This window comes from Microbacterium sp. PA5 (assembly GCF_049860775.1).
In the GTDB taxonomy this organism is placed as follows: domain Bacteria; phylum Actinomycetota; class Actinomycetes; order Actinomycetales; family Microbacteriaceae; genus Microbacterium.
The window spans coordinates 2,995,455-3,053,125 of the sequence record NZ_CP187567.1; the positions used below are offsets into that span (position 1 = coordinate 2,995,455).

Below are 57,671 nucleotides of genomic sequence, written 5' to 3' on the forward strand. Positions count from 1 at the left end.
TCCACCGCGGCGCGCGCGGCGGCGGTGTTGTCGACCGCGACGTGCGGGAGCGAGGTCTCGCCGATGTGCTCGCCGAGGAGGATGAGGGGCGTCGGATCCTCGCGGTGCTCGAGGTCGGCGGCGGTCAGCGCGAGGGGGCTCAGGATCAGCCCGTCCATGAGGGGGAGGTCGATGCCGTGGGCGATACGCTCCTCGGCATCCTTCCGACCGTCGGTCTGGTTGATGAGAACGGTGATCGAGCGCTCCTGCGCAGCGCGCACGAGGTCGGACGCGAGCTCGGCGAAGTAGGGCTGACTGAGGTCCGGAAGGGCGACGGCGACCATGCCGGTGCGGCCGCTGCGCAGGTTGCGGGCCGCGACGTTCGGTCGGTAGCCGAGGTCGACGATGGCGGCCTGGACGCGGGCCTTCAGCTCGTCGGTGACCCAGCCGGTGCCGTTGACCACGTTGGAGACCGTCTTGGCCGAGACGCCCACGCGCTCGGCGACGTCCTTCAGGGTCGTCCTGCCCACTCGGTCCACCTCCTTCGATGCGTTCGTGCGACTCACAGTGTCACACCCGGGTTCATCATTCAACGATTACCAAAAGGGTCTTGTTCAACGATTACCACGTCAGGTATAACAGATTGCACCCCGCACGTTCAACGTTGAACTAGAAAGGAAGATCGATGGAGACACAGCACTCACCGCGGCGCCGCCTCACCCGCGGCCTCCGCCTCGCCACCGCCGGCGCCGGCATCCTGGCGCTCGCGCTCACCGGCTGCGCCGGACAGGGGACCACCGGCAACGGCGACAGCGGAGACGGCGGAGACGGGGGCAAGATCTCGCTCACGTTCTGGAACGGATTCACCGGACCCGACGGGCCCGCGCTCGAGAAGGTGATCGAGGACTTCAACGCGTCGCAGGACGAGGTCGAGGTGAAGGCCGAGATCATGCCCTGGGACACGCTGTACCAGAAGGTCCTCACTGCGGTCGCCGGCAACGACGGTCCCGACATCATCGCCATGTCGGCGGCGCGCATGCCGCAGTTCGCCAAGCAGGGGATGTTCCTGCCGGTGGACGACTACTACGAGGACGCGGGCAACGACTCCGCCGCCCTGGCCGAGGCGGCCATCAACGCCTCCGTCTTCGACGGCGTGAACTACGGGGTCCCCGTCAACTACACGCCCATGATGATGTACTACAACAAGGACCTCTTCGAGGCCGCCGGGCTCGACCCCGAGGCGCCGCCCACCACGTGGGAGGAGTTCGCCGCGATGGTCCCGAAGCTCACCGTCGACGAGAACGGCGACGGCAAGCCCGAGCAGTACGCCACCGCCCTCGGCGACCACGAGACCGTCCCCGTCTTCCCCGCGCTGCTGTGGGGCACCGGCGGTGCGGTCGTCTCCGACGACGGCACCACGTCGATGCTCGGCGACGACGCGAGCCTCGAGGCGCTGAACTTCTGGGTGGACCTCGTGAAGAACCAGAAGGCATCGCCGATCGGGCTGTCGGGCGCCGACGCCGACAAGCTGTTCCTCACCGGGAAGGCCGCGACCGAGATCGTCGGACCGTGGATGACCACCGGCTTCGAGGACGCGGGCCTGAACTTCGGCATCGCTCCCCCGCCCGCAGGTCCCGACAGCGACGCCGTGCTCGCCGACGTGGTCTCGATGGGCCTGCCGGCCGGCACCGACGACGCGACCAAGGAGGCCGCGTACGCGTTCTTCGCGTACTGGAACTCCGCCGAGGGGCAGACCACCTGGGCCGACGGATCGGGCTTCCCCCCGAACCGCGCCGACGTGGCCGACAAGGTGACCGCCAGCCCGTACCCGGCGATCTTCGGAGACGCCGCCGTGGCGAGCCGTGCGAAGATCCTGCTGGCAGGGGTCGCCGCCGGCGGCACCATCACGGAGACCATCTTCTGGCCGTCGCTGCAGAAGGCCCTCAACGGCGACGGGACGGTCGACTCGATCTTCCCCGCCGCCTCCGAGCAGGTCCAGGCAGAACTCGACAAGTGACACCCGCGCGCGGGTCGGAGCGCGTTGCTCCGGCCCGCGCGTCCGGCCCGCCCGCGCGGGTCGCACCCCAAGGAGATCCCCGATGACGGTCACCGATCCGGCCCCGTCCGCCCTGTCCGCCGCATCCGCCCGCTCGTCCGCGCCGACCGCCCTGTCGCGGCGGCGGCGCCGCGGTCCCGCATCCCGACGGCAGCTCACCGCGTGGCTGTTCCTCGCCCCCGCGCTCATCGTGCTCGTGGCGTTCACCCTCTACCCGATGGCGCAGGCGGTCTACCTGTCACTCACGAACTACAACCTGATCGCCGCCGCCGAGTGGATCGGGCTGGACAACTACGTCGAACTCGCCGGCGATCCGGCGTTCTGGAACGCGTTCTGGAACACCGTCCTCTACGCCGTCGTGGTCGCCCCGGTCACCGTCGTCCTGGCGCTGGTGTTCGCCGTGATGCTGAACCAGGCGTTCTTCGGCCGCACGTTCGTGCGCACCGCCATCTTCCTGCCGTTCATCGTGTCGCTCGGGATCATCGCCATCGCGTGGTCGTTCCTGCTCGACCCGAACATCGGGCTCCTCTCCTACTGGTTCGGCCAGCTCGGCATCGTCACCGAGCAGGGCTGGCTGAGCGACCCGCGCTTCGCGATGCCCGCGGTCATGATGGTCGGCGTGTGGAAGTTCGTCGGCTTCTACATGGTCATCTACCTCGCCGGCCTGCAGTCCATCCCCGCCGAGCTGTACGAGGCGGCCAAGATCGACGGCACCACCGCGTGGCAGCGCTTCCGCAACGTGACCCTCCCGCTCCTGTCGAACCAGACCCTCCTCGTCTCGGTCCTCGCGCTCATCGCCACCCTGCAGGCCTTCGACCAGATCTACGTCATGACCCGCGGCGGCCCCTACTTCAAGACGGAGACACTCGTCATGCTCATCTACCGCGAGGGGTTCCAGGAGCTGCGCTTCGGGTACGCCTCGGCGATCTCGTTCGTGCTCCTGCTGTTCGTCTTCGCGCTCTCGATGGTCCAGTACGGCTGGCTCCGGCGCCGGGCGGTGACGTACTGATGACCACCACGCTCGACCGTCCCGTCACCCGCGACCTCGGCGCCCTCGACCGCCGTCGCCTCACCCTCTACCGCGCATCGAAGTGGGCGCTCGCGATCGTCGCGATCCTCATCGCCCTGCTGATGCTGCTGCCGATCGTGTGGCTCGTCTTCACGGCGTTCAAACCGGAATCCGACATCGTCACCTACCCGCCGACGCTGTGGCCGCGAGAGTTCACCCTCGAGCACTTCGTCGACGTGTGGGAGCGGATCCCGTTCGCCCAGCTCTACGTCAACACGATCATCTTCGCCGGCGGCGTGACGATCATCTCGCTGCTGCTGGACTCGATGGCGGCCTATGCGCTGGCGCGGCTGCCCTTCCGCGGCCGCGGCGTCGTCATGGTGCTGATCCTCATCCTGCTGATGCTGCCGTTCCAGGTGACGCTCATCCCGCTCTACGACATGCTCAACGGGTTCGGACTCACCAATACCCTGCCCGGCATGATCATTCCGCGGATGACCAACGCCTTCGGCATCTTCTTCCTCACGCAGTTCTTTCTCTCGCTCCCGCGCGACCTGGAGGAGGCGGCACGGGTCGACGGCGCGTCGGAGTGGCGCATCTACCGTCAGATCGTGATGCCGCTGGCCAAGCCCGCCCTGCTCACGTTGGGTCTGTTCCACTTCCAGTACAACTGGAACGACCTCCTGTGGCCGCTGGTCATGTCCTCGAGCCTGGAGTCCTCGACGCTCCCCGCCGGCCTCGCCCTCTTCATGGGCCAGCACGTCGTCGAGTACGGGCTGCTCATGGCGGGATCGCTCCTGGCACTGCTGCCGGTGGTCGTCTTCTTCCTCCTCATCCAGCGCAGCTTCGTCGCCGGCATCGCCACGACCGGGCTCAAGTGACGCGATCCTCCCCCGAACGAAAGGCATCCATGGACCGCTGGTACGACGACGGCCGCCTCCGCTACGGCGTCGGCATCGAAGACACCTTCATCCCGCAGATCCGGCCGGGTCACCGCAAGCTCGACGAGTACGAGCTCACCCAGCACTACACGCACTGGCGCGAGGACCTCGACCTCGTGGCGGAGTCCGGTGCCGAGTTCGTCCGCTGGGGCGTGCCCTGGTACCTCGTCGAGCCGGAGCCGGGCGTCTTCGACTGGTCGTGGACCGACCAGGTCGCCGAGCACCTGAGCGCGCTCGGCGTCCGCTGCATCGTCGACCTCATGCACTACGGCACGCCGACGTGGCTCGAGAACTCGTTCCTGAACGCGCAGTATCCCGAGCGGGTCGCCGCGTACGGCCGTGCGGTCGCCGAGCGCTACCGCGGCGTCTGGACCGACTACACGCCGCTGAACGAACCCATCGTCAACGCGGAGTGGTGCGGCGAGATGGGCAAGTGGCCGCCGTACCTCACCGGCGTCGACGGCTTCCTCACCGTCACGAAGGCCCTGGCCAAGGGCATGGTCCGCACCCAGCAGGAGATCGCCGCCGCCGATCCGGATGCCGTCTTCGTCCACGTCGACGCCGGCTTCCGCTACGAGGGCGAGACGACGCCGCTCCCCCGCGCGCTCCTCGAGGAGCGCCGGTTCCTCGCCCTCGACCTCATCACCGGCCGCGTGGACGACGCGCATCCGCTGCGCTCCTGGCTCGGTGAGAACGGCTACACCGACGCCGACCTCGCCTGGTTCGCCGACAACGCCGTCACCCCCGACGTGCTCGGCGTCAACTACTACCCGGCGTTCACGACGATCCGCATGGACGACGACGGGACGAAGTCGCCCGTCCAGGCGGGCACCTCGGGACTTCGCGACCTCGTGCAGCTGTACAGCGAGCGCTACAGGCTGCCGATCGTCATCACCGAGACGTCGCTCGTCGGCACCCCAGACGAGAAGATCGCGTGGCTTCACGAGTCCGAGCAGGAGGTCGAGGTGCTGCGCGCCGACGGCATCCCGATCGTCGGCTACACGTGGTTCCCTTTCCTCGACCTCGTCGACTGGCTCTACCGCTTCGACGACAAGCCGGTGGATGACTGGATGCTCGACTTCGGCCTCGTGAACCTCGTGCGCGGCGGCGACCAGCAGCTCGCCCGCCGCAAGAACGCGGCCTTCGACGTGTACCAGGAGATCGCCCGCCGCCACCGCTGAGAGGCGGGGCGGGCGGGGCGGTCCCGCCTCAGCCGCGCGTCCAGCCCGGCTGCGCGTGCCCGGGAAACTCCCCCGGGCGCGCGCCGCGGCGGTTCGCCGACTCGACCTCCGCAGCGTCGAGGTAGGCGCGCGCTCGCACCGTGCCGGCGCCGTCCACGAACCAGAGGCCGAAGCGGCCCGGGGCGGGGTGCGTCGGCACGGCGATCGACACGGCGTCCGACAGCCGGAACGGCACCGCCTGTACCTCTGCGGACTCGGCGCCGGCGTGCGGCGCCTCCGCCGGCAGCGGCGCGTACGCGGCGAGCCACGCACCGACGACGGTGCCGCGGACGGCATCCGTCCCGTGATGCGAGATGTGCACGTCGACGGTCGTCTCCGCGTCGGGCGGCACGATGTCAGCGCCGGCCGCACGCGGGACGAGGTCGATGACGATCACCGTCTCCGCGTTGACGTCGCGAGGCACCAGGCCCGCGCCATCCTTCAGCCGCCGGTCGGTCGTCAGCAGCCCGGCCGCCTCGTGCTCGACGTCGGCGAACTCCGTGTACACGTAGCCGGCGTACCGGTCGTGCCTGCGGAGCTCCTGCGTCTCCCAGCGAAGGTGCCAGATCCGCTCGAGGCTCGTGAACCCTTCGCCGTACTCGCTGTTGATGAGCGGGATGCCGGTGCGCGGCGTGTCGTCCGAACCGTACAGCGACTTGTCGACGACGAAGTCGGGACCCAGCCGCACCGGGAAGGTCTCCTGCTCACCGCTCGCGAGCGCACCGACGGCGCGCGCCCACTCTCCGAGGTCGGGTTCGTAGTAGTGCCAGTCGAGGAGGTCGGTCTTCACGTGCGACCAGCCGGAGTTCTCCACGATCAGCCGCGAGTCGTCGAGCGCCCGGAGCCGGTCGTACGCGTGACGCGCGGCCTCGGCGCGCGCGGGGCTCCCCGGGATGTCCCAGTCGAGCCCCCACTCCTCGTTGTAGAGACCCCAGATGACGATGCTCGGGTGGTTGCCGTCGCGCTCGACCATGCCCTCGAGCTGCGCCTCGAACGCGGCGGCGGACGCCGGCGAGTACCGGCTCGGGCAAGCGGGTTCCGCCCAGACGAGCATCCCCGCCCGGTCGGCCTCGGCGAGCCACAGCGGCTCCTCGAACTTCAGGTGCTTGCGGACGAGGTTGTAGCCGAGGTCCGCCGCCCACGCGACGTCGCGGAGGAGATCCTCCGCCGTCGGAGCGGTCAGGCCTGTCTCCGGCCAGTAGCCCTGATCGAGCACCCCGCGGACATAGAGGCGCTCCCCGTTGAGATGGAGCTCCTCGCCGCGCGCCTCGATGCGACGCAGTCCGCCCGTCACCGTGACGAGGTCGTCGCCGGTGCGGACGCGAAGGCGGTAGAGGTGCGGGTCCTCGGGAGACCACAGCCGGGGCGACGCCACTGGCATCCGCCCTTCGGCGACCCCCTCCGGGTCGGCGACGAGGAGGATCCGCTCCTCCGAGCCTTCGAGCTCGAGCTGGACCTCGGCTCCGGCCGGACGGTCGCCGTCGAGCACGACGCGCACGTCGAATCCGTCGAGGCTGTCGCCGCGCATCGCGACCGATTGAGCGTACGTGCTTCCCCGCGCCTCGAGCCACACGCTCTGCCAGATGCCCGACGTGGGGGTGAACGACACTCCGTCGTAGTCGTCGCGCGGGATCGAGCGCTGCTTGCCGTGCGGGATCTCCCGCTTGTCGGCCGGCGCGTGCACGGCGACGGCGATCTCGTCTCCCGCGCTCGACGCCTCGTCGGTGCGCCGGTCTGCGGACGCGCGCAGGGCGTCGGTGATGTCGAACTCGAAGTACTCGTAGCCCCCGCGGTGCTCCCCGACCCGGATGCCGTTCACCTCGACGACGGCGTGGTGGTGCACGGCGCCGAAGCAGAGCACGACGCGCGCGCCCGACCAGGACGCCGGCACCTCGATGCGGCGGCGGTACGTCGCCTGCTCCAGCCAGGTGCGTCCGACGCCGGACGCCGCCGTCTCCCAGGCGAACGGCACGGTGATGCGCTCCGGTGCGCCGTCGGCCTCGAAGCCCCATGCGCCGTTGAGCGACAGCCAGCGCTCGGAGCGGTCCCGATCGGGGCGCGGGTACTCGGGGCGCGGCACCGTCGCGGTGCCGACGCTCGTCGTCTCGTCGGGGATGGTCGTCGTCATGTGTGGTCAGCCCTTCACGCTGCCGGCGAGGATGCCGTTGATGAAATGCCGCTGCAGAGCCATGAACAGGATCAGAAGCGGGATGAGTGCGACGGAGCTCGCCGCGAGGAGTTCTGCCGTGACCGTGGCGTAGTCGGCCCCGACCCGGTTGCCGCTGATCGTGGAGGCGAGGCCCGAGAGCACCACCTGGATCGTCGCCATCTGCTCGGTGTTGGCGACGATCACCGGCCAGACGAAGTCGTTGTAGATGTTCATGATCGTGAGCACCGCCAGGCCCGCGAGTCCGGGGCGGATCACGGGCAGCACGATGCGCGTGAAGATGCCGAACTCGCTGCAGCCGTCGACGCGCGCGGCGTCGATGAGCTCATCGGGCACGGCGGAGATCACCTGTCGCATCCAGAAGATGGCGAACGCATCGATCGCGCCGGGGAGGATGAGCGCCTGGTAGGTGTTGATCCACCCGAACGCCTTCATCTGCAGCAAAAGCGGGATGATCAGGACGATCGTCGGGAGCATCAGGGTGATGAGCACCGCCCCGAAGATCAGATTCTTGCCGCGGAAGTCGTACTTTGCGAAGGCGAAGCCCGCGAGCGGGGCGAAGAACATCGTGATGCCGCCCTTGAATAGAAGGACGATCCCTGTGTTCAGGAAGCCCGTCGCCAGCGGGACGTCGTGGAACACCCGCACGAAGTTGTCGACCGTGAACGTGGACGGGTCGAACAGCAGCGGATAGCGGATGATGTCGGCGGGCTGCTTGAACGAGGAGAGCAGCGCCCAGACGACCGGCCCGAGGAAGCCGAGGAGCAGCAGGACGAGGACCAGGTGCGAGACGGCGCCTCGGACGCGATCGGGACGGGTGCGTGTCGTGGCCATGACTCAGTCCTTCGCTCGCAGCAGTCGGACGAAGCCGAGCGAGAGGGCCAGCACCAAAATCACGAGGAGAAACGAGTTCGCCGCCCCCGTGCCGAGGTCCGCCCGGGTGATGTGGTTGTAGAGGTAGTAGCCCGCGGTTGTCGTCGAGTTGTAGGGCCCGCCCTGCGTCATGACGTACGGCTCGGCGAACATCTGGAACACCGCGAGGGTCTGCAGCACGATGCAGAACATGATCGTGCGGCGCAGCAGCGGCACCGTGATGCTCCAGAGCTGCCGCGGTCGGCTGGCGCCGTCGATCGCCGCTGCCTCGTAGATCGAGCCGTCGATCGACTGCAGGCCCGACAGCAGGATGATCACGATGAATCCGGTCGTCTTCCACAGGAACAGGAGCGCGAGCGTCGGCTTGGCCCACATGGTCGTCGTCAGCCAGCCGACGTCGGGGATCCCGAACAGATTCAGCACGGCATTGACCGCGCCGTAGCCCTGGTCGAAGAGCACGATCCAGATCTGCGCGATCGCGACCAGCGGCGTCACGAACGGGACGATGTACGCGATCCGGTACATCCCGCGGAACTTCAGCGTGGCCGAGTTCAGCAGTACGGCGATCACCACACCGATGACCAGCTGGATCGGGACGATGAGCAGCCACAGCACCGCGGAGTTGCCGATCGAGGACCAGAACTGCGGGCTCGTCAGCAGGTAGGTGTAGTTGCCGAGACCGACCCACTCCGCCGCCCCGGATCCGCGCCAGTTCGTGAAGCTGAGGCGGAACGTGTAGATCAGGGGGTACACGCTGAACGCGAGGAAGATCGCGATGAACGGCAGCACGAAGACGTACGGGGCGGAGAGCCTCCGGACGCGTGCACCGGACAGGCGTCGCCTGCGAGGCGTGGTGGCGGAGCGGGTGGTCACGGCGGTCACTGTCGGTCGATGAGGTTCGTCTGGATCTGCTCGGTGGACTGCGAGATGACCTCGGCGGGATCGAGATCGCCGTCGAGCATGCGCTGGAGGTCGTTGCCGAGGTAGTCCACGGCGCCTCCCCACCAGGTCGGGATCGGACCGGCGGCGGGGATCTCCGCACCGGCCGAGGTCGCGACCTCCCACAGGTCCTGGCCGCCGAGCGCCTCGACCTCGCCGAAGAGCGGGCTGGCCGGGTCGGCGGCGGGCAGGTAGCTGGGGATCGAGGTGTTCAGTCCGTTCGGGTAGACCTCGTTCGGCCCCCATACGGCCGAGTAGCCGGCCTCGTCGAACATCAGGAACTCGTAGAACAGCCACGCGAGGTCGGAGTTCTCCCCGTCCTTCGGCAGCACGAACGACGAGCCGCCCATCGCGCCGCTGCGGGCGCCGCCGGCCTCCCACGCGGGAAGCTCCATCGCCCGCCAGTCGCCGCTCGTCTCGGGGAGGAGCTGCTGCGGCGCGAAGCTGAACCAGATCGCCCAGGGATAGAACACCTGGTTGCCGTTCTCGAGCTCGCCGATGTCGGTCGGGCTCAGGTACTCGGCGCGGGTGCCGAGCCCTTCGTCGTTCACTGTGTCGAGGAACGTCAGGATCCGCTCGTACTCCGGGCTGTCGAGTCGCAGCTCGCCGGCCTCGTCGCCGAGCGACGTGGCGAGCTGGTTCGCGTACATCTCCAACTGGAGCTGCGCGAGGAACGGCGCCTGCTCCAGGTGGATCGGCTTCGCGCTCGGCACCGCCTCCTGATAGGCGCGCGCCGCGTCGAGCAGGTCGTCGTACGTCTCGATCTGCGTGGCATCCACTCCCGCCGCCGTCAGCGCCGCCTCGTTGTAGTAGAGCAGCCCAGGGTCGAGGTCGAACGGGATGCCGTAGATGCCGTCCGCGGCGGTGTTCACGGCGAGCTTCTGCGGCGCGATGTCGGCCGCGTAGGGCTCGAGGACGTCCGAGAGGTCCCAGAGGAAGTCGGTGAAGCTCGACACGCGCGCGTCGTCGAGGAACACTCCGTCGGGCACGTCGGTGCCGGTAATGAGGGTGTTCTGCAGCTTCGCGTCGATGTCGACCGCGACGTGGTTCACCGTGATGTCGGGATACTTCTCGTTGAACGCGGCGATCGTGTTCTCGAAGACGGTGAACAGGTCGCCCTCTCGATCCCAGATCGTGATCTCGCCCGACGGGCTCTCCTCGGAGGGAGCCTGGAGGACGTTCGGGTCCGATGATTCGGCGGGCGCCGAGATGTCGGGACCGCAGGCGGTCAGGGCCACGGTGGCCAGGACCGCTGCTGCGCCGGCTGCTGCCGTGCGCACCGTTGCTGTGCGGGTGAGGTGCATCTCACACTCCTTCGTGTTTGCCAACGATGCAAACACTAGCCTGACGTTTGCACACGTTGCAAGCCTAGAATGTGAGCATGCCTGCCACGCTCCGTGACGTCGCCGACCGCGCCGGGGTATCCGTCCGCACGGTCTCGAACGTCGTGAGCGGGTACACCCACGTCAGCGAGCAGATGCGCGAACGCGTCATGCGCGTGATCGAGGAGCTCGACTACCGCGCGAACCCCGTCGCCCGCACCCTCCGCACCGGCCGGACCGGTGCCCTCGCGCTCGTCGTGCCCGAGATCGACGTCCCCTACTTCAGCGAGCTCGCCCGCGACGTGATCGACGCCGCCGCCGTTCAGGGCTACCGGGTCATGATCGATCAGACCGGCAACGACCACCAGCGCGAGCGCGAACTGCTCCTCGGCGAGGACCGCACCATGCTCTTCGACGGCATGCTGTTCAGCCCGCTCGTCACCTCGTCCGAGTTGCTCGAGATGAAGCACTCCCGCAGCGGCGTGCCCCTCGTCCTCCTCGGCGAGCACGAGTTCGACGGCCGCTTCGACCACGTCGCGATCGACAACGTCGCCGCGGCCCGCGAGGCCGTCGCGCACCTCGTCGCGATCGGTCGCCGCCGCATCGCCGCGATCGGCGCCCAGCCCGAGGAGGAGTACGCCACGCCCCGCCAGCGGACCGCCGGCTACGAGGCGGCCCTCACCGACGCAGGCCTTCCCGTCGACCCCGAATGGATGCTTCCTGCCCCCCACTACAGCCGCGCCGACGGCTACCGCGCCACGATGGAGCTGTGCGAGCGGCCGACGAGGCCCGACGCCATCTTCTGCTTCTCGGATCTGCTCGCCGTCGGCGCGATCCGCGCGATCTTCGACGCGGGCCTGAGCGTCCCCGAGGACATCGCCGTCATCGGCATCGACGACATCGAGGAGGGGCGGTACGGCCGTCCCTCGCTGAGCACGGTCTCCCTCGACACCCCGTTCATCGCCCGTGAGGCGATCGGCAGGCTCCTCGCCAGGATCGACGACCCGGCCGAGTCCGCGCAGCGCATCGTCGCGCCACACCGCCTCGTCATGCGGGAGAGCACTTCGGCCTGATCGGCGCAGCGGCGGCTCGGCGTCGGCGTCGGCGTCCAGCCCGGACTACAGCGCCGCGACCGCCCGGACGCACGCGTCGCTCTTCAGCATCGTGAGGGCGCCGAGGAGCATGCCGGCGCCGTACTTCTCGTAGTCGAAGTCGATGTCGCGGACGACCGAGTTGTAGAGAGCCCAGTGCCCCCACTTCACGAGCGTGCCGATGCCCGAGAGGTAGAGGCGCGCGAGCTGACCCTCGGTCGGCTCCGCGCCGGCGTACGCCGCGAAGAGCCTGCGGCGCACGTCGCCCGGGATACCCATGATGGTGAGGTACGCCCCGAGTTCGTAATACCGATCGGTATTGGCGGCGTAGTCGAAGTCGATGAGCATCATGGGCGCACCCGGCTTGACCATGAAGTTCGGCGGGTTCGGGTCGTTGTGCCCGGGGACCAGCTCGAGCCCTCCGGCGACGTAGCGCTCCTGGATCGGACGCCACCGCTCCTGCACCTCGCGCTGGTACGGCTGGAGCGGACGCCCCGTCTCGGCGATCTGCGCCTGGTGCTCGTCGATCATGTCGAAGAGCGTCTTGGTCACCGAGAGGAGTTCCCCGCCGTGGAGCTGACGGTAGAGCCGCATGACCTCGGTCATGCCCGTCGGCGACAGCAGGTCTCCCGCGCCCGAGGAGCGGTAGCCGTCGAGGAACGCGCTCACCTCGATGCCGGTCGCGTCGTCGAAATAGAGGACGTCAGGCCCCACTCCGGTCGAGGCGGCCACGACCGCCGCCTCGTGCGCCGCCTGCCGGTCGACGAAGGCCTCCGCGCCCTGACCCGGAACCTTCAGGAAGCGGATGCCGTCGGGCGCGATCATCCGCCAGTTCACGTTCGTCGTTCCCGAAGAGATCCGCTCCATCCGCAGGTCGCCGCCGAACGGCCAGCCGGGGAGTGTCTCGACCGCCTCGGCGAGGGCGCCGGGCCCAAGTGCGTGCCAATACGTGACGGTCATTCCCATCCCTCCTCGGCCCGCATGATGAGCGCGTCGATCTCGCCGGTCAGCACCGGGTACTCGGCGTGCCACGTGCGGAACATCAGGTACCCGGGGTAGCCGACTTCGGACTCGGGATCGAGCGCGTGCGCCTGCATCGCGCGCAGCAGCACCCAGAGGTCGACGATGACGCCCCACAGACGTGCGCGGGCGAGGGCGCCGGCGTGCGGGCTCCCCCAGATGATCTCGAACGCCTCCTCCGCCGGGAGCACCGTCGGGGCCAGCTCGGTGAGGAGGCTCCCGACGTCGGCGAGCGGGTCGGCCAGGCCCGCCGTCGTGCCGCCCGTGAGGAGCACGGCGCCGTCCGGACCCAGCTGGATGTCGGACATCTCCGACGAGAGCCAGCACGGCATCGGTGCCGGACCGCCCGCCACAGCCGCCCGCACGCGCGGCAGCACGACGGCGAGCGGTGCGATCGTGAGGGGCAGCTCCGCGCCCGCGGCGGCGAACCCGTCGATCATCGCCTGCGCCTCCGCGCCGAGATCCCGCGGGGGAAGGTCGGCGCCCGACTCCCGGAACGCGCGCCGGGCCGCCGCCACGGCGGCCACCGCGCCGGGGGCCTGCAGTCGCAGTCCCGTCGCGACGCGCCAGTCCGGGCCCAGCGCCTCCTCGACCGAGATCCCCGACGCCGCGTCGACGACGAGCATCCGCGGACCGACCCCGGCCCGTGACGCCGCCGCACGGGCGACGGCGGCCGCGCTCGCGGCGGCGTGCGGGCGCGGCGCCTTCCCGATCACGCCGACCCCGGCAGCCGTCGTCGCGCGCCAGCTCTCGTGCGAGGCGCCCTGCCAGCTGAGGAGCGCCGCGCCGATGCCGGTGGGCTGCCAGTCCAGGCTCGCCCACTCGTCAGGAAGGCCGCTCAGCCGCGCGCTCATGCGCCGGCGACCCCCGCGAACGGGAAGGCGAGGTCGAACGAGCGCTCCTGCTCCAGGAGCGCGAGCACGGCGAGCACGCCTGCGTCGTCGAAGCGTCGGCCGCCGATCTGCACCCCGATCGGCATCCCGCTCGCCGACATCGCGACCGGCACCGTGCCGGCGGGGAGGCTCGTGAGGTTGTACGGCGAGGTGAAGACCATGTGGTCGAGCGAGTAGTCGTTGCGCACGGGGGTGACGTTCTCCGCGGGGAACGAAACGACCGGCGTCACGGGCGAGAGGACGTAGTCGAAGGCGTTCAGGACGGCCGCGATCTTGGCGCGGACGCCGTCGAGCTTCTTCTCGTTCGCGACGTGCTCGACCGCCGTGATGTCGGTGCGGCTGAGCAGCTGCTCGAGCAGCTGCGGGGGCAGCAGGGGCCACAGTTCCTCCGGCACCGCCAGCAGCTCCGGAAGGCCCCGGGTCGAGAGCACGGTCATGAAGCTCTCCCGATCGACCGCGGTGGTCAGCGGCTCCTCGATCGGCACGACGGTCGCGCCGTGGGCGGAGAGCACGGCCGCCTGTGCGAGCACCGCCTCAGCCACCTCCTCGTCGACGCCGCCGGGGACGTCGGTGGCCAGGAGGAGACCGACCGTCACCCCCGTGAGGGATGCCAGGGCGGCGCCGTCGCCCTCGAAGGCTCCGGGGAGGCTCAGGTGGTCGGTGAGGTCGGGCTTGCCGATGACGCGCAGGAGCGTCGCGGTGTCCGCGATCGTCCGGGCCATGGGGCCGGCGCTGCCGATGAGCTTCGGCGGGTCGTAGGCGATCCGCCCCTGCGTGGGCTTCAGGCCCGCGAGGCCGCACAGCGCGGCGGGAAGTCGCACCGAGCCGCCCATGTCCGTGCCGATCGACAGCGGTCCGGCGCCGAGCGCCACGAGAGCCCCCGATCCGCTCGAGGAACCGCCGGGGTTGAGCGCCGGGTTCCACGGGTTGCGGATGATGCCGAACTGGGAGCTGACCCCGGCGCCGATGAGCCCGAAGTCGGGCATCGAGGTCTTGGCGAACAGCGTCGCGCCGGCCTCGCGGAGGCGGCGCACCGGAGCCCCGTCGTGGGCGGATGCCGGAGCGGCGTCGTTCAGCTTGCTCCCGTGCCAGCGCGGCAGCCCCACCATCGGGAAGCTGTCCTTCACGGAGACAGGGACGCCGTCGAGGTCGCTGAGCGGCGTGCCGGCGGCCCAGCGCGCGGCGCTCGCGGCGGCATCCTCGAGCGCCTGCTCGGCGTTCATCACGGCGACCGCGTTCAGCTCGACGCCGGCCGATGCGGCGACGTCGATCGCGGCCTGGGTCGCGTCGACGGGCGAGACGCTGCCGTCGCGGTACCAGCCCGCGAGGTCGGCGGCGGTGGCGCTCGTGAGCGAGGCGGTGGTCGGGGCGTGAGTGGTCATCGTTCCTCCGTGATGAGAGTGGGCGTGGGGAGCAGGGCGGTGTTGTCATCGGACGGAATGGACGGCGGACTCGACCGCGGCGCCAGGCGTTGCAGGTCTGTGAGCGTCCGCCCCTCGAGCGCGTCCCACTCTGCCGCCGCGGCCGATGCGTCGACGGGCAGGTAGAAGGGCACCGCTACCGCCACGGCGCCGCTCGCGACGCCGGCGGCAAGACCGGTCGCGCTGTCCTCGAGGACGATGCAGCGCTCGATGGCGACGCCGAGCCGAGCAGCCGCCGTGAGATAGGCCTCGGGGTGCGGCTTGCCGTTCGCGACATCGTCTCCCGCGACCGAGGCCAGGGCCACCGGAGCGACCGCGATCACGTGGTCGACGATCCTCCGGTTCGACATGCTGACGATCGCCTGCGGGATACCGGCGGCCGCCACCTCTGCGGCGAGCGCGAGCGCGCCGGGCCGGAAGACGAGGTCGTCGACCAGCCCGACGTGCACCCGCTCGGTGAGCTCCGCGATGATCTCGTCGGCGTCGCCCGCCACCCCGGCCGCCTGGAGAACCGCGGCGGTCGTCGCCATGCTCGCTCCGACGAGGCGATCGAGGTCGGCCCGCTGCACGGTGACTCCCGAGCGCGCCGCAAGGGTGCGGGCGCCGTCGAGCCACGCACGCTCGGAGTCGATGAACGTCCCGTCCATGTCCCACAGCACGGCATCCGGCCACGTCATCGCGGCGCGACCTCCTCCAGCACGTCGTCGAGGGTGGTCAGCAGGAGCTGGGCCTCCCGCTCGCCGAACACGAGAGGCGGCCGGATCTTCAGCACGTTGTTGCCGGGGCCGGCGACGCTGATGAGGACGTTGCGCTCGCGCAGGGCGTTGACGATCCCGAGGGCGGCCGGCGAGTCGGGGGCCTTCGTGTCGGGGTCGGACACGATGTCGACGCCGATGTAGAGGCCGGCGCCGCGGACGTCGCCGATGAGCGGCCGGCCCGCGGCCAGCGCCTCGATCCCCTCGCGCAGGAGCGTTCCGGTGCGCGCCACGGAGCTCATGAGGTCGGTCGACTGGATGTAGTCGAGCACTGCCTGCGCTGCGGCGATCGACACCGAGTTGCCGCCGAACGTGTTGAAGTAGGGCACCTCCTTGCCGAACCGGGCGAGGATCTCGGGGCGGCCGGCGAGGGCCGCCACCGGCACGCCGTTCCCCATGGGCTTCCCCATCGACACGAGGTCGGCCTCGACGCCGTGGCGCTGGAAGCCCCAGAAGGTGGCCCCCGTCCGCGCGAACCCGGGCTGCACCTCGTCGGCGATGAAGAGCGCGCCGTACTCGTGGACCACGTCGATCGCCGGGGCGAGGAAGCCGCGCGGGTCGGGGTAGATGCCGTCGGAGGAGAAGATCGAGTCGGCCAGGAACGCCGCGGGCTGGATGCCGTGGGCCCGCAGGTCGTCGAACGCCTCGCGGACACGATCGGCGAACCACGCGCCGATGTCGTCGGTCTCGACCCGGTAGGGGTCGGGCGCGGGGATGATCCGCACGGTGTCGTCGTCGGGGAACCCGCCGGAGATCGCCGGCGAGACGCGGCTGAGGAGCTCCGTGGTGCCGTGGTAGGCCTCGGCGGTCACGACGATGCCCTGACCTCCCGTCCACAGGCGCGCGATCCGGATCGCGAGGTCGTTCGACTCCGAGCCGGAGTTCGTGAACATGATCGACCCGACGTGGTCGGGAAGGGTCGCCAGCAGCTGCTCGGAGTAGGCGACGATCCCGTCCTGGAGGTACCGCGTGTGGGTGTTGAGCTTCCGCATCTGGGTCGTCACGGCGTCCACGACCGCGGGGTTCGCGTGCCCGACGCTCGGGACGTTGTTGTAGGCGTCGAGGATGCGGGTGCCGTCGGCGTCGTAGAGGTAGGCGCCGGAGCCCGACACCGCGTGGACGGGCGTCCGGTAGAAGAGGCGGTAGCTCGGACCGAGGCTTGCCTGCCGGCGGAGCACGAGCTGCTGCGCGGCAGGGGCGAGCCGGTCGAGGTCGGCGATCCGGAAGCTGTTGCCGTCCATGATCGAAGAGAGGGAGACGGGCGCGTCGGTGGTCATGTGGGGTTCCTTGTGGTTCTCGGGGGGTCGTTCGGCGGGCCGGCTGGGGCGCAGTGGGAGCGGGCCGGCTCAGTTGCGGACGGGCTCGGGGGTCTCGGCCGCCGCCTCCTCGACCGACGCGGCCTTCTGCGTCGTCCGCTGCTTGGCGAGGTTGTTCCACGCGGACTTCAGCACCCGTTGGAGGGTCTCGTCGAGCGAGATCGCGACGACGAGGGTGAGGCCGACGATCATCGTCTGCAGGAACTGGCTGACCCCGAGGATCACGAGGCCGTTGCGCAGCACGCCGACGAACAGGAGACCGGCGATCACGCCGCTGATCCGGCCCGCCCCGCCGGCGACCGCGACTCCGCCGAGGAGCACCACGGTGAGGGCGCTGAACTCGAGCCCCTGGCCTGTGGTCGGGGAGCCGGCCTGGAGCTTCAGGGTCATGAGAGCGCCGGCGAACGCGGCGGCGACGCCCGCGAGCACGAAGAGGCGCAGGCGCACGGAGCGGACGTTGATGCCCATGAGGAACGCCGCCCGCTGGTTGCCGCCCGCGGCCAGGAGCTGCCGGCCGAAGGGGCGGTAGTTGAGCACCCACCACGCGGCGACCGTGACGATCAGGAGGAGCAGCATCGGCAGCGGGACGACGCCGAAGAGGGCGAACCCGGCGATGTCGCGCGACTCGGCGGGCAGTCCCGTGATCGTGCGTCCGTTCGTGAGGAAGAGCGCGAGTCCCGCCCATACGTTCAGCAGACCGAGCGTCACCACCAGAGGGTTCAGCCGCAGGTGCTCGACGAGGACGCCGGTGATGAGCCCGGTCACGAGGCCCGCTGCGGTCCCCGCCCCGATCCCCAACCAGATGCTGCCCGTGCCCGTCGCCACGAGGCCGCAGACGACCGACCCGAGACTTGCGACCGAGCCGACGGACAGGTCGATCGATCCGCTCATGACGAGGTAGGCGAGCGGGATCGCGATGATCCCCACCTCCGCCATCGACAGCACGATCGTGATGAGGTTCCCCGGCTGGACGAACCGCGGGTTCAGCATCGTGAAGACGATCACGAGCAGGATCAGCGCGACGATCGCGCCGTTCTTGGCGAGCAGGATCTTCAACTGGGTGAGGTTCATGCGAGGACGCCCTTCGTGGGAATGAGGTCGAGCAGGGTCTGCAGCAGCGCTGCGTCGAAGTCGGGGGTGCGCGCGAGCTCGGCCATGCCGCCGCCCGAGAGCACATAGCTGCGGTCGCAGAGGCCGGCGATCTCGTCGCTCTCCGCGCTCGCGACGAGGACCGTCGCCCCTTCGGCGGCCGCCTGCCGGACGGCCCGGCGGATGTCGGCCTTCGCGCCGACGTCGACCCCCTGGGTGGGCTGGGCGAGCAGCAGCACGGTCGGCACCGCGGGGTACAGCCACGCGGCGAGAAGGTGCTTCTGGCGATTGCCGCCGGAGAACGCCGAGATCGGCGACTCCGGCCCGGGGCCCAGGATGCCGAGACGGCGCCGCGCGTCGGCGTAACCGGCGACCCGGGAGCGCTGCGTCGGGGCGACCTTCGCGCCCGCCACCTTCCGTCCCCGCCACGGCAGGTAGACGTTGTCGCGCGCGGCGAGGCCCGCGATGAGGCCGTCGCGGTCGCGGTCGGCGACGACGAGGTGCACGCCCTGCCGGATCGCTTCGAGCGGCGTCCGCGCTCGATACGGGTCGCCGTTCAGCGTCGCCTCGACGCCGCCGGCGCCGTGCAGCGCGTTCAGGAGCTCGAACTGCTCCCCCGCCGCCACACCGAACAGGCCGACGACCTCGCCCGCACGGAAGGTCAGCGGGTGAGGCGCGGTGATCTCGAGGACCGGGGCGCCGACCGTCGCCGCGACGTGCTCCGCCTCCTCGAGATCGGGGACGAGCGCGGTCGCGAGTGCTCTGGCGCTGAGGCCCGTGACGGCGTGCTCGCCGGCCACCTTCCCCTCGCGCAGGATCGCGACGCGGTCGCAGACCTCGATGATGTCGGGCAGACGGTGGGAGACGTAGATGACCGTCGTGCCCTTCGCGGCGAGCCGGCGGATGAGCGCGTGGAGGGCATCGGTCTCCGCCTGGCCGAGCGCGGCGGTCGGCTCGTCGAGGAGCAGGACCTTCATCTCGCCGTGGAGCAGGCCGCGGGCGAGGTCCACGACCTGACGCTGACCGAGCTCGAGGGTCGCGACCATAGTGTCGAGCGTGAGGTCGTCACCGCCCACCTCGGCGAGCGCCGCGCGCGCCGCGGTGCGGTCGGCCTTCGCGCGTCCGGTCCGGTCACGGCCGAGGTAGAGGTTGTCGAGGACCGTCAGGTTCCCGACGAGCGCGGGCGTCTGGTGGATGACGGTGATCCCGAGCTCGGCGGCCTGACGGGGCGTGTCGGCCGCCACGTGCTCGCCGTCCACCAGCATCCGGCCCCCCGTGGCACGGACGGCGCCGGTCGCGACGTTCACGAGCGTGGACTTCCCGGCACCGTTGTGACCGAGGAGGCCGACGATCTCGCCGGGGGCGAAGGACAGGTCGACGCCGTCAAGGGCCCGGGTGACGCCGAAGTCGACGGTCACATCGTCGAAGGCGAGGCGTGCGGTGGTCATGCTCAGCTCCTGGATCGAGAGGGGGTCCGTTGCGGCGGCGATGCCGGGGCCGGCGCGGGTGGGCGCCGGCCCCGGCGGGTACGGTCAGCCGACGTAGTACTGGTCGGCATCCTCGGCGGTCACGAGAACGCCCGGGACGACGATGTCGCTCGTCTCCTTGCCCTCGGCGCCGTCGATGAGCAGCTTCGCGTTGGCCTCGGCCAGCGCCTGAGCCGGCACCACGAGCGAGGTGCGGTAGATGGAGCCCTCGATCTTGATGAGGTCGAGCGTCTCGTTCGTCGCGTCGCGGCTGGCGAGGTAGAAGTCCGGGTCGTCCGCGGCCACACCCTCCTCGATCAGCGCCTGGTAGACACCGAGGATGTTGTCGTTGGACGCGCCCAGCCAGACGTGGCTCTCGGGGTCGGCCGTCATCTGCGCCTTGGCGATGTTGTAGCCCTCTTCGCGGGTGGTCGCCGTCTGCTCGACGATCGAGGCGTCGGGCATCACCGAGGTGAAGCCCTCGATCAGTCCGTCCATCGCGTCGGCGCCGAAGTCGCTGTCGCGGCTGCCCACGATGACCACCGTGAGGTCGTCCTCGGCGCCGGACGCCTGGAGTTCCGTCGCGGCGTTCGCGGCGAGCTCGAACCCGCCGTCGTACGAGTCGACGACCGTCGTGCCGGCCGTTCCCTCCCAGCCGATCAGGTAGCCGAACACCGGGATGCCGGCGGCCTCCGCCTGCTGGGTGACGGGCACCATGGCATCCGGAGTCACCGGGTAGCCAGCGATCGCCTTGACGTCACCGCGGTTGATCCACGCCTGCCAGCTCGACACCTGGCGGTTGACGTCCCACTGCGGGTCGTCGGTGAGGAACTCGTAGCCCGCGGCCTCGACGATCGGGCGCATGATCTCCAGCTGGTCGTTCCAGATGGTGATGTCGGCGCCGGCGAAGCCCATGGCCACGGCGCCCTTCGGCTCGTCGGCGCCGGCGGTGGTGCCGGTGTCGGTGGTGCTGCAGGCGGTCAGGCCCAGCGCGGCGATGACGACGCCGGCGGCCAGGATCCGCTTGGTGACGGTGCTGTTCACGCGAAACTCCTCGGAAGTGGTGGGCTGCTCGGGTGAGGCAGCCGGGGACGACTCTTCGAGGTCAAGACTCGACGTGGACCATTTCTGGTCCGGCGGGTCCCCGTGAACGCCGTGTTAAACATGCAGCCGCATACGGGCCAACCATTTCTGGTAGGCGCACGAGGGGTGCGCTCGGCGTCAGTGGTCGCCGACGACCGTGCGCACGACGAGCCGGGTGAGCTCGGGGCGGAAGAGGTCGATCGACGCCTCCACAGGTGTCCCGTCGTCGCGCCGGCTCACCCGGCGGAGGGCGAGGAGCGGCGCCCACGGCTTGATCCCCAGAAGACGTGCCACCTGCCGGGACGCCTCGACGAGCTCGATCTGCTCCTCCGCGGTCGCCACCGTCACCCCGTACTCCTCGCGCAGCAGCGCGTAGAGAGACCCGATCGGGCTGTGACTCAGCAGATCGGGGAACCGTGCGGCATCCAGGAACATCCGCTCGAGCGACAGCGGGCTCCCGTCGGCGAGCCGCAGCCGCAGAAGCGAGATGACCGGACCGCCGGTGTCCATCCCGAGCGCGGCGGCGATCCCCTCCGATGCCGGCTCGACCGACTCGGCCAGCACGCGCGTGGTCGGTTCGAATCCCTGCTCGACGAGCATCTGCGGGATCCCCTTGATCGCGTTGAGGTCGCGTGCGAGCTTGCGCGACGGCGCATCGAAGAGCGCGGGCGGCACGGGCGGCGACTCGGTCACCGCGGTGATGAACGCCCCACCGCCCCTGCCGGGCGAGCGGACGATCGCGTGCTCGGCTTCGAGCACCTCCAGTGCGCGGCGGAGCATGTTGCGCGACACGTCGAGCTTCTCGGCGAGCTCCCGCTCGGCCGGCAGCTTCTCGAGGCCCTGCGAGACCGCGACGGCCAGCATCGCGTGCAGAGCATCGACGACGCGGGCGAGGTCGGGCGACGGCGTGGTCACGCGCACCTCCTCGCGGGTCCGTTCGGTCTCCGTCTCCGACGGTAGGCGGTCGGGATTTCCGCCGTGTTTCCGCGGCTTGTGGGGCCGCCGGCCGGAACGGGCGGCGCCGCCTGGTTATGATGGAGGTCGATGTGCCGGGTGACCGGCCACATCACGGGGCTGTAGTTCAATGGCAGAACTTCTGCTTCCCAAGCAGACAGCGCGGGTTCGATTCCCGTCAGCCCCTCCGTTTTGTTGCCTGTCACTTCCGGAGCTAGTTCGGACTTTCCGGAGTTAGTTCGGACTGGTGTTGTCAAGCAAATGCGCGAGAGCGCCAACCCGATCGTGGGTGCATCCCTCGCCGCCTCAGGCGGACGCGGGTCGGCCAGCGCGAGCCGCGAACGGCTGAAGTTCGCGCCGCCACGGGAGGTCGGCTCCCCGCCGCGAGACGGTGATCGCCGCCGCGCGGACCGCTGCCGTGCCTGCACGCATCAAGGCACGTTCGTCGTCGCCCCGATGACCGTCCTCGAGAACGCCCGAGAGCAACGAGTCGATCAGAGACGTCATGAAGGTGTCGCCGGCACCGATCGTGTCGACGACGCGTGTGATCGGTGCGGCGACACTCACTCGAGCCCGACGCGTCGAGAGAATCGCGCCCTCACTGCCCTTCGTCACGGCGACGACGCCGACACCTCGACCCAGGAGATCATCGATCACCTCGTCGATCGTTGCGTTGGGATAGAGCCAATCCGCATCCTCGTCGCTGAGTTTCACCACGGTGGCTCGTCCTGCCACCTGGATGAAGGTGTCGAATAGGTCGGTCGCGCCGAGTACGGCCGGGCGGATGTTCGGGTCGAAGGTGATGTACTCCGCTTCGCAGTCTCCGACCATTCGGCGCACTCCCGCTGCCCCCGGCGCGAGAAAAGTCGCCAACGACCCCGTGTGAAGGACGCGTGGACGGATGCGATCGACGTGAGGCAGTGGCCCCCACGTGATCGCGAAGTCGTACGCGGCTTGGCCGTGGTCCCTGATCAGTGCTCGCGCCGTCGATGTCTCCTCCAGGCTGTAGGACTCGGGGAGGATGGCGACGCCGGACGCGCGCAGGTGCGCTCGGATAGCCGCGCCGCGGTCGTCATCGGCGAGTTGAGTCAACAGCGCGGTTCGGTAGCCGAGCCTTCCCAGCCCGAGTGCGACATTGGTGGGGCTCCCGCCGACGGACTCGGTGACGGATGCCCCCGCCTCGACGATGTCGATTAATGCCTCGCCCACAACGAGCACATCGGGATGGAACCCACCGCTCACGCGTCACTCACCAAGAGGTCGCTCAGGAGGCGTGCCATGTTTCCTGAGAGAAGGGAGTGGTGGTCCGTCACGTAGACGACGTCAGAGTGCTGCGACGCACGCAGGTTCATCAGGTTCAGCGCGAACCATTCGACGGAAATACAGAGGACTCCGTCGCGGAGCACAGCCTCCGCGTCCATCGCGACGACCCGATTGTTGACCACACAAGCGACCGCGCCTCGCGCGAACTGCACCGAACGTCCATCACTCAGGACGAGAGTCGCCACGTCGCCTTCGCCTGTGGCGATGAGCCGGGCGTCGAATGCCACGGCAAGGAGATCGAGTGGAGCATAGACAGCTCTGCTGCGCGAGAGTGTCGAGCCTCCTCGTCCGTGATACTGCACCGCATCCCACGCGAATGCCCGCGTGGACATGGGCACTCTCTCCCCTGACATCCACGCGTAGTCGCGACCCGCGGCGACGCCGAGCGCGAACCGGTCCGGTCGTAGCGGTATCAGAGGTTCAGACCGCGTGACAGTTCCGTCGGGCTCTCGGCGCATCCCTGAGAAGAAGTGATCCCACACCAGTTCCGCGTCATCGAAGGTCTGCCCGTGGTCCCGGTTGCGCACGTCACGGAAGACCACGTCGGCCAGCTCACCCCGGTAGAACGCGATATTGTCGGGGCCTCTCACGGAGATCGCGGGGAGCGCAGACGCGCCATTCACGCGGAGCCAGTACTCACGATTCATCACTACCGCCGATGGAATGTCCCCTGTGAAGTGCGTCGGCCCCATATCGAGGTCGAGCCGCGACTCCCAGACAGGGACAGGGCCGGCCGTGTTGTCGACCTCACCCCGTTCCGAGAAGAGCAGCGCGGGATCGGTGAGCCCGCCGGAACCGGCGACGCCGGCGAGTGTGTCTCCGAAGTACCGAGCGAACTGCGTCGCCATCGCGTTGCCCATCGACATGCCTTGCATGAAGATCCGGCCGCGATCGATCGAGTATTCGCTCGCGGTGAGATCGATGAGGGCAAGGAGGAACCGGAGGTCGTGGTTGTGCTCGGGGCTCGCCGGCGGCTTGTGGAGGAAGAGCCCCTCGGGGTTGGGCGACGTGATCGCTTCGACGCGCGCGGGCGCGATGTCGATGGTCCAGAATCGACGAGCGTGGGCGTCGGGGAACACCACGATGAAGCCTTCGCGATCGGCGACGGCCGTCCACGACGAGTAGACGGCCTGACCCCATCCCGTCATCATTCCGCCGTGCAGCGAAATGATGAGTGGTGTGGGCGAATCGGGTCTGTAGCTCTCGGGCACGTAGACGTACCACCTGTCCTCGACGTCATCGATGACGACCTCGCGCCGCTCGATCAGTCGATGAGGATACGGCTGCGAGTTGTTGCCGTTCTCGTTGACCACGATGTCCGAGTGTTTGAGTGACTCGGGGAGGTACTCGCGGTTGTCGTCGTCCGGGATGCCCGGCCGGAGGTAAATCTTCGACTCGATCTCCGGCATGGGATCACACCCGGTCTTCGGCGACATCCGGGAGCCCGAAGAAGTCGAGTGCGTCTTGGATCGCGAGATCCCAGAAGTCCCACTCATGGTCGAAACCGTCGCGAATCTGGAACTCCGCGTCGAGGCCCAGCTGCCGGGCATGATCCTGAAATGGGCGCAGGTCGTCCATGACGTAGGCGTCGTCTCCACCGCACGCGAACAGGAGACGAGGGAGAGTCCCCGATGCCGCACGCTCGTCGATGACGCGCCACGTGTTCTCCTCCGACGCGAGATAGGCGTCGAGTCCGCCCGCGTTCTCGATCGCGCGCGCGAAGCGCTCAGCCACAGGCCCGCTCTCGACCAGATACTCGGGGGTCAACGTGGCGAAGTCGCGGGGGGATGCAGACAGGGCGGCCGCCGCCGCGAAACGCTCCGGGTTGTTGACGGCGAACTTGAGGGCGCCGCGACCACCCATCGACAGTCCCGCGATGAAGTTGTCCTCGCGCCGGTCAGAGACCGGAAACCAGTTGTGAACCAGAGGCATCAGTTCATGGAGGACGTGGTCGTACATGTCGTAGCCGAGCATGGCGCGGCTCCAGTTCGAGTAGCTCGTGTTCATCCCGCTCGGCATCACGACGGCTACGCGCTTCTTCGCCGCGTACCGCTCGACGTTGGTCCGCCGCACCCAGTCGGTGTGGTCGCCGAAAGTGCCGTGCAGGAGCCACACCACGGGGAGCGCTCGGTGTTCACTGTAGAAATCGGTGGGATCGCACTCGCGCGGCATGTCCGGGAGGATCATGCTGAAAGCCTGATTCGCCCGCAGGTACTTGCTCTCCGTGTTCATCGTGAGCAGGGCCACGTGTCACTCCTCAGCGTCGAGATCGGTGCATGCGCGCCCGGGCGACGCGCATCGCATCAACTATGCCCACGCTCCAGGGCCCGTGTCAGCCGCCGCCCGGCGGCTCACGCACTGCAGTTTGCGCTCGTCGGGCGGCTCAGCGCGAACCCCGCTCCGACACATGATGGTCACCGATGCGAGCGAGGACCTCGCCTCGGAGGAGTGATCGTGTGGGAGTCGACGTGATGGTGCGCGGATCGGATGATGCCCGCATCTGGACACGCCCCTTCGCCGCCCTCTTCGGCATCAACTTCGTCATCACGTTCGCGCAGTTCATGACGCTGGCGCTGATGCCCAAGCTCGCCGACTCCCTGGGCGCGACGTCAATCACCGTCGGAATCGTTACCGGTATCTTCGCGGTCACAGCGCTGGCAGTGAGACCCGCTGTGGGCTGGGCGACCCTGCACACCCGCCACTCACATCTCCTCGCCGCAACCGTCTTGATGATCGTGTGCGCCTTCGTGCTCTATGCGGTGGCGACGAACATCGAGGTGCTCATCGCTGCTCGTCTCCTTCATGGCGCAGCGATGGGCTTTCTCGCTCCCGTAACACTCGCGATGGCGAGCAACGTCCTCCCCTCCAGCCGAATGGCACAGGGCATCGGGATCTTCTCACTCGGCCAAGCAGTCAGCACGGCAGTCGGTCCATCGGTCGGCCTCCTCCTCCTGGCGTCCTTCGGATACACCTCCTCGTTCCTCACGGGCGCCGGCCTTCTGCTCGCAGCTGCGGTGGCCGCCTTCGGCATCCGTTCGCCCCGCCCCGCGGGAGCGGACGGCGTGCGGTTCGGTTGGCGCGCGTTCGTCGCCACTGAAGCGATCGTTCCCGCGACGGTCATGTTCTGTCTGGGAGGCGCATTCTCGGGCGTCAACACGTTCATCGTGCTGTACGGCGAGTCCCGAGGGGTCGAGCAGATCGGCCTGTTCTTCGCTGCCTACGCGGCCTTCATCCTGCTTTCGCGTCCCCTCGCCGGCCGCCTCGCCGACGTGTACGGGCTCCCGGTCGTGATCATCCCCGGCATGATCATGTTCGCTGTCTCCTTCGTCGTCATCAGCCAGGCCACAACGCTGACGGGGTTCCTGGTCGCCGGCGCGATCTCCGCACTCGGGTACGGCATCTGCCAACCCGCGATCCAGACGATGTCGCTTACATCGGTCAGCCCTCAACGTCGCGGGGTGGCGAGCAACACGAACTACATCGGCCTAGACCTCGGCTATCTCGTGCTGCCGATCATCGCCGGCTGGGTGATCTCCACCCACGTCGACGCGGGCGCAGCGCCCGAGAACGCCTACTCCCAGATGTATCTCCTGTTGATCGCGCCGGTGACCGTCGGGCTCCTCGTCTACCTGCTGTTCAAGGGTGGAGGTAGGCGGCGGCGCTCTCCGTCCCTCCCCCCGCCACCCGCGTGACACGCTGAATCTGCTCGAGATCTGATCCGGAGACACCATGCAACCTGTCGTCAACCAAGCCATGCTGATCACCTACGCGGACAGCCTCGGCGGTGACCTGAAGGCGCTCGCCCGCACGCTGCGCACCCACTTCGAGGGCGCTTTCGGCGGAGTCCACATCCTCCCGTTCTTCCCGGCGTCCGGCGATCGAGGTTTCGCTGTCATCGAGTACGACATCGTCGACCCGAGCTTCGGCGACTGGTCCGACGTCGACGACATCGGACGCGACCACTTCCTCATGGCCGATTTCATGATCAATCACGCCTCGATCCGCTCCCGCGAGTTCATCGACTACATGCAGCGCGGCGACGATTCGCCGTTCCGCCGCATGTTCATCCACTGGGACGAGTTCTGGCCCGGCGGCGAACCGACCCCCGAGGAGATGGCGGCGCTATACAGGCGCAAGGAGTCCGGGCCGTTCCTCGAGTTCACGCGCGACGACGGCGAGACCGTGCGGTTGTGGAACACGTTCTTCGCCGAGCAGATCGACATCGATCCCTGGCAGCCCGTCACACAGGAGTACTACTCCCGCAACCTAGGAATGCTTGCCGAGCGCTTCGCCATCGTGCGCTTCGACGCGTTCGCGTACGCGTCGAAGCGGGCGGGCACGAGTTGCTTCTTCGTCGAGCCCGAGGTGTGGCAGGTGCTCGACATCGGCATGGCGCCGCTCCGCGAGCACGGCACCCAGATGCTGCCCGAGATACACGAGCACTACGAGATCCAACTGAAGATGGCGGAGAGAGGCCACTGGGTCTACGACTTCGCGCTGCCGATGCTCACACTGCACGCACTGTTCAGTGGACGATCGGACCGGCTGCGGCACTGGTTGGAGATCTGTCCGCGGAAGCAGTTCACCACCCTCGACACCCATGACGGCATCGGAGTGGTGGATGTCGCGGGCCTTCTCGACGATGACGAGATCGATCTCGTGTCGGACCGGGTGAGTGCGGCGACGCGGGAGTTGCAAGACGTGCTCCCTCTCCCGCCCTCCGTCATCCGCAAGGGAACGGCCGGCGCGAAGCGGTACCAGTTGATGACGTCGTACTACTCGGCGGTGGGTGAGGACGACGCCGCCTACCTCCTGGCACGCGTGTTCCAGCTGTTCGTTCCCGGCATCCCGCAGGTCTACTACGTCGGCGCGCTCTTTGGCGCCAACGACGTCGAGGCCCTGCGCGCCTCCGGTGATCTGCGTGGGGCGAATCGGCATGACTACACGTCCGACGAGATCACTGCGGCAGTGCGCAAGCCCGAGGTGCAGCGCTTCCTGGACGTGCTCCGTTTCCGCAACACGTTCCCCGCCTTCAACGGAGAGTTCGACGTGGCGGAAGACGCCCCGGGCGTCCTTCGGCTGACTTGGACCGACCCCACGACGAGCGTCAGCCTGCTTGCAGACTTCCCCGGCCTCGCCTACCGGATCTCCGCGAGGCGCGGAGACGAGCCCGAGCGGATCGTGTTCACCTCCCCGGACGCCTAACAGTCCGAATGAGCTGTGCTCACGGCTGCGGGTGGTCGAAAGGGCGGGGCGTGAGCCGCACGTCGCCCGCCATGTTGTCGGGACGCCCGAACGTCGCGTACCGATGAGCAGCGCACGCAAGCCACAGGTGGTACACGTGGCGTGCGTTCGCGAGATTGAGCGAGAACTGCTGCTGCACCTTGTCGATGCGCTTCTGCACCGTCGAATGATGAAGACCCAGGAGATCGGCGGCCCCGCGCACGGAGCCGGTCTGTGTGACGGCCGTGATCGTCTGGTCGAGCCAGGGCATGTTCTCGGAATCGATGGCGCGGACGATGGGCTCGGCGATGACCTCCTCCGGCTTCGCGCGGAGGAAGAGCGGTGCGAGGACGCCGAGCTTGTCCCACGGGAGCGCCTCTCCTTGGCGGGCCAAGCGGAGCACCACCACCGCCCGTTCCCAGGAGTCCAGCAGCTCGGGGATCTCCACTGCGGGCCCGATCCCGTATCGCACTTTGGCTCCGGTCGTATGCTCCATGCTGAACGGCGCGGGGCGAATCGTGGCGACGACCTGGGCGCCCTGGACCGTCGTGTACGCGTGCAGGCCACCATCGGGTGCGGCCGGCACGTGTGCGACGACCTGGTACTGGCGCGACGAGTCGAGCCGGAGCGCCGCGAACAGCTGCTGTCGGCGCTCACCGGGCACGGGGTCGTTGAGCAGCATCGCCCAGGCCTGGGCCGGTTCCGGCACCAGCGCCTCCATGCGCTGCAACCAGCGCTGCACACCTTGCGCCACCCGTTCGAGGATCAGCTCATGGAACGTACTCCGCTCAGGGGTCTCCAGCCACACCACGTCCGGCGACGCCGGAGCCGCGGGAGCGATGAGCCACTCCTCCTGCGGCACGAAGTCGCGTTCGGCACGCATCCGTTCGCCGCTGGGAGCGATCCGCAGCGTCAGTCGGCGCTCCTGCAGCATCATGCCGGCACGACAAGAACTCAACGCGGCGGCCCCGCGCACGTATGCTTCCGGACCGACGCCGCTCGCGTCGAGCGCATCGAAGTAGTCGAAGACCCTCAGCGCCGCGGACGCTGCCTCATCGCTCTGCGCCAGGCGTGCCAGCAGATCTCGCATGGCTCATCGCCTCCTGGGGTCCATAGCCGAACATGCGACCCAGCCAGTTTCGGCGGGTCTCGATCGCCGCTTGGGCGACCGCCACATGAGGATACGCCTGGAAGCCGTGGAAGCCACCGTTCCAGACGTGCAGCTCCGCGCTTCCGCCCGCTCGCCAGATGCGGCTGGCGTAATCGACCACCTCGGTGCGGAAGATCTCCGCGGACCCGACCTCGAGTAGCGCCGGGGGGAGATCGCCGAGCCAGGCCGCTCGAGCAGGGGCGTTGAAGCCGGGCGACCTCTCCGCGTCGTCACCGAGCACCAGCTTCCATGCCGTGGCGTTCTCGATCCTGTTCCAGGGGCCGTCCGGCTGCTGGCGCATCGAGTCGCCGTCCGCATCGGGATCCAGCATCGGCGCCATCAGAAGCTGACCGAGGAGCGGGGGGCCACCGGTCTCCCGCGCCGCCAGGGCGGTGCCCGCGGCGAGCCCACCTCCCGCGCTCAGGCCGGCGACGATGATCGCGTCGGGATCGATGCCCAGGCTCGACACGTGACCGTGCACCCACATGAGCGCGTCATGACAGTCCTCGACGGGCACCGGGGCGCGGACCGCGGGCGCCATGCGGTAATCGACGGTCACCACGCTCACGCCGAAGTCGTCGATCCAACGGCTGAACTCGACAGCCGAATCCCACGGAGTTCCGAGGATCATGCCCCCGCCGTGAATGTAGAAGATGCACGGGCGCGGTCCGCTGACGGCAGGCGAGAACACGTGGTGAAGCGGGATGGCGTGGCCATCGGCGGCGACGGCCACGTAGTCGACGATCACCAGGCCCTCCGCCTCGAGCGCTTCCCGCGTCTGCCAGGACCTCGACCTGATGTCGGACTGTATGGCGGTGAGGGTCTCGGGCGCGAAATCGAGGACCCAGGGCCCTCCGGCCGCCAGCAGCGAACTCGCGAGTTCCGCGTCGTATGCGGGGCGACGGGGGGTGGAATCCGGCATCGCGACCTCCTTCACGCCTTCACCGATCCTTGCAGGAGTGCGGCGGAGAACTGCCGCTGGAAGATCATGAACACCGCGAGCGTCGGGATCATCATCAGCAGCGCCGCTGCGCACAGCATCACGACATCGGTCGCCTGCGCACCCTGGAAGCCCGCGAGCGCTCCACCCACTGTCCGCTTCGACGGATCGTCGATCATGACCAGAGTCAGGATGAAGTGGTTCCACGTCCAGAGGAAGCTGAGGATCACCATCGTGGCGATCGCCTGGCGCGCGAGAGGCAACTGGATCTGGAAGAAGGTGCGGAACGGCCCGGAACCGTCCAGCTGAGCCGCCTCCTCGAGCTCGGCCGGCATCCCGAGGAAGTGCGTGCGCATCCAGAAGACGCCGAAAGGGATCTGGAACGCGGCCAGGGGCAGGGCGACGCTCCACACCGTGTTCGTCAACTGGAGGTCGCGCATGGTGAGGTACAGCGGCGTGATGAGGCTCTCCGTCGGGATGGTGAGGCCCATCAGGAACACCACGAAGAGGACGGCGGCGAACGGAACGCGCAGCCAGGTGAGAGCGTAGGCGGCCATCGTGGCGAGGAGGGTCACGAGCGGCACGACGATGATCACGAGCGTCGCGCTGGACACCATGAGTGTCGGGAACTGCGCCAGTTGGAACGCGGTGACGAAGTTCTCCCAGTGGAGTTCGCGCAGGAACGAGATCCCCGAGGGGAGCGTGTTGGGCGGCGAGAGCGCGACCGACAGCAGCGCCACGAACGGGAGCAGTGTGAACAGGATCAGAGCGATGAGGACGATCGCGCCCGATACGCGTTCAGTCAGAGAGATGCGCACGGGGTCAGTCCTTTGAGGCCAGTCGCTGGAGGGGGATGACGACGAGCAGGACGATCGCCATCAGGACGATTCCCATCGCGGCCGCAGCGCCCACCTTCTGCTCGCCGAACGCGAGCAGGTAGATGTCGACGCCGGGGACGATCGTCGCGCGGTCGGGCCCGCCCTGCGTGGTCATGTAGATGATGTCGAAGCTCGCCAGGGCGGCGATGATCGTGAGCGTCGCGCACACCACCAGTTGACGGCGCAGGCCCGGCAGGGTGACGGCGAAGAACTCCTGGAACGCGTTCGCACCGTCGATGCGGGCAGCCTCGTACAGCGACGGGTCGATGCTGCTGATGCCGGCCGTGAGCATGAGGGTCACGAACCCCAATAGCGCCCACGTGCCGATGAATCCCACGGCCACCAGGGCAGTGGCGGGGTCGGCCAGCCACGGGCGGGTGATCGCGCCGAGGCCGGTGGCGTTGAGGATCTGGTTGACGGCGCCCTCACGCGAGTAGATCCAGCTCCAACCGATCGCTGCCGCGACGATCGGGATGACCTGCGGCATGAAGAAGACGGCCCGGGCGAAGCCTGCCCCACGCCTCCCGGCGGCGGCTCGGGTGAGCACCGCCGCCAGCAGCCCCAGCACGAGCGTGACACCCGTGAAGAAGCCCATCAGCTGGAAGGCGTGGAGCAGGGAAACGAGGCGGACCGGGGAGGAGAAGACATCGAGATAGTTCTGCAGGCCCACGAACGTGGCCTCTCCGATGCCGTTCCAGTCGTACAGCGAGTACTGCGCGGCGCGTCCGAACGAGCCGAGCACGAGCCAGCCATAGAGGGCCAGCGCGGGCAGCACGAACAGGACCGAGATCACGACGCGCTGTCTCTTCGCGGACGAGCGGAACATTCCTCCCCGGCCCTCCATCACTTCATCAGCTCCGACTCGTAGGCAGCCTGCACCTCGTCGACGAACTGCTGCGGCGTCTTCGAGCCCAGCATCAGCGACTGCATCAGCGGGTTCATCGTCGACAGGGTGAACGCCTGACTGACGTTGGCGAAGAAGTCGACCGCTCCTCCGCCCGCCAGCACCTTCTGGAACGCTTCCGACGTCTCCTGCACGAGCGGAACATCGGTCTGCGGCGCCGGCAGGTCTGTGGGGCCACCCGGGGAGCTGCCGATCACGTCGACGATGAGCTTGCGCGCCGTCTCGTCCGTGTGCACCCAGTTGAGGAAGTACGCCGCCTCGTCCTTGTGCTTCGCCGCGGCCGGGATCGCGTGGTTGGAGGGGAAGGCGGGGGCATACTGCTTCGCACCCGCCTCGACGGTCGGCATGAGGAAGAAGCCCACGTTGTCACCCATGGCCGCGACGAGGCGCTGCGCCTCCCAGTCACCGACGGGTACGAACAGGGCCTTGCCCGCCTGGAAGTCGCCCATCATCGTCGGGTAGTCGACCGAGACGGCGTCCTTCGAGATCACGCCGTCGCCCTTCCACTGCTGCAGCTTCTCCGCCGCCTTCAGCATGCCGGGCTGAGCGAACGACGAGCCCGGGACCTGAGCGGTCCATGCGGTGATCGCATCGCTGTCGCCGTAAGCCGTCTGCACCTCCTGAAGGAGGAAGGGGGTGCCTGCGTCTTTCGCCGCCACGGACAGACCGAGGTAACCGGCGTCGACGGCCTTGTGCGCGTAGTCGTCGAACTCCGCGAACGTCGCCGGCGGCGCGCTCATGCCGACCTCTGCGGCGATCTCCTTGTTGTAGAAGATGCCCGTCACGTTGTAGCCGATGCCGACGGCGTAGAGGGAGCCAGAGCCGCGCTGGCCGTCGGTATCGATGCGGTTGATGTCGAGCAGTTCCTGCGACCAGCTGTCCCACCCGTACGCCTCGAAGTAGGGGTCGAGGTTCGCGATGAGCCCGTCCTGCACGAACTGACCGATACTCGGCATGAAGATCACGTCGGGTGGGTCGTTGCGCGTGAGGATGCGGGACATGTTGGCCGCGAGGTTCGAGTTCGCTTCCGCGACGATGTCGAACGTGACGTTCGGGTGCTGCTTCGTGAAGGCGTCGCTGATCTTGGTGAGGGCGTCCGACGCTTCCGTGTTGGTCATGATCGTGACGGTGACGTCCTCGGACGTGAGTTCGGTCGACACGTCACCGACGGTCGGCGTCTGGCCCGCGTTCGGGTTTGCGGGACCGGGAGGGGCGCAGGCGCTCAGGGCGACGACCCCGGCCATGCCGACGGCCGCGATGAGGACGAGCCGGCGCCGTGCGCGCGATGCGCGGGTCGCCGGGATGCGGGAAGGACTCATGTGATTTCTCCTTTGGCGTCGACGATGACGACGGGTTTCATCGTCGCTCGACCGCCACAACGCCCGTAGCCGCAACCTATCCCCACTACGGCGGCGCACAACCGCCGCACGGCGGATGTTCTTCGCTAGGCGCCGGCGGACCCAGAGAAGACGTACTGGTCGGTATTGGTCGCCGACCCTGATGGCATCCGCGATGACGCACACCTCGGCTACAACGGTCCCGAGCCGGATCAAGTCGGGTGGTGCATGAAGTGCCCGTGGAGTTACCGTGCGGCGCTTCGGGACTGAGGGCTGAGCGCCCGTCAAGGTTGAAGATGCTACGCAGCGTCACCCTCAGCAATGCCATCAGGCTGACTATGTCGGCCTGGGGCACGCTCCCGTGTCGGACGCTTCAGGCGGCGCTGGAACAGGCCAGGAGCAGTGCTTCCTCGGTCAGGTCGTGAACACCGGCAAACTCGAGGTAGATCGAGGGCGCGTCAACTTCAGTCCGAACTAGCCCGCATTCTGGCGAAGCAGTCTGAAGTAGCTCCGGAAGTGACATTGCCGCTTCCGGAGCTACCTCGGACTTTCCGGAGCCAGTTCGGACTGATAGTCCGTGGAAGATCGCCGATGCAGAGCGCTCGACACCGACAGCGGCGGCGTTGGCTCACCAGATCCGCCTGAACCAGAATCGCTAGGTGGTGCGAGGCCGCGAACGGCGATAGTTCCCGCGCGGCGACCGTCCGCGTCGTCCACGAGGGAGTGAGCGCCTCAAGAATGCGCCAGCCGAGTCGCCGGAAAGAGGCATTCGTCGCCACTCCATCGTGGAATCCCGGCCTCACGCCGCCGGCGCATCTCAGCAGCAGTCGTAGACCGAGGGCGCGGCAACGGGGCGCTCGGCACCCTGCGCCGAGCCAGACGAAACTACCTGCTCGATACGCGCGTGCAGTTCCTCGACCGCGAGATGCTGGCCGCCGCGGACGACGGCGGTGACCGAGCCGAGATTCGCGACATCGGTCGTCGGGTCGGAGCCGAGTAGAAGCAGATCGGCGTCCGCCCCCGGCGAGATGACTCCCATCGTCGCGGGTCGCCCGAGGAAGCTCGCCGGAGCACTCGTGGCCATCCGCAGAATGTCGAGCGGTGCGATGCCGGCCGCGCCCAGTTCGCGGAACTCCTGTTGCAGACTCTGGCCGGGCACCTTGCCCTGTCCATCGGTGGCGGCCATCATCGGCACGCCTTCCTCGTGCAGAATCCCCGTGAACCGTTTGGCCATCGCATAGACCCGGCGGTACCCGTCACGGGTTGCGGCCGGCAGAGCAGCGAAGGTGGCGAGCACGTCGGCGTATTCATCGCGGCTCCCGGCGTCCATTCGGCCGAGCCAGGCATCGTCCCGATACGCCGGGTCGTCCATGAGGTACTGCGTGCGCAGCCGAACGAGGGTGGGCGTGTGCCACGTGCCGTGGCGGGCGAACGTGGCCGCAACGGAGTGCGCTCGGGCCTCGTCGAACGAATCGACGGCGTCCGTGAGCAGCGCTGCCACTTCGGGACTGTTGAAGGCGGCGGGGTTGATGAGCGTCGTGGCCGTGCGAGCCGTCATCACATCCTCGACGAACGGAAGCCCGCCCATCCACGCCGGGAACGGCAGCGACGTGTCATCGCGCGCGCGCAGCTCGTCGCGACGCGACGAGATCTCGATCCACATGCCGCGCGAGGCACCGAGGTGCTCTATTCCGTCGTAGCCGGCCGCCGCCGCGTCGGAGGGCGACACCCCTTCCGGCAGGTGTCCGACGATGCGGAGCCCTCGCCGGTGGGCATGCTCGACCGCCGCGAAGAAGACCTCCGGCGAGGTGAGCACCATCTTGACGAAGTCGGCACCCGCCTCGTACTGGTCATCGATCGCGCGCCGCACATCGTCGACCGACGCCGCGGAGAACGGCGTGAGGATCTCGCCCGGCATCGCCAGCAGCCGCGGGGTGAAGGTGCCCAGGGGCAGGCGCTGCTCGGCACGGTCCGCAAGCATCCGCGCGGTGCCGGCCATCTGACGCATCCCCGTGACGCCCTCGGCGAGCATCGTGATCATCATCAGCGTGGGATCGGCAGCCTGCAGCGCGTGGGTGTGCATGTTGTTGTAGCCGGGAACCGCGTAGCGGCCGGCGCCGTCGATGACCCGCACGCCCGTTCCCGTCGCGGACGCTGCCTGTGGTCCCACCGCGGTGATTCGCCCGTCTCGCACGAGGATCGAGGTGTCCTCACGGCGACTGCCGTGTCGAGGGTCGATCACCGTGACGTGATCGATCCGCATCGACCCGGCAGCCGGCGGGGGCACTCGCGGCGTGGTCTCAGCCGTCAGCATCCGCAGCAGGGGCATCCCGGCGGCAACGGCGAAGCCGGCGCCGAGAGCGCTGACTCCGGCCACCTTCAGCACCTGCCGACGCGACCGCTGTGGCGCGGCGCTCGGTTTGTCTACGTGAGGCTCGTCACCGGTCATGATCTTCTCCGTCACACGAGAGGAGTCCGGTCACCGCGCCGGCTCCGGCGGTGCCCGCGCCGTTCACAGCCACCTCGGCGGTGATCACCGTCGCCCCTGGGCGGATGCGCACGCCGGTCACGGTGACTCCGCCGTGCGAAGGGAGGGGGATACCATCGGCCAGCTGCGCGGAGAGGTCATTCCCCGAGCCTTCGTCTCCGCCCGACCGGCTGAGCAGCGCGAGCGCGCGGTCGGCGGGCAGGATCATCCCCGCAACGGCCACCGTGTCGACCTGGAGGCGCCAGCCGGCAGCATCCGAGGCCGCGCGCAGCCCGACCTCGATCGGGATCACCGTGCCGAAGGCAGGGCGCTCCAGAGACACGATCAACTCATCAGGCGCCGTCGTGACGACCGCCTCCGCTCCCGAAGAACGGCACGCGGCGTAGGAGGTGAGGGCCCCGTCCGTCAGCTCGACGTCGATCGACAGACGTCCGGTCATCACCGCGAGAAGCGCGGGTCCGCCCGACCGCGTCACCGATATCCCCGATGCCGCGTCGTCGCGGGCGGCGAGCCGCGCATCGATCTGCGCCGCCGCGACCTGCTCGGCCACCACCGCCGCTCCGGCGGCCACCAGAGCGAGCGCGGAGAGCGCGATGATCCATTTCCTGCGTCGATGAGCCACCCGATCATCCGATCGCGCGCGCCTCGCCGCTTCCCGACGCTCAGCTGACGGTCACCTGACGGCCCCGCCCGTCACCGTCAGACGACCGTCAGGATCATCGCCCGCACGCGATCAGGTCGCCTTGCTGGCATGGAGATCGCCTGTCCGCCTGCAGCTTCGGAGATACAGATGTCGCTCTTCCTCTACCGCCTGGGACGCTGGGTCGGCGGTCACCGCCTCACCGTGATCGCTGCCTGGGTGATCCTCCTGACGGCGCTCGGCGGCAGCTTCCTGGCCCTCGGGTCCGCTTTCGAGGACGACTACTCGATCCCCGGCACGGAGTCTGCTCGGGGGGAGGAGATCCTCGCCGACCGGTTCGGCTCCGATGCAACCGGAGCGCAGGCGCAAGTGCTCTTCCGCGCGACCGACGGGTCGATCGACTCCGCCGAGTCCGAGACCGCCGTCGATGCACGGCTGTCTGAACTGGCCGCGCTTCCGGGCGTGGCCGAGGTGAGTTCTCTGGACGATCTGAAGCAGAGCGACGACGGGTCGGCCGCTCTGGCCACGGTGCGCTTCGATGTCGAAGATCCTGATGACGCCGCGATGGATGCCGTGCGCGACGCCGCCCTGCAGGAGAGCCCCCACATCACGACGACGATCGGCGGCGGCGCCTTCAGTTCGGGCGCACCCGAGGCGGGGCACGTCGCGGAGATCGTCGGCATCCTCGTCGCCCTCGCCGTGCTCGTCCTGACCTTCGGCTCGTTCATCGCCGCCGGACTGCCGATCGTCACGGCCGTCGTCGGCGTCGGCGCGACCATTTCCGCGCTCTCCCTCTTGTCGCTCACGACCTCGATCACCACGACCTCACCGTCGTTCGCATCGATGCTGGGCCTTGCGGTCGGCATCGACTACGCGCTGTTCATCCTGGCGCGCCATCGGAGCCAGCTGTCGGCGGGTCTCGACCCACACGAGTCCCTGGGTCGTGCGCTGGCGACCGCGGGAAGCGCGGTGGTGTTCGCGGGACTCACGGTCGTCGTCTCTCTCGCGGGCTTGGCGCTGGCGGGTGTTCCCGTCCTGGCGGCGCTTGGGCTGGCGGGCGCGCTGGCGGTGACGGTCTCGGTGCTGGTGGCTCTTACCCTGGTTCCTGCCGTGGCCGCCCTGTTCGGCCGCGCGCTCACCCCCTCCACGCCACGACGCCGCCGAGGCTCCGAGGCCGCGGCGTCGGCAGCTCCGCGGATCACCCTGGCCGAACGGTGGGTGCGCGCCATCACCCGGCGCCCCGCGGTCACCGTTGCCGCCACCGTGACCCTTCTGGCGGTCATGAGCATTCCCGCGTTCTCGCTCACCCTGGCCCTCCCCGATGCCGGGACACGTGCCGAGTCGGATCCGTCGCGCCAGCACTACGACGCCGTGAGCGACGCGTTCGGCGAGGGCTTCAATGCACCGCTGCTGATCACCGCCGACGTGCTCGCCAGCGACGATCCGCGGGAGGCGGTCGACGACCTCAAGGCCGAGCTGCGGGAGTTCCCCGGCGTCGTGGACGTGTCGATGGCCAGCCCGAACGCGGGTGGAGACACCGCGCTGCTGCGCGTCATCCCTGAGGGCGGGCAGAGCGACGAGCGCACCATCGCGCTCGTCCACGACCTTCGCGAAGATGCGCCGGCACTCGAGAAGGCCAGCGGGGTGACCGACCTGCGCGTCACGGGCACGACCGCAGTCAACATCGACCTCTCGGAGCGGCTGGCGGCAGCCCTCCTCCCGTTCGGGCTCACGGTGGTCGGACTCTGTCTCATCCTGCTCGCCGTCATCTTCCGCTCCGTCGCGGTGCCCATCAAGGCGGCTCTCGGGTACGTGCTCTCGGTGGGTGCCGCGTTCGGTGCCACGGTGGCGGTGTTCGGATGGGGATGGATGCCCTGGCTCAGCGGCGGTCAAGAGCCCGGAGCCGTCGTCAGCTTCCTACCGATCCTGCTGATGGGCGTGCTGTTCGGCCTTGCGATGGACTATGAGATGTTCCTCGTCAGCCGCATGCGCGAGCACTACGTCGAAACCGGCGACGCACGGGAGTCGGTCTATGCCGGCTTCGGCCACTCGGCCGTCGTGGTGGCTGCGGCCGCCGTGATCATGGTCGCCGTGTTCGCCTCGTTCGTCCCCACCGGCAGTAGCACCCTCAAGCCGCTCGCGTTCGGTCTGGCGGTCGGGGTGTTCGTCGACGCCTTCATCGTGCGCATGACCCTCGTGCCGGCCGTGCTCATCCTCCTCGGCGACCGCGCGTGGTGGCTGCCGCGCCACCTGGGACGCCTGCTTCCCCGCGTCGACGTGGAAGGCGAGGCGATGCAGAAGGTCATCGAGGCCACGGAGTTCGAAGACCGCCACGGCGATGTGGTGCTGCGCGCGCACGGACTGCGCGTCGCCGAGCACGACCAGCCGCTCGACATCATCGCGCGACCCGGCCGTGTCACCAACATCCCGGTCACCGACGCCGGCCACGCCGGCCGTCTGATGGCCGCGATCTCCGGCCGCACCGCGGTGAGCGAAGGAACCCTCGTGGTCTGCGGGGCGACCATGCCCGAACAGCGCGCGACCGCCGTGCAGCGCGCCGCGATCGTCACCACCGCGTCGATCCCTCCCCACTCGACCGTCGGCGCCGTCACGCGCGACGGCCTCGCCTGGAGAGGCGGAACGCGGGCGGAGAAGCGGTGGCGCCGCGCGCGCGTCGCTCAGCTCGCCGCCGACCCGGGGCGGTCGACCGTCACTCTCGACGCCGACGAGAAGCAGCTGCTGGCCGGAGCGATCGCCCTGGCCGGCGGGGCACGGCTCCTCGTCTTCGCCGAATCCCCCACCGACCACGTCACGGCGACCCTGCTGCGTCACGGCGCGACGATCGTGCGCTTCGCACGGGTCGAGGTCGCCGCCGCGCCCACCCTCGTCCTGGAAGCAGCCCGATGAACCTCCGCTCCCGCCCCGTCCGCCGGTTCGCCGCCATCTGCGCGGTCGCCCTCGTCCTCCCCATCGTCGCGGGCGGCCTGCTCGCGGCAAGCATCGCCGGCCGCAGCGGGTCGCTGGATGCCATTCCCGTCGCCATCGTCAACGACGACGAGATCGTCACCGGCGAGACCCCGATGGCCGCCGGACGAGCCCTCTCGGCGGCACTCGTGCACCCGGATGACGACGCGACGCAGTTGGATTGGACCCTGGCATCCGCGGATACTGCCGCCCAGGGCCTCGCCGACGGCGACTACCAGGCCGTGCTCACGATTCCCGAGGAGTTCTCCGCCGACGTGCTGTCGATCGCGACCGACGATCCGCGCGCGGCACAGATCACCCTGCAGACCACCGCGACCGCCTCGCCGGTCGGTGCGCTCGCGGCGGAGGCCGTCACGGCGGCGGCCGCCGCCGAACTCGGCGAGCAGATCACGGTCGCCTACCTCACCGAGGTGTTCGACGGGTTCGACTCCATCGCCTCGGGCATGGCGTCGGCCGCAGACGGCGCCGCCTCCCTCTCCGACGGGGCGGCCCAGATCAGCTCGGGTGCGGACTCGTTGGGCAGCGGCGCCGCCGAGCTCGCCGACGGGCTGGACACTGCCGCCGGCAGCGCCGCGTCGCTCGCCGATGGAGCCGAGCGGGTCGCGGACGGCGCCGCGTCTCTCGCCGACGGGGCGGACGACCTCTCCGGGGGCGCCGGCGAGGTCGCTGCGGGTGCGCGCGCCCTCGGCGAGGGAGCGCAGACGCTGTCCGCAGGGCTCGACGACACGGCATCCGGAGCGGCACGTGTGACCGAGGCGACGGCATCCGTGGCCTCAGGGGCCGGAGAGGTCGCCGCCGGTCTCACGGATCTGTCCGCATCCTGTGCGGCGGCGGGGGCGGCACCGACATTCTGCGCAGCCCTCGCACAGACCCGCGACGGGGCGGGCGCCGTGCACGACGGCGCCACCCAGGCCGCCGACGGCGCCGCGACGGTATCCAACGCGCTCACCCAGCTTTCGGGCGCGGGGTCGTCTCTCGCCGACGGGACCGCCTCGGTCGCCGACGGGGCCGCGTCGGTGGAGTCGGGGGCCGCCTCGCTCGCACGCGGCGCGGTGTCGGTCGCGGACAACACAGTCCAGCTCGCGGACGGCGCGGCGGCGCTGGCCGACGGGATCGCCTCTGCGGCCGACGGCGCCGCGCAACTCGACGACGGAGCAGCCCAACTCGCGGACGGCGCGACGAGCCTCGACGAGGGCGCGGCGACCCTCGCCGATGAACTCGACGACGCGGCCGCGCAGGTGCCCGAGAGCACCGAGAACGGCGCCGACGACAACGCCGCGGTCATCGCCACCCCGATCGTGGTCGATTCGGCGGCCGACATCGACTGGTCGGGGTGGAGCTGGGCTCTCGTGGCCGCGCTGACGCTCTGGCTGACGGCCCCGGCGGCGCTGCTGCTCGGCCGGCGCGCGCTGAGCGCGGCCGCCGGCGCGAGCACCGCGACAACCGCCCGCCTGGTCCGGGCCCTCCTCGCACCCCGGACGGCCGTGGCGATCCTTCAGGCCGGCGTCGTGGTGACAGTGCTCCTCCTCGCCGGCGCCGACCTCGGCTCCGGTCTCGGCTCGGGGGCGGCCTTCGTCGCCCTCGCCGTGCTGGCGAGTCTGACGTTCACCCTGGTGATGTCGGGCATCGGGGCCGCCTTCGGCCGCGCCGCCGTGCCAGTCATCCTGGCGCTCTCCGCCCTCCAGATCGCTGCGGTCGGGGGCATCGTTCCCCTCGAGACGGCACCGGCCGCCCTGCAGCCCTGGTCGGCGCTGCTCCCAGCCACGCGCTACCTCGATGCAGCCGCGGCTCTCGCCGTCGGCGATGCGACCGGAGCTGCGGGCGCCACGATCGTGCTCTCGGCCTGGGCGGCCGTCGGTCTCGCGCTCACGGCCACCGGCGTCCGGCGCCGCCGCACGGCCCTCGGCGCCGTCGTCCTCGCGTGACAGGATGATCCCATGACCGGTCAGATCGTCCTCGTCGTCGACGATGACGAGGAGCTCCGCACCATGGTCGCCTCGACCCTCGCCTTCTCCGGATACACCGTGATGCAGGCGTCCGACGCCGCCACGGCCTTCCGAGCGATGTCAGAAACCGCTCCGGATGCGATCGTGCTCGACGTGATGATGCCCGACGCGGACGGCTTCGATGTCGTCCAGGTGCTGCGCCACCGCGGCAGTCTCACGCCGGTGCTCTTCCTGTCGGCGCGCGACTCGGTGGAAGACCGCGTGCGCGGGTTGACGCTCGGCGGTGACGACTACCTCACGAAGCCGTTCCGCACCGTCGAGCTGCTCGCCCGCATCCAGGCGCTCCTGCGCCGCGCCACCGCCACCGCCGCCGGCGCGGGTTCCGAGGGCGCACTCCGGGTGGCCGATCTCGAGCTCGACGAGGAATACCACCGGGTCAGCCGGGCTGGGCACGGAATCGACCTGTCGCCCACCGAATTCCGGTTGCTGCAGCTGCTCATGGAAAACGATGGGCGGGTGCTCTCGAAAACCCAGATCCTCGAGGCGGTCTGGCAATACGACTTCGGCGGCGACACGAACGTCGTCGAGCGCTTCATCTCCAACCTGCGCCGCAAGATCGACGACGGTCACACCCCGCTCATCACCACCGTGCGCGGATTCGGCTACAGCATCCGCTCCTCGCCCTCGTGACCGGCTCGATCCGCGCCCGCCTCATCGTGTCGCTCGCGGCCTCGGCGGCGATCGTCATGACGCTCGGCGCCGTTCTCACGGTGGCCCTCACGTCGCACTTCATCTCCCAACGCATCGACGCGCGCCTCACCGAAACCGCCTCGCGCGCGACGGCGCTGCTCACCGCTTCCGACACGGCGACCCTGTCACCCGATCTCTCCGCGATCCTCAGCTCGGACCTCACCGGTGTCATGGCGCTCGACGGCGGCGAACTCGTGCACACCGCACAGCTCACGGACGTCGATGCCGAGATGCTCGCGGCCGTCACGTCCCGCGACCCCGTCGCCGTCGGCGATTATCGTGCGGTGGCCGTCAGCCTCGACGCGGGGTCGCTGCTGTTCGAGTCGGCTTCGGAGGATCCCACGCCGGTGCGACATCTGGTCCTCGCCCTCGATACCACCGCCCGTGAGGGCATCATCACCTCGATCACCACGGCTGCGGTGATCAGCGTCGGAGCCGCTCTCGTCATCCTCATCCTCGTGGCCGTGGTGATCGTCACGCGCGGGCTCCGCCCGCTGTCGACGATGGCCGACCGTGCCGCGGCGCTGGCCGGCGGCGATCAGACGACGCGGCTGCCGGTGGGCGAGCGAGACGACCCCTCCATCGCCCGCCTCGCCACCACCGTCAACGCGGCCTTCGATGCACAGGAGGACGCCCAGAACCGCGTGCGCTCCTTCGTGGCCGATGCCTCTCACGAGTTGCGCTCCCCGCTCACGACAGCCACCGGCTGGGTGGATCTCTTCCTTCAGGGCGGGGTGACCACCCGCGACTCGCTCAACGATGCGATGGGCCGCGTGGCGACGCAGCTGCACCGCATGCGGCAGCTGATCGAGGAGCTCGCCACCCTCGCCCGCACGGATGCCGGGCGTCCTCTGGATCAGTCGCCCGTCGACCTGGGCCCCCTCACCCGCGAAGTCGTCACCGACATGCGCATCGCGCATCCGACGCGCGACATCCGCCTGGCTCCCGACGGGGCCGAGCCCGCGCTGGTGCTGGGAGATCAGGCGCGCCTGGCCCAGGTCCTCCGAAATCTCGTGGGAAACGCGGTCTCCCACACTCCGGCCGATGCCGCCATCACCGTCGCCCGCTCCTCGCACGGGGGAAGACACCGGATCCAGGTCGCCGACACGGGCCCCGGCATTCCCGCCGAGCACCTGCCGCACCTGTTCGAACGGTTCTGGCGAGCAGACAGCAGCCGCACCACCGCCACCGCCGGCTTCGGGCTGGGGCTGGCGATCGCGCAGTCGCTGGTCGAAGCCCACGGCGGTACGATCACCGTTTCCAGCAGCGGCGAGCGTGGCACGGTGTTCGTGGTCATCCTTCCCGCGCTGAGGACTCCGGCTCCGTGATCGCATCCTGCATCACCGTTTTGCCGGGGTTCTCGCTAGGAGGCCCCGCCGCGGAATCCCCGTGATCCGGCTGTGTGAGACGGACTCCCCCGCCTGCCCAGGGCAGCCCAGGGCAGCGCGCGCAGCAGCGCCGCGATCCCGATGAGGCGAGTGGCGGAATGGGTGACGGTGAACATGCGATCCTCTTTCCCTCGATGATCAGAGGCACCGCGGGGGTGGCGGGGAACCCTCTGTCCGCGCCACTCCCGCGATGACCTCACCGGGCGATCTTCTTGGGCGTCGACGACGTGGTGACGCTCGCGTACCCCGCCTTGACACCTGTCGTCTTCACCACGACCGACTTGCCGCGGTCGGCCGAGCGCACCGTGTAGGTCGACGACGTCGCGCCCTTCACGGCCTTGCCCGACACGTACCACCGGTAGGTCACCTTCGTGCCTGCCGTCCACGTGCCCGTGACCGCGGTCAGCTTCTTGCCGACCGCCGGCGTGCCGGTGATCCGCGGCTTCGACGACGTCAGCTTGCCCGCCGCGACCTTCTTCGCCGCCGACGTCTTCACCACCGAGGTGTAGCCCGCCTTCGAGCCGGTGACCGAGACCTGGACCGATCTGCCGAGGTCGGCGGCCCTCGGCGTGTACGTCGAGGACGTCGCCCCCTTCACCGCCTTGCCGCCCACGAGCCACTGGTAGGTGAGCGAGGTGCCCGCCGTCCACGTGCCCGGCTTGGCCGTCAGCTTCACGCCGACCCTCGCGGCGCCCGAGATCGTCGGCACAGCGGAGGTCAATGTGCCCGCGGCCACCGTCTTCGCCGCCGACGTCCTCGAGACCGTCGTGTACCCGGCGAGCGTTCCGGTCACCCGCACCGACAGGCTCTTGCCGTAGTCGGCGGCGACCGGGGTGTACGACGAGGAGGTCGCGCCCGAGATCGCCGTGCCGCTGCGCAGCCACTGGTAGCTCAGGTCGGCGCCCGGGGTCCACGAGCCCGCGGAGGCCGTGAGCTTCACACCGACCTTCGCCGTGCCCGAGATCGTGGGCACCGAGGACATCAGCTCCGCGGGCGCCGTCTGCACGGTGATCGACGCGACGTCGGACGTCACCGTCGCGAGTCCGTTCGCCACGACGGCTCGGACGGCGCCGCCGTCATCCGCCGCCCGCACCGTGCGCGTCACGGTGGCACCGGTCTCACCGGCGATGTCCGCCCACGTGTCCGAGCCCGGACGGCGCTCCTGCCAGGTGATCGTCGGCGTCGGCGCGCCGGTCGCACCGACCGTGAAGGTGACGGTGGACGTCGGCGCCGCGGCCGTGACGGTTGCGGTGACGTCGGCCGGCTGCGCGGTGATGGCCGCCGCTTCTTCGGCGAGGGTCACGGGCGTCGCGGTCTCGAACGGGGCGAAGACCGCTCCGCCGCCGGCGAAGGTGTAGACGCCGTACTCCCCGTCCTCCTCGAACCGGCCCGAGGCCACAGCGAGCTCCACGCGGAAACCGCCGTTCTCGTCGACGACGACGCCACCGGCCTCCTCGCCTCCGATCGCCGCAAGGTCCTCCGCGTGAACGGCCCACTTCTCATCGATGACGTGGCGCCCCGAGCCGCCCTGGCTCGGCCGCCAGTCGTCCGAGAACCTGCCGAAGACGACGGCGACGCCTCCGAACGATCCCGCCAGCGGCCCCTCGGTCGCGGCCGTGTCCGTCCCCCGCGCGGTGAATCCGGAGCCCGTCACGACGATGGTCTCCCCGTCGGGATCCAGCCCCTCGGTCCGCGAGACCGTGACCGTAGGCACGGGGTCGACGGCGCTGACCTCCAGCTCATCGATCGCCGAGCGCAGCGCGGCGGTCGCCGCGTCGACCTCGGCCTGCGTGGCGCCGACTTCACCGCGGATCGCCCGCGCCCGATCCCGTGCCGGGATCACCGGCTTCCAGCTGTCGGCCGTGTACGTGGCGCTCTCCAGCGCGGCCGACCGGTCGAGCTGTGACGTGAGCCCATCCAGGTCGGCGGTCACGATGACGTGGCACCACGCGGTCTCGTTCCCCGCCGCATGGGTGAGGAGGATGTCCGTCGCACCGGGGGCGCCGGTCGCGATCTCGAAGTCGGTCCGTCCGGAGCCGGCCGCGCGACCGTCGCCCACGACGCGTGCGACGCTGTCGTCGAGCGAGACGGCGCGGATCACGTCGCCGTCCTCCGCGGGCTGGATCGTCGCCGAGACCGTCGCCGACCCGTCGGCGTCCGCGGTGAGCGCAGAGACGCACTCCAACGCGGAGCCGCCGTAGAGCTCGAACTCCCAGATGTTCAGCCCGTACTGCGTGGCGGGCAGACCGGTGAGCTTGACGTAGCGCACGTGGGCCGTCGAGAAGTCCAGAGTGTGCTGCAGAGAAGGCTGTGCCGACGTGACGCTGGTGAGCGTCGTCCACGTGGTCCCGTCGGCGGAGCCCTCGATGCGGTAGTTGTTCGATGTCCCCGATTCCCACTTCACGATCGCCCGTGACACCGAGAGCGTCGCCCCGAGGTCGACCTGGAGCCAGTGCTCGGTAGCCGCGCGTGCGGACGACCACTTGGTCGATCCCGCGCCGTCGGTCGCCTTCGAGGCCACGATCGTCGCGTTGTTGTTGTACACGCTGTCGGCGGTCGTCGGGCGGTTCAGAGCCAGGTTGCCCTTGTTGGTGGGGACCTTGGGAGCGTCGACGACCGTGCGGTCGGAGAACACCTCGAACTCCCAGAGCGACGGGCCGTAGTCCAGTGCACGGGTGAGCGTCTGCATACGGACGAAGCGGGCGCTCTGCCCTTCGATCGTGATCACGTCGATGTCGCCGTCGCTGCCGCCCGTCGGCGTCGTGTAGGCGTCCCGCCATGACGCACCGTCGTCGGACAGCTGGATCTTGTAGGTCTTCGCGTAGGCCGCCTCCCAGCGCAGCCGCACGGCTCCGAGGGGGCGGGAGCTGCCGAGGTCGACCTGCGCCCACGCGCTGTTCGCGTTGTTGCCCCGCCAACGCGTGTTCGGGTCGCCGTCCGTCATCAAGTAGACGAGGTTGTAGCCGGCGTAGCCCGATGCGCGCGTCGCGGCGTCGGCCGCGAGGTTCACCCCTGAGGTCACCGTCAGCTCGCGGATGCCGTAGCGATCGCCGCCGCCGTCCCGCATGACGAGTCGGACATGGCCGGCAGCGGTCGGGGTGATCGGCACCTCCGTCACGCCACCCGAGCCGTCCACGATGTGCGCGTGGTCGATCCAGTCGACGCCGTCGCGCGACGTCTGCACGACGAAGTCCGTGGCGAACTCGTCCGCCCAGTCGATCGTGACGCCGGTCACCCATGACCCGCGCGCGAGGCGGGTATCCACCCACGCGACGGGGTGGCCGTCGGACGTCCAGAGCGTGTCGCGGTCGCCGTCGCCGAGGGCGGCCACGTCGGCTCCTGGCGCACTGCTGCTGGCGGAGTACGCGGAATCGTCGGGCAGCTCCCCGGCGACCAGAGCCGCGGTCACGGTCTTGCCCAGGTTCGCGCCCGCGCCGAGGGCGAACACGCCGGAGGCGGAGCGGTCGCCGTCGGCCAGCGAGACGCGCACCGTCAGGCCCGGTCGGTCGGGGTTGGCGACGCTCACCATCGGCTGCTCGCCGCTCTCGTCGAGGAGGACCAGGCTCGGCTGATCGACCGTGAGGGAGCGGCCACCGCCGAGGTCGAGCGATCCCGCGGCCGCGAAGGTCGCCATCGTGACGTCGAGCCCGGCGTGGCGGACCGCCTGCACTGCGGTGTCGTTCCGCAGGGTGATGACGTCGGGATCGGCGGCATAGGCCTCGACGTCCGCCGGCTCGGCAGCAGGGAGCACGGTGTAGTCGTAGGACCCGTCGCTCGGCGTCGTGCCATGGTCGATGAAGAGGCTGAACGCGTCGCGCGTGACGGGCTCCGCGCCGGGCCATGAGCCGGTCTGGGCCTTGTTCGAGACCTTCACGTCCTGGCCCGCGGCGAAGACGTAGCCGATCTCGTCGTTGTATGCCCAGCGGGCATCCCCCGCGCTCTGCGCATCGGTTCCGGCGGCGACCGTCGCACCCCCGACCGCGGCGTTCGCCTCCGCCACCGCCTGGTTGATGGTGGTGTGCACCGGGGAGGCGGACGTGGAGCGGATGTCCGTTCCGAGCGCCACCATCTCGTCGTCGAACGTGAAGTAGCTCTTCTGCCCGGTGGTGCCGGCGGTGTCGAGGGTGAGCACGCTCAGCCCGTAGCGGCCGTTCGAGACGCCGCCGGTGAAGCTCCCGCCGTCGCCGTTGCGTCCGCGGTTCTCCACGCCGCGCTCGGTCCGCTTGACATAAGGAGCGGTGACGCCCGGGTAGTGGTACCAGTCGAACGTCGGTCCGAGGTCGAGATACTCGCGGTTGTCGACCTGGATGGCGGTGGAGCCCATCGCGTTCCAGTAGACGGGGTTGCCGATCGCGTCGTCGTACGCCGTGCGGAGCTCGGCGCCGAATGTGCGGGAGGAGTTCAGCCGGATGAAGATGCCGTACTCGTCGCGAAGGTGGGAGCTGAACTCCGACCGCCAGAAGTACTTGTCGCCGGTCGCTCCGTTCGTGCGGGTCTTGCCGAGCACTCCATCGAGGACGGCCTGGTACGCCGTGCTGTAGAGAGGATCGGTGCGGGCCATCCGCTGGTACGCCTCGATGAACTCGGACGCGTGACTCGTGACGCCCTGGATCGTCTTGGGCGCTCGGTAGTTGAGGTAGAGCATCCCGATCTCGCCGCGGATCATCCACCGCGTGCCGTCGATGGCGTAGAAGGCGATGGAGTCCAGCTGCTCCCGCGTGAAGGCGAGGGAGGTGCCGCGTGCGACGTCCGCCCACAGCGCGGCGGAGGTCAGCAGGACCATCCCGTATCCCTCGCTGTAGAGCTGCGCGCCGTGCGCCCAGAAGCTCGCGTCCGGCTGCACCGCCTCGTTGACGGCGCCGGAGCGATCGACGGCGATCGTGGCGACCATGGTCGCGAAGCCGGCGGCGATGTTCTGGGTGTTCCCGGTCGCGAAGGCCTCGAACAGGTAGTTCGTCGTGCGCCAGGCGCCGTTGGCGCCGGCCGGGTCGAGCTTTCCCGTGTTGTGGGTGAGAGCCACCGCGAACGCCTCCTCGCTGAGGACGTCGCGGAGCAGCAGCGAGAGCCGGCCCATGGCGATCGACTCGCCGATCTCCGTCTCCCACCAGTTCGAGTTGCCCGGATTGACACGATCCCAGTGCAGGAGCGCGCGTTCGATCGCGAGCAGCACCGTCGGGTCGTCGTAGCCGGCGGCGCCCGGATCGCGGTACGCGTGGGCGAGAGCGAGCATCCGGTAGAGCGCGATGTAGGCCGACCACGTGGCCCCGTTCGCAGAGCTCGTGCGGTCGGCGTAGTCGACGTCCGACCAGGATCCGTCGGCGTTCTGACTCTCCACGTACTCGAGTGCCTCCGAGGCCCGAGCCAGGTAGATGCCGTTCGCGATGATGATCTCGTCGCCCTGACTCAGGTAGTACTCCTGAAGCCGTGCGATCACGGTGTCCACGTCGTCATCGGCGGTGGCGGCGGGCGCCGGGCCGGCGACGATCCCCGCGACGCTGAGCACGAGGACGAGCGCGAGGGCGAGCAACGATCTGACGCGGTTCATGAGGGCTCCTTTGCCGACGGCGCTCCCACAGATCTGGGTCGCCGGAACATCTTCTGCGGTTGTCTGCGCACGGGCGGGCCCGGCGGGATCGGGATGCGGGAGGGATCTCGCCGGCCGGCGGTTCGGCACCGGCCGGCGAGACCTCGGGGGGGTGGTCAGCCCTGGGGCTGGGCGGGTCAGCCCTGGGGTGGGGTCAGCCCTGCGCGGCCAGTCCGTCGATCGTGTCCGCCGCGGTCTGCATGACCTCGGCGAGGTCGCCTTCACCGGACATCACGCCCTGACTCCAGGCATCGCGGAACGTCTGCCAGATCTCGACGGTGTTCGGGATGTTGGGCACGTCGACCGTCAGCGGCACCGAGAGCGAGAACGTCTCGAGCACGGGCTTCGACGCCAGGTAGTCCGCGGCGATCTCCGAGATGTCCGTGCGGATGGGGAACTGCCCGGTCGTCTCGAGGAGGGCGATGTCGTTGTCCGCGTTCATCGAGAACTTCACGAAGTCCCACGCGGTCTGCTTGTTCTCGCACGAGGTGTACAGGCCGACGTTCTTGGAGTCGCCGAAGGTGTAGGTCTGATCGGCGGCGGTTCCCTCCGCCGTGGGCAGCGGGACGATGCCGTAGTCGACCTTGCCGTCGAATGCACCGGCACCCCAGGGACCCGCGATGCCCATGGCGGAGACGCCGTCGGCGAAGGGGCCGGCCCAGGCGTCGCCGCTGTAGGCCTCCGCCGAGGCGTAGCCCTCGGCGTACAGCGTCTTCCAGAACTCGAGCGTCTCGAGTCCCTCATCGCTGGTGAACGCCGCCTTGTCGTCGACGACGAGCTGGGTCCCGCCGGAGTTGGCGAGGAAGAACGGGTAGAAGTCGAACAGCGAGTTCGTGTAGTCGCTCGATGCCGGCGGGTACAGCACGAAGTCCGTCGCGCCCGACTCCTTGATGGCCTTCGCCGCTGCGAGGACGTCGTCGTACGTGGCCAGCTGCGGGTTCTCGGCGTCCAGTCCGGCTTCGGCGAACGCGGTCTTGTTGTAGTAGAGCATGAACGGGTTGGCCTTCCAGGGGACCTGGTAGAGCCCGCCGTCCGGCGAGCGGAAGCCCTCCGCGGCATCTCCCGAGCGCTCGGCGATGAACGAATCGCCGTCCTCGAACGTCTCGGAGATGTTGACCAGGCCGCCCTGCTTCTGGAACGCGGGCACCGCTGCGGGTGCGGTGTTGTACACCAGGCAGGGGGTGTTGCCGGCGGTGATCGCCGCGGAGATCGCGTCCTCGGACGACTTGCCCGAGGGGATGGCCTCCGCGCTCACCTGCTCGTCCGGGTGCTCGGCGTTCCAGGCCTCGACGACGGCCTCGCCCCAGGCGATCTCCTGCTCGTTGGTGGAATACCAGATCTTGATCGGACCCGACGTGAGCTCGCTCGCCTCACCGGTCCCCGGGCTGGTCGCCCCGCACGCGGCCAGGGGCAGCGCGACGGCGACGAACATGACTGCAGCTGCGTAACGCTTCATTGCGCAGATCTCTCTTTCGTTGGGAAGTCGCCCACGGACTTCCGGCTGTGTTGGTCGGAGTGGACCGATGTCGTCGTCAGACGCGACCGGTCGGGATCCGGTGCTTGCGTGATCAGTAAACCGGTTCTTGTAGAACCTGTCAATGGTGACGGCAAGCACCTAGCCCTGAGCCGCGAGATGCGCGGAATTACGGGCTTCAGCTGTGCACACCGCGCCCGTCCGCCAACTAAACGAGTACTAAAGTTCTCGATCGACCCGCTCAGCGATCGGAGTGCACCAGTTCGGCGACGCCGATCGACGAGTCCGCCATGCCGTAGAACACGAAGTGACGGCCGGCGATCTCCTCGATCGCGGTCGGGAAGACGACGTTCCCGAGCGTGCCGCTCGTCTCTTCCGCCGTCTCCGGCGCCAGCAGGGGCTCAGGCGTGCGTGCGATCACCCGTCGCGGGTCCGACGCGTCGAGCAGGATCGCCCCCGCGGTGTACCGCGACCCATGGGCGAGCTCGAACCCCTTCGGCACCGGGCCGGAGACGCCGTGGTGAAGCAGCAGCCAGCCCTCGGGAACCCGGAGCGGTGCCGGTCCGGCGCCGATCTTGGCCTCTTCGTACGCCGCCTCCGGCGCGGCGATCATGGCGGAATGCTCGACGCGGGTCAGTGCACGCACGTCGCGCCGCGCGGCCTCGAGGTCGACGTAGCCGATCCAGATCGAGAGGCGCTCGTCGTCGATGCCGGCCGGCGTGCGGATCCCCTCTCCCGGCCGCAGCCAGTCGAGGTCCCACATGGGCCGGTGGAGGAGTGCGAGAGCAGGCCGCCCGTCGGGGCCGGCGACCGCCTCGGGGAAGAACACGATGTCCTTGTTCGCGAACAGATTGAGGTCGGAGTCGAGGTCGGGCTGGTAGGCGAAGTGGAGGGGGCCGAGGCGCCGCCATGCGACGGTGTCCTCCGAGACGGCGAGCGCCGGCTTCGGCCCCAGGGGCCCATACGCGATGTACGTCATCACGTGGATGCCGAGGGGCTCGACGTAGGTGATGCGCGGATCCTCGACGCCGCCGTTCAGGCGGCCGTGCTCCCAGCCCTGGTCCGGAGCGAGCACAACTCCGAGACGCTCCACGCCGACGGGCACGCCGTCTTCGATGATGACGCGAGCACGTGCGATACGGGACACGTTCCCCTTCGCGACGATGCGCGGGTAGAGGTAGAGCTCACCGTCGGGCCCCCACGCCGTGCCGGGGTTGAGCACTCCCTCCGCTTCGAAGGGCTCGTGGGGGTCTGCGGTCATGATCGTCGCGATGCGGTGCAGCTGGTACGGGACGGTGCGGATGTCGAGGTCAGTCATGTCGTTTCCTAGGTCGAACGGGGGGCGTCGAGGGCGCCGGCTCGGCGGGCGTCAGCCCTTGATGGCCGAGCCCAGGTTGGCGGAGGTGAAGGAGCGCTGGAACAGCAGGAACAGCACGACCACCGGCACCGCCAGCACGCAGGCGCCGGCGAGCACCGCGCCCATCGGGTTGGCGAGGAACGATCCGTTCGTCTGTGAGAAGTTCGCCAGGCTCACGGCGAGCGGCTGCATGGCCGCCTCCTTGGTCACGAGGAACGGCCAGAGGAACTCGTTCCACGGTCCGATGAAGGTGACGAGCATCGCGGTGAGAACCGCCGGTCGCACCAACGGCACTGCGATCGAGATCAGGATGCGCAGCTCGCCGGCGCCGTCGATGCGGGCCGCGTCGAAGATGTCGCGCGGGATCTGCAGGAAGTACTGACGGAAGATCAGGACGGCGACCGAGTTGATCGCGAACGGCAGGATCATGCCGAGGAACGTGTCGGCGAGGTCGAAGTAGCGCACGATCATCACGTAGAGCGGGATCATCAGCAGCTGGAACGGGATGGCCTGGACCAGCAGGACCATCGCGAAGACCACGCCGCGGCCGCGGAACGACAGGACGGCGAGCGCGTACCCGACCAGGAGGCCGAACACGAGGGTGCAGGCGACGACGCCCGCCGTCATGATGAAGGAGTTCAGGAGCGAGCGGAGCAGGTCGATCGACGCGTTGATCTCCGCGAAGTTGTCGAGCGTCAGGTTGCCGGGGAGGGGCAGGAGTCCCACGAGGCTGGTGTCACGTCTCTCCTGCAGCGCCCCCATGACCATGTAGTAGAAGGGGATGAGAGCGGCGAGGGCGCCGACGAGCAGCAGGGCGAACCGCAGCACCGGCAGGATGCCGCGCCGCACGCGTCGAGGGGATGCCGTCGCGGCGCCGCGCGCCTCGGCGGACGGGGGCGTCGATGTCTCGGCATCCGAGGTGATGGTCATTTGCTTCCCTCCGTGATCCGGCGCGACACGAGCGAGACGACCATGACCCCGACGACGAGGATCAGGCCGATGGCTGCGGCGATGTCGGGCTGTCCCTGCTGGATGCCCTTCTGGTACATGAGCAGCGCCGGCGTCATCGACGCGCCGTTGGGACCGCCGCCGGTGAGCAGGTACGGCTCGGTGAAGATCTGCCCGGTCGTGATGATCGAGAGGAGGACGACCAGTGAGGTCACCGGCCGCACGGCGGGCAGGGTCACCGAACGGAAGCGCTGCCAGCGACCGGCGCCGTCGAGCTGCGCCGCCTCGTGCAGCTCCGCGGGGACGTTCTGCAGCGCCGCGAGGTACAGGAGGATGTAGAACCCGAGGTTCTTCCACGTCACGTAGACGGCGATCAGCGGCATGATGAGAGCCGGATTCGCGAGCCACGAGGGTTCCGGCGCCAGCGAGCCCAGCAGGTTGTTCACGACGCCGTTGCCGTTGAACAGGAAGATCCAGACCGCGATGGTCGCGACGGACGCCGTCACATAGGGGATGTAGTACGACACCCGGAAGAACCCCTTCCAGTGCACCACCGCGTCCAGGCCCGACGACAGCAGCAGTCCGAGGACGACCGTCAGGGGCACGTTGATCACCAGGAACACGAGGAGGTTCAGGAACGACTGCCGCACGACCGGGTCGTCCAGCACGGCGGCGAAGTTGTCGAAGCCGACGAACGGGTGCGGCACCTCCACGCCGGGAGCGGTGAAGTAGAAGTCGTGGAACGCCATCCAGATCCCGTAGCCGAACGGGATCAGGAAGATCACGACGACGAACGCCACATACGGCGTGCTCAGCAGCAGGCCCAGGGGGTTCTCCCCGAGCCAGTGCTGAAGGCGTTGCTGCGGCGCCCGTCGAGGCGGGCGGGCCGTGCGCGGGGCCGTCGCCGCGGACGGGCTCGCCGTCGATGCCTGCACGTCGCTGCGCGCCATTGCGTACTCCTCGTCTCCTGAGCCGTCCGCCCGGCCATCGGGCCTGCTGATCCTGCGGGCGACACGGCTAGTAAACCGGTTTTGTTCGAACACGTCAATTTGATCGAGTGCGCGCCCTCACGACAGGGAAATCGTGGGCGATGGGATGGGCACGTCTCCTAAATCTCACCTAAACGCGCGCTATGATCGCGAGTGTGAAAGACGCAGCGAACGGCATCGTTCCCTCCGGGGGGCCTGGCCCCATCCGGCCCTCACGATCGGAGGCCCGGGAGCGACGGGTGACCATCGGCGATGTCGCCGCTCGGGCGAAGGTGTCCAAGAGCGCCGTGTCCTTCGTCTTCAACGGCCGCTCCGGTGTGGGCGAGGCCGCTCGTGATCGGATCCTGCAGGCAGCCGAGGAGCTCGGCTGGCGACCGGACGCACGGGCACGCGCACTCTCGCGCAGCCGTGCGCAGGCCTTCGGACTGGTGGTTCGTCGCGAGGCCGAGCTGCTCAGCACGGACCCGTTCTTCCCGCAGTTCGTCGCCGGCGTCGAGAGCGGCCTGTCCGAGGTGAAGTACGCGCTCGTCCTCCAGGTGGTCGACAACGAGCAGACCGAGCGCGACGCCTACGTGCGGTTCGCCCACGAGGCGCGGGTCGACGGGGTGTTCCTCACCGACCTCCGTATCGACGACGAGCGGCCTCGGGAACTCGATGAGCTGGGTCTTCCCTGCGTCATGGTGGGCCCCACGGAGGCCGGCTCCGACGCGAGCCGGTTGATCGGACTCGACGACGCCGCCGGGATCCGGCGGGCCGTCCGGCACCTGTACGCGCTCGGACACCGTCGGATAGCCCATGTCGCCGGATCCGACCGGTACGTGCACTCGGAGGCGCGCCGTCGCGCGTGGCTCGATGAGATGGACCAACTCGGGCTCGAGCCGGGACCCGTCGTCGACGCGGACTTCACCGGGGCGTCGGGGGCGCGCGCCACCCATGAGCTCCTCGATCTGGCCCGCCCCCCGAGCGCGATCGTGTACGCGAACGACCTGATGGCGATCGCGGGCATGTCCGCCGCGAACGACCGCGGCGTCCGCGTGCCGCACGATCTGTCCGTCGTCGGCTTCGACGACATCCCCCTCGCTCCGTACGTGGTGCCGCCGCTGACGACGGTGCGACAGGACGTCTTCGAGTGGGCGCGCGTCTGCGCGAAGACACTCGTCGCCATCGTGGAGGGCACGACGCCCGAGGTGCCGGCTCTGCCGCCCGTGGACTTCATCGTCCGCGGCAGCACCGGCCCCGCGAAGCAGCTGTGACCGTCGCGGAGTGAGCATCATGGCACCGCTGCGCCTCGTCGCCTTCGACCTGGACGACACCCTCGCCCCTTCGAAGTCGCAGATAGACCCCCGGATCGGCGAGCTCCTCGCCGCCCTCGTGCAGCGCGTGGAAGTCGCGATCATCTCGGGAGGCACGCTCGGGCAGTTCCGCGCGCAGGTCGTCGACCACCTCCCGCCCATCCCGGGCGCCGCCCTCGCCCACCTCCATCTGCTCCCCACCTGCGGAACGCAGTACTACCGGGTCGGTTCGGACGGCCCGGAGGAGGTGTACGCGAACCTGCTCGCCCCCGATCAGACGGCGCGCGCGCTCGCCGCTCTCGAGAGCGAGTCCCGGCGCCTGGGGCTCTGGGAGACCCACACCTGGGGACCCGTCCTCGAGGATCGGGGATCGCAGGTCACCTTCTCCGCACTCGGGCAGCACGCCCCCGTCGACGCGAAGAGCGCCTGGGACGTCGACGGACGCAAGAAGGACGAGCTGCGGCGAGCGGTGGCCGCCGTGCTGCCCGATCTCGAGGTGCGCTCGGGAGGCTCGACCTCGATCGACGTCACGGAGCGCGGGATCGACAAGGCCTACGGGATGCGTCGGCTCTCCGCAGCCACCGGCATACCGCTCGACGACATGCTGTTCGTCGGCGACCGCCTCGACGTGCACGGCAACGACTACCCGGTGCTCGCTCTCGGCGTCGCGTGTCAGGCCGTCGAGAACTGGGAGGACACCGCGCGGTTCCTGCAGGCGCTGATCCCGACGCTTCCGGCGCGCTGAGTGATGCACGCCGGCGGCGTCTCGTCACCCGCGGATGTTTACGACATCATGAAGGTGGGAGCGTCGGGAACCGGCTCGACCTCCGGTATCCTCGGCGCCCGGTCGCCGCGGGACGCCGCTGCCGAGTTCATCGAGGCCGCGCGTCGGGGCTTCAACGCCGCGACCGCCCGCCTCCCGGCTTCGTAGCACCCGTCCGAACGCCGCAAGAGGTCCCACCCGCGTGTACTCGCTCCTTCTCGCGATCATCTACTTCGCCTTCGTCAGCCTGAGGCTTCCGGACTCCCTCCTGGGTGCCGGGTGGCCCGTCATGCACCGGGATCTGGACGTCCCCATCGCCTTCGCCGGCCTGGTCGCCATGATCATCGCCGGTGGAACGATCCTCTCGAGCCTCGCGTCGGAACGCGTGACGCGCAGGTTCGGTGCGGGAGCAGTGACCGCGGTGAGCGTCGGGATGACCGCGGCCGCGCTTCTGGGCTTCTCCGCGTCCGGCTCATTCTGGATGCTGTGCGTGTGGGCGATCCCCTACGGCCTCGGTGCGGGCGCCGTCGACGCGGCGCTCAACAACTACGTCGCCGTGCACTACGCCGCGCGCCACATGAACTGGCTGCACGCGTGCTGGGGGCTCGGTGCCGCCGCGAGCCCGTTCATCATGAGCTACGCCCTGGCGGCGGAGCACGGCTGGTCCGGCGCGTACCTCGCCGTCGGCGCGGTGCAGGTCGCCCTGAGCGTCGCCCTGTTGATCAGCCTGCCCCTCTGGGGCAGGGTCAATCCGACGAAGCCGGACTCGGCCCATGAAGCCGCCGCACCGGGAGAGTCGGGGACCGGACGCCATGTGCGCCTGGTGGAGGCGATCCGCATCCCGGGCGTCGGGCTCATCCTGACCGCGTTCTTCGCCTACTGCGCTCTCGAGAGCACGGCGATCCTCTGGACGTCGTCCTATCTCGTCACGGACCGTGGCATCGACCCCGCCACGGCGGCGGCGTTCGCATCGCTCTTCCTCCTCGGCATCACCGCGGGGCGATTCCTGGCGGGCTTCGTCGCCGATCGGGTCGGCGACACCGTCATGATCCGCGGCGGTTTCATCGCGGCGGGCGCGGGGGTCCTCCTGCTCGCCCTCCCCCTGGAGGCCGACGCGCCCGCCCTCGCCGGGCTCGCGCTCCTCGGCCTCGGCTGCGCACCGATCTACCCGGCCATCATCCATTCCACCCCGGTCAACTTCGGCCGACGCAACTCCCAGGCCGTCATCGGCATCCAGATGGCTGCCGCCTACACGGGTTCGACGCTGGCACCGCCGCTGCTGGGTGCGCTCGCGGACGGCGCGGGGATGTGGGTCTTCCCGCCGTTCCTCGCCGGGCTCGTGATCCTCGGCCTCGTCATGTCGGAGATGCTCAACGCCCGAGTCCGCCGCGGACTCGCGTCGTCGAGCGAACTCGACGCGACTACCGACGCCCCTCACGACGCGGCGAGATGAAGAGCCCGACGCCGAGGAGCCCGGCCAGCGCGAGCACGGTGATCTGACCGATCTGGTCGGACACCGTCATGTGCGCCAGGTGCGTCACGTGGTAGGCGAAATGGAGCACGCCGAACGTGGTCCACGCGACTCCCAGCAAGCGGTAGCCCACCTGGGAGCGACAGATCAGTCCGAACACGCTCGCCAGTCCCAGCGCGAGGTACTGGGCGCCGTGGTCTCGGATCAGGTGCTCGTTGAAAGGTCCGTCCTGCGAGATCCACTCCCC

44 protein-coding genes and 1 tRNA gene (2 of these 45 cut by a window edge) are annotated in these 57,671 nt (G+C 69.3%); 15 read left to right on the top strand and 30 right to left on the bottom strand.

The features are described 5' to 3' along the window. A protein-coding gene (locus tag ACPWUT_RS14130) for a LacI family DNA-binding transcriptional regulator (RefSeq protein WP_284528914.1) crosses the window boundary here: on the bottom strand, positions 1-509 show its 5' portion. Its footprint begins 490 nt before the window's first position; the window shows 509 of its 999 coding nt (coding positions 1-509); the start codon lies at positions 507-509; the stop codon falls past the left edge of the window. 155 nt (positions 510-664) lie between these two features. Between ACPWUT_RS14130 and ACPWUT_RS14135 the strand changes: the two genes are divergently transcribed. The 4 genes from ACPWUT_RS14135 (at position 665) to ACPWUT_RS14150 (ending at position 5,166) form a co-directional block, all read left to right on the top strand. Continuing rightward, positions 665-1,996, top strand: a complete 1,332-nt coding sequence (locus tag ACPWUT_RS14135) for an ABC transporter substrate-binding protein (RefSeq protein ID WP_284528913.1) — start codon at positions 665-667, stop codon at positions 1,994-1,996. An 82-nt stretch (positions 1,997-2,078) separates the two neighbouring features. After that, positions 2,079-3,044: a carbohydrate ABC transporter permease gene (locus ACPWUT_RS14140; RefSeq protein ID WP_284528912.1), complete on the top strand. Its 966-nt coding sequence runs from the start codon at positions 2,079-2,081 to the stop codon at positions 3,042-3,044. Further along, positions 3,044-3,925, top strand: coding sequence for a carbohydrate ABC transporter permease (locus ACPWUT_RS14145; protein WP_284528911.1), 882 nt, complete (start codon positions 3,044-3,046; stop codon positions 3,923-3,925). The genes ACPWUT_RS14140 and ACPWUT_RS14145 overlap by 1 nt, the downstream gene beginning before the upstream one ends. A 29-nt stretch (positions 3,926-3,954) precedes the next feature. Continuing rightward, complete coding sequence (locus tag ACPWUT_RS14150) at positions 3,955-5,166, top strand: family 1 glycosylhydrolase (protein WP_425838799.1); 1,212 nt, start codon at positions 3,955-3,957, stop codon at positions 5,164-5,166. A gap of 28 nt (positions 5,167-5,194) precedes the next feature. Here ACPWUT_RS14150 and ACPWUT_RS14155 read toward each other — a convergent pair whose 3' ends face one another. The 4 genes from ACPWUT_RS14155 to ACPWUT_RS14170 are packed head-to-tail and all read right to left on the bottom strand — an operon-like array spanning position 5,195 to position 10,488. Further along, a complete protein-coding gene (locus ACPWUT_RS14155) occupies positions 5,195-7,333 on the bottom strand; it encodes a glycoside hydrolase family 2 protein (RefSeq protein WP_425838802.1) in 2,139 nt (712 codons plus the stop codon). A gap of 6 nt (positions 7,334-7,339) precedes the next feature. Next, the gene (locus ACPWUT_RS14160) at positions 7,340-8,206 is read right to left on the bottom strand and encodes a carbohydrate ABC transporter permease (protein WP_425838805.1); all 867 of its coding nucleotides are present in this window, start codon (positions 8,204-8,206) and stop codon (positions 7,340-7,342) included. A gap of 3 nt (positions 8,207-8,209) precedes the next feature. Continuing rightward, positions 8,210-9,118 carry a carbohydrate ABC transporter permease gene (locus tag ACPWUT_RS14165; protein ID WP_425838808.1) on the bottom strand — a complete coding sequence of 303 codons (909 nt, stop codon included), beginning with the start codon at positions 9,116-9,118 and terminating at the stop codon, positions 8,210-8,212. Positions 9,119-9,123: 5 nt separating this feature from the next. After that, on the bottom strand, positions 9,124-10,488 hold the full coding sequence (locus tag ACPWUT_RS14170) for an ABC transporter substrate-binding protein (RefSeq protein WP_425838811.1): 1,365 nt from the start codon (positions 10,486-10,488) through the stop codon (positions 9,124-9,126). Between the two features lie 77 nt (positions 10,489-10,565). Here ACPWUT_RS14170 and ACPWUT_RS14175 point away from each other — a divergent pair, with 77 nt between their 5' ends. Then, complete coding sequence (locus ACPWUT_RS14175; protein ID WP_284528905.1) at positions 10,566-11,579, top strand: LacI family DNA-binding transcriptional regulator; 1,014 nt, start codon at positions 10,566-10,568, stop codon at positions 11,577-11,579. 45 nt (positions 11,580-11,624) lie between these two features. Here ACPWUT_RS14175 and ACPWUT_RS14180 read toward each other — a convergent pair whose 3' ends face one another. The 9 genes from ACPWUT_RS14180 to ACPWUT_RS14220 all read right to left on the bottom strand — a co-directional run bounded on the left by ACPWUT_RS14180 (position 11,625) and on the right by ACPWUT_RS14220 (position 21,555). Then, positions 11,625-12,557 carry a phosphotransferase gene (locus tag ACPWUT_RS14180; protein WP_284528904.1) on the bottom strand — a complete coding sequence of 311 codons (933 nt, stop codon included), beginning with the start codon at positions 12,555-12,557 and terminating at the stop codon, positions 11,625-11,627. Beyond that, positions 12,554-13,471 carry a hypothetical protein gene (locus ACPWUT_RS14185; RefSeq protein WP_425838815.1) on the bottom strand — a complete coding sequence of 306 codons (918 nt, stop codon included), beginning with the start codon at positions 13,469-13,471 and terminating at the stop codon, positions 12,554-12,556. Before ACPWUT_RS14185 ends, ACPWUT_RS14180 begins: the two co-directional genes overlap by 4 nt. After that, a complete protein-coding gene (locus ACPWUT_RS14190) occupies positions 13,468-14,892 on the bottom strand; it encodes an amidase family protein (RefSeq protein ID WP_425838818.1) in 1,425 nt (474 codons plus the stop codon). Before ACPWUT_RS14190 ends, ACPWUT_RS14185 begins: the two co-directional genes overlap by 4 nt. After that, the gene (locus ACPWUT_RS14195; protein WP_425838822.1) at positions 14,889-15,608 is read right to left on the bottom strand and encodes an HAD family hydrolase; all 720 of its coding nucleotides are present in this window, start codon (positions 15,606-15,608) and stop codon (positions 14,889-14,891) included. Before ACPWUT_RS14195 ends, ACPWUT_RS14190 begins: the two co-directional genes overlap by 4 nt. Further along, complete coding sequence (locus tag ACPWUT_RS14200; RefSeq protein ID WP_425838825.1) at positions 15,605-16,963, bottom strand: aspartate aminotransferase family protein; 1,359 nt, start codon at positions 16,961-16,963, stop codon at positions 15,605-15,607. Before ACPWUT_RS14200 ends, ACPWUT_RS14195 begins: the two co-directional genes overlap by 4 nt. Before the next feature lie 69 nt (positions 16,964-17,032). Beyond that, positions 17,033-18,073, bottom strand: coding sequence for an ABC transporter permease (locus ACPWUT_RS14205; RefSeq protein ID WP_425838828.1), 1,041 nt, complete (start codon positions 18,071-18,073; stop codon positions 17,033-17,035). Then, positions 18,070-19,539 (bottom strand): ATP-binding cassette domain-containing protein, encoded by a 1,470-nt coding sequence (locus ACPWUT_RS14210; protein WP_425838831.1) that lies wholly within the window; start codon positions 19,537-19,539, stop codon positions 18,070-18,072. The genes ACPWUT_RS14205 and ACPWUT_RS14210 overlap by 4 nt, the downstream gene beginning before the upstream one ends. A gap of 84 nt (positions 19,540-19,623) precedes the next feature. Beyond that, entirely contained in the window at positions 19,624-20,601 is a 978-nt protein-coding gene (locus ACPWUT_RS14215; RefSeq protein ID WP_284528894.1) for a sugar ABC transporter substrate-binding protein, read from the bottom strand. A 177-nt stretch (positions 20,602-20,778) separates the two neighbouring features. Then, a complete protein-coding gene (locus ACPWUT_RS14220; protein ID WP_425838835.1) occupies positions 20,779-21,555 on the bottom strand; it encodes a GntR family transcriptional regulator in 777 nt (258 codons plus the stop codon). A 155-nt stretch (positions 21,556-21,710) separates the two neighbouring features. On the opposite strand from ACPWUT_RS14220, the gene ACPWUT_RS14225 reads away from it, so the two are divergent. Further along, a tRNA-Gly gene (locus tag ACPWUT_RS14225) sits at positions 21,711-21,781 on the top strand. A gap of 119 nt (positions 21,782-21,900) precedes the next feature. Here the strand turns inward: ACPWUT_RS14225 and ACPWUT_RS14230 are convergent. The 3 genes from ACPWUT_RS14230 to ACPWUT_RS14240 are packed head-to-tail and all read right to left on the bottom strand — an operon-like array spanning position 21,901 to position 25,164. Then, positions 21,901-22,836 (bottom strand): PfkB family carbohydrate kinase, encoded by a 936-nt coding sequence (locus ACPWUT_RS14230; protein ID WP_425838838.1) that lies wholly within the window; start codon positions 22,834-22,836, stop codon positions 21,901-21,903. Next, entirely contained in the window at positions 22,833-24,326 is a 1,494-nt protein-coding gene (locus ACPWUT_RS14235) for a hypothetical protein (protein WP_425838841.1), read from the bottom strand. The genes ACPWUT_RS14230 and ACPWUT_RS14235 overlap by 4 nt, the downstream gene beginning before the upstream one ends. A gap of 4 nt (positions 24,327-24,330) precedes the next feature. Then, complete coding sequence (locus ACPWUT_RS14240) at positions 24,331-25,164, bottom strand: alpha/beta hydrolase (protein WP_425838844.1); 834 nt, start codon at positions 25,162-25,164, stop codon at positions 24,331-24,333. Between the two features lie 224 nt (positions 25,165-25,388). Here ACPWUT_RS14240 and ACPWUT_RS14245 point away from each other — a divergent pair, with 224 nt between their 5' ends. Further along, positions 25,389-26,609 carry an MFS transporter gene (locus tag ACPWUT_RS14245; protein ID WP_425842304.1) on the top strand — a complete coding sequence of 407 codons (1,221 nt, stop codon included), beginning with the start codon at positions 25,389-25,391 and terminating at the stop codon, positions 26,607-26,609. 37 nt (positions 26,610-26,646) lie between these two features. Next, positions 26,647-28,122 (top strand): sucrose phosphorylase, encoded by a 1,476-nt coding sequence (gene gtfA, locus ACPWUT_RS14250; RefSeq protein WP_425838847.1) that lies wholly within the window; start codon positions 26,647-26,649, stop codon positions 28,120-28,122. A 19-nt stretch (positions 28,123-28,141) separates the two neighbouring features. Here gtfA and ACPWUT_RS14255 read toward each other — a convergent pair whose 3' ends face one another. The 7 genes from ACPWUT_RS14255 to ACPWUT_RS14285 all read right to left on the bottom strand — a co-directional run bounded on the left by ACPWUT_RS14255 (position 28,142) and on the right by ACPWUT_RS14285 (position 36,459). Continuing rightward, on the bottom strand, positions 28,142-29,230 hold the full coding sequence (locus ACPWUT_RS14255) for a helix-turn-helix domain-containing protein (protein ID WP_425838850.1): 1,089 nt from the start codon (positions 29,228-29,230) through the stop codon (positions 28,142-28,144). Next, positions 29,193-30,326 carry an alpha/beta hydrolase gene (locus ACPWUT_RS14260; protein WP_425838853.1) on the bottom strand — a complete coding sequence of 378 codons (1,134 nt, stop codon included), beginning with the start codon at positions 30,324-30,326 and terminating at the stop codon, positions 29,193-29,195. The genes ACPWUT_RS14255 and ACPWUT_RS14260 overlap by 38 nt, the downstream gene beginning before the upstream one ends. Next, complete coding sequence (locus tag ACPWUT_RS14265; RefSeq protein ID WP_425838856.1) at positions 30,224-31,048, bottom strand: carbohydrate ABC transporter permease; 825 nt, start codon at positions 31,046-31,048, stop codon at positions 30,224-30,226. Before ACPWUT_RS14265 ends, ACPWUT_RS14260 begins: the two co-directional genes overlap by 103 nt. Before the next feature lie 4 nt (positions 31,049-31,052). Beyond that, positions 31,053-31,901: a carbohydrate ABC transporter permease gene (locus ACPWUT_RS14270; protein WP_425838859.1), complete on the bottom strand. Its 849-nt coding sequence runs from the start codon at positions 31,899-31,901 to the stop codon at positions 31,053-31,055. A 50-nt stretch (positions 31,902-31,951) separates the two neighbouring features. After that, positions 31,952-33,331 (bottom strand): ABC transporter substrate-binding protein, encoded by a 1,380-nt coding sequence (locus tag ACPWUT_RS14275; RefSeq protein WP_425838862.1) that lies wholly within the window; start codon positions 33,329-33,331, stop codon positions 31,952-31,954. Between the two features lie 835 nt (positions 33,332-34,166). Next, complete coding sequence (locus ACPWUT_RS14280) at positions 34,167-35,348, bottom strand: amidohydrolase family protein (RefSeq protein WP_425838865.1); 1,182 nt, start codon at positions 35,346-35,348, stop codon at positions 34,167-34,169. Between the two features lie 439 nt (positions 35,349-35,787). After that, on the bottom strand, positions 35,788-36,459 hold the full coding sequence (locus tag ACPWUT_RS14285; RefSeq protein ID WP_284528891.1) for a hypothetical protein: 672 nt from the start codon (positions 36,457-36,459) through the stop codon (positions 35,788-35,790). Positions 36,460-36,627: 168 nt separating this feature from the next. Between ACPWUT_RS14285 and ACPWUT_RS14290 the strand changes: the two genes are divergently transcribed. The 4 genes from ACPWUT_RS14290 to ACPWUT_RS14305 are packed head-to-tail and all read left to right on the top strand — an operon-like array spanning position 36,628 to position 43,486. Then, positions 36,628-39,384 (top strand): MMPL family transporter, encoded by a 2,757-nt coding sequence (locus tag ACPWUT_RS14290; RefSeq protein WP_425838868.1) that lies wholly within the window; start codon positions 36,628-36,630, stop codon positions 39,382-39,384. Continuing rightward, positions 39,381-41,387, top strand: coding sequence for a YhgE/Pip family protein (locus tag ACPWUT_RS14295; protein WP_425838871.1), 2,007 nt, complete (start codon positions 39,381-39,383; stop codon positions 41,385-41,387). Before ACPWUT_RS14290 ends, ACPWUT_RS14295 begins: the two co-directional genes overlap by 4 nt. 12 nt (positions 41,388-41,399) lie before the next feature. After that, positions 41,400-42,098, top strand: coding sequence for a response regulator transcription factor (locus ACPWUT_RS14300; protein WP_284528888.1), 699 nt, complete (start codon positions 41,400-41,402; stop codon positions 42,096-42,098). Continuing rightward, positions 42,095-43,486: a sensor histidine kinase gene (locus ACPWUT_RS14305; RefSeq protein ID WP_425838875.1), complete on the top strand. Its 1,392-nt coding sequence runs from the start codon at positions 42,095-42,097 to the stop codon at positions 43,484-43,486. Before ACPWUT_RS14300 ends, ACPWUT_RS14305 begins: the two co-directional genes overlap by 4 nt. 256 nt (positions 43,487-43,742) lie before the next feature. Here ACPWUT_RS14305 and ACPWUT_RS14310 read toward each other — a convergent pair whose 3' ends face one another. From ACPWUT_RS14310 to ACPWUT_RS14330, 5 genes are all read right to left on the bottom strand, one after another. Then, on the bottom strand, positions 43,743-49,091 hold the full coding sequence (locus ACPWUT_RS14310) for a polysaccharide lyase family 8 super-sandwich domain-containing protein (RefSeq protein WP_425838878.1): 5,349 nt from the start codon (positions 49,089-49,091) through the stop codon (positions 43,743-43,745). A 193-nt stretch (positions 49,092-49,284) separates the two neighbouring features. Further along, complete coding sequence (locus ACPWUT_RS14315; protein WP_284528885.1) at positions 49,285-50,586, bottom strand: ABC transporter substrate-binding protein; 1,302 nt, start codon at positions 50,584-50,586, stop codon at positions 49,285-49,287. Positions 50,587-50,845: 259 nt separating this feature from the next. Then, positions 50,846-51,922 carry a glycoside hydrolase family 130 protein gene (locus tag ACPWUT_RS14320; RefSeq protein ID WP_425838882.1) on the bottom strand — a complete coding sequence of 359 codons (1,077 nt, stop codon included), beginning with the start codon at positions 51,920-51,922 and terminating at the stop codon, positions 50,846-50,848. Positions 51,923-51,973: 51 nt separating this feature from the next. Further along, positions 51,974-52,891 carry a carbohydrate ABC transporter permease gene (locus ACPWUT_RS14325; protein WP_425838885.1) on the bottom strand — a complete coding sequence of 306 codons (918 nt, stop codon included), beginning with the start codon at positions 52,889-52,891 and terminating at the stop codon, positions 51,974-51,976. Then, on the bottom strand, positions 52,888-53,859 hold the full coding sequence (locus tag ACPWUT_RS14330; RefSeq protein WP_284528883.1) for a carbohydrate ABC transporter permease: 972 nt from the start codon (positions 53,857-53,859) through the stop codon (positions 52,888-52,890). The genes ACPWUT_RS14325 and ACPWUT_RS14330 overlap by 4 nt, the downstream gene beginning before the upstream one ends. A gap of 278 nt (positions 53,860-54,137) precedes the next feature. Here ACPWUT_RS14330 and ACPWUT_RS14335 point away from each other — a divergent pair, with 278 nt between their 5' ends. From ACPWUT_RS14335 to ACPWUT_RS14345, 3 genes are all read left to right on the top strand, one after another. Then, a complete protein-coding gene (locus ACPWUT_RS14335) occupies positions 54,138-55,151 on the top strand; it encodes a LacI family DNA-binding transcriptional regulator (protein ID WP_284528882.1) in 1,014 nt (337 codons plus the stop codon). 19 nt (positions 55,152-55,170) lie between these two features. Then, the gene (locus ACPWUT_RS14340; protein WP_425842307.1) at positions 55,171-55,935 is read left to right on the top strand and encodes an HAD-IIB family hydrolase; all 765 of its coding nucleotides are present in this window, start codon (positions 55,171-55,173) and stop codon (positions 55,933-55,935) included. 220 nt (positions 55,936-56,155) lie between these two features. Continuing rightward, positions 56,156-57,406 carry an MFS transporter gene (locus ACPWUT_RS14345; RefSeq protein WP_425838890.1) on the top strand — a complete coding sequence of 417 codons (1,251 nt, stop codon included), beginning with the start codon at positions 56,156-56,158 and terminating at the stop codon, positions 57,404-57,406. Here ACPWUT_RS14345 and ACPWUT_RS14350 read toward each other — a convergent pair. Further along, on the bottom strand, positions 57,375-57,671 hold the 3' portion of the coding sequence (locus ACPWUT_RS14350; protein ID WP_425838893.1) for a hypothetical protein. It continues 165 nt past the right edge of the window; the window shows 297 of its 462 coding nt (coding positions 166-462); its start codon lies beyond the right edge, outside the window; it ends in the stop codon at positions 57,375-57,377. The two genes, ACPWUT_RS14345 and ACPWUT_RS14350, sit on opposite strands and share 32 nt — an antisense overlap.

Excerpts from the sequence above, each read along its gene's own strand:
- ACPWUT_RS14185 (WP_425838815.1), bottom strand. The coding sequence starts at position 13,471 with ATGAGCGCGCGGCTGAGCGGCCTTCCTGACGAGTGGGCGAGCCTGGAC.
- ACPWUT_RS14140 (WP_284528912.1), top strand. The coding sequence starts at position 2,079 with ATGACGGTCACCGATCCGGCCCCGTCCGCCCTGTCCGCCGCATCCGCC.
- ACPWUT_RS14330 (WP_284528883.1), bottom strand. The coding sequence starts at position 53,859 with ATGGCGCGCAGCGACGTGCAGGCATCGACGGCGAGCCCGTCCGCGGCG.
- ACPWUT_RS14325 (WP_425838885.1), bottom strand. The coding sequence starts at position 52,891 with ATGACCATCACCTCGGATGCCGAGACATCGACGCCCCCGTCCGCCGAG.
- ACPWUT_RS14205 (WP_425838828.1), bottom strand. The coding sequence starts at position 18,073 with ATGAACCTCACCCAGTTGAAGATCCTGCTCGCCAAGAACGGCGCGATC.
- ACPWUT_RS14160 (WP_425838805.1), bottom strand. The coding sequence starts at position 8,206 with ATGGCCACGACACGCACCCGTCCCGATCGCGTCCGAGGCGCCGTCTCG.
- ACPWUT_RS14320 (WP_425838882.1), bottom strand. The coding sequence starts at position 51,922 with ATGACTGACCTCGACATCCGCACCGTCCCGTACCAGCTGCACCGCATC.
- ACPWUT_RS14155 (WP_425838802.1), bottom strand. The coding sequence starts at position 7,333 with ATGACGACGACCATCCCCGACGAGACGACGAGCGTCGGCACCGCGACG.
- ACPWUT_RS14295 (WP_425838871.1), top strand. The coding sequence starts at position 39,381 with ATGAACCTCCGCTCCCGCCCCGTCCGCCGGTTCGCCGCCATCTGCGCG.
- ACPWUT_RS14190 (WP_425838818.1), bottom strand. The coding sequence starts at position 14,892 with ATGACCACTCACGCCCCGACCACCGCCTCGCTCACGAGCGCCACCGCC.
- ACPWUT_RS14175 (WP_284528905.1), top strand. The coding sequence starts at position 10,566 with ATGCCTGCCACGCTCCGTGACGTCGCCGACCGCGCCGGGGTATCCGTC.
- ACPWUT_RS14235 (WP_425838841.1), bottom strand. The coding sequence starts at position 24,326 with ATGCCGGAGATCGAGTCGAAGATTTACCTCCGGCCGGGCATCCCGGAC.
- ACPWUT_RS14275 (WP_425838862.1), bottom strand. The coding sequence starts at position 33,331 with ATGAGTCCTTCCCGCATCCCGGCGACCCGCGCATCGCGCGCACGGCGC.
- ACPWUT_RS14310 (WP_425838878.1), bottom strand. The coding sequence starts at position 49,091 with ATGAACCGCGTCAGATCGTTGCTCGCCCTCGCGCTCGTCCTCGTGCTC.
- ACPWUT_RS14180 (WP_284528904.1), bottom strand. The coding sequence starts at position 12,557 with ATGACCGTCACGTATTGGCACGCACTTGGGCCCGGCGCCCTCGCCGAG.
- ACPWUT_RS14340 (WP_425842307.1), top strand. The coding sequence starts at position 55,171 with ATGGCACCGCTGCGCCTCGTCGCCTTCGACCTGGACGACACCCTCGCC.
- ACPWUT_RS14150 (WP_425838799.1), top strand. The coding sequence starts at position 3,955 with ATGGACCGCTGGTACGACGACGGCCGCCTCCGCTACGGCGTCGGCATC.
- ACPWUT_RS14135 (WP_284528913.1), top strand. The coding sequence starts at position 665 with ATGGAGACACAGCACTCACCGCGGCGCCGCCTCACCCGCGGCCTCCGC.
- ACPWUT_RS14145 (WP_284528911.1), top strand. The coding sequence starts at position 3,044 with ATGACCACCACGCTCGACCGTCCCGTCACCCGCGACCTCGGCGCCCTC.
- ACPWUT_RS14300 (WP_284528888.1), top strand. The coding sequence starts at position 41,400 with ATGACCGGTCAGATCGTCCTCGTCGTCGACGATGACGAGGAGCTCCGC.
- ACPWUT_RS14170 (WP_425838811.1), bottom strand. The coding sequence starts at position 10,488 with ATGCACCTCACCCGCACAGCAACGGTGCGCACGGCAGCAGCCGGCGCA.
- ACPWUT_RS14280 (WP_425838865.1), bottom strand. The coding sequence starts at position 35,348 with ATGGCCGGCACCGCGCGGATGCTTGCGGACCGTGCCGAGCAGCGCCTG.
- ACPWUT_RS14290 (WP_425838868.1), top strand. The coding sequence starts at position 36,628 with ATGTCGCTCTTCCTCTACCGCCTGGGACGCTGGGTCGGCGGTCACCGC.
- ACPWUT_RS14200 (WP_425838825.1), bottom strand. The coding sequence starts at position 16,963 with ATGACCACCGACGCGCCCGTCTCCCTCTCTTCGATCATGGACGGCAAC.
- ACPWUT_RS14245 (WP_425842304.1), top strand. The coding sequence starts at position 25,389 with ATGGTGCGCGGATCGGATGATGCCCGCATCTGGACACGCCCCTTCGCC.
- ACPWUT_RS14315 (WP_284528885.1), bottom strand. The coding sequence starts at position 50,586 with ATGAAGCGTTACGCAGCTGCAGTCATGTTCGTCGCCGTCGCGCTGCCC.
- ACPWUT_RS14195 (WP_425838822.1), bottom strand. The coding sequence starts at position 15,608 with ATGACGTGGCCGGATGCCGTGCTGTGGGACATGGACGGGACGTTCATC.
- ACPWUT_RS14210 (WP_425838831.1), bottom strand. The coding sequence starts at position 19,539 with ATGACCACCGCACGCCTCGCCTTCGACGATGTGACCGTCGACTTCGGC.
- ACPWUT_RS14255 (WP_425838850.1), bottom strand. The coding sequence starts at position 29,230 with ATGCGAGATCTGCTGGCACGCCTGGCGCAGAGCGATGAGGCAGCGTCC.
- gtfA (WP_425838847.1), top strand. The coding sequence starts at position 26,647 with ATGCAACCTGTCGTCAACCAAGCCATGCTGATCACCTACGCGGACAGC.